Source organism: Dactylosporangium sp. NPDC000555 (assembly GCF_040300025.1).
Classification (GTDB): domain Bacteria; phylum Actinomycetota; class Actinomycetes; order Mycobacteriales; family Micromonosporaceae; genus Dactylosporangium.
On the sequence record NZ_JBEPDB010000043.1, the window covers coordinates 1 to 56,736 of the forward strand.

A 56,736-nucleotide genomic window follows, 5' to 3' on the forward strand; every position below is an offset into this window, starting at 1 on the left:
CGTTCAGCTACGAGGTCTTCACGGTGGTCGACCAGCAACCGTAGTTCACGGTCTGGTCCGTCGAGGAACGCTGTCGGCAGGTCGGGTTCACGCAGCACGGCACGGGCGACGGCAAGGGCGTCGATCGGGTCCGACTTGCCGTAGGTGCGGGCTGCGTCGCGGACGTGGGCCATGAGCTTCGGCGGGACACGCACGATGCGTTCGCCGGCAGCGAGCAGGTCCTGCTCGAGGCGGCGGGTCATGTTGCGGCAGTCTTCGACGGCCCAGACCCGTTCGCTGCCGTAGCCGGCGGCCCAGCGCAACAGGGCGAAGTGGTCTTTGCTGGTCGATGCGCAGGTCTTGGTCGCGAGTTTCTTGCCGTTGTCGTCGACGATGACCGCGGTGTGGGTGCGCTTGTGCGCGTCGATGCCGATTACCACCATGGAGCTGTGTCTCCTTCGACCGAGGGGGCACGGACCGGTCGGTGGGCATATCCCAGTCGGGCGCTGACACGCTCCTCTTAAGCCATGCCGGCCGGTCCTTCACGTCCGGACGGGCCGCAGAATTTACATCAGCCACGCAGGCAGGTAACAGGCAGAGCGAACCCGCCGGACTCATCGATGGTGACACTGGGGTAAACGGTGGAAATCAGGACAAAAGGATCTTTAGATGACAACCGTTACCAAACGGCGTACACAGCCTGCCGTCAATGCGGTGGATGCTGTGCCGGCGACCGGTGAGGACCTGCTCGCTCGGGTGCTCGACGACACCGTGGCGGCCCTCGCGGAGCAGGCCCGCGGGCAGGGCGTGGCGCTGCTGGGCGAGGGCGGACTGCTGCAACAGTTGACGAAGCGGTTCCTCGAAGCGGCGCTCAACGGGGAGATGGACGCGCATCTGGGCCGGGACCGGCACGAGCGCCGGTCGATGTGCCCCGGGACCGGGACGGCACGTTCACCCCGCAGATCGTGGCCAAGCGGCAGCGACGTTTCGGCGGGGTGGACAACCTGGTCATCTCGTTGACCGCGAAGGGGCCGACGACCGGGGAGGCGTGTGCGCACCTGGCCGAGGTGTACGGCACCGACGTGGCGAAGGAGACCATCTCCACCATCACCGACCGGGCCCTCGACTCGTTCTCCGCCTGGAAGTGGTGACCCCGGCGCAGGCCCGCGAGCTTTATCTCGCCCAGGGCGGCTTCGCGGCGGCCTCCGCCGACTTCCTCGCCGGGTTCCAGACATACTCCGGCGGTACATCCGATCCCGCGCAGGTCAAACACCCCGTGACCCCAGAACCCGGTCCGATGCCCACCGCCGAAGACGTCACCGGCACGCCCGCCCGGCCGTTCACCGTGTGGGCACGCGACCACGCCGCAGATTTCCGTGACGAGTGGCAAGCGGTCGGCCATCGATGTCGAACACAGGTTCCCGAATGAAGACCAAGGTTATGATCGTCGGGATCTTCCGGATGGGCAGGAGCGCGGATGCGGGTCGGGATCTCCGGGACACACGGAACTGGGAAGACGACACTTGTCGAGGCGCTGAGCGCGAACCTATCGGGCCATGTCGCGGCGGATGAGCCGTATTACCTGCTCGAAGAGGAGGGCTACGAGTTTCAGTTTCCGCCGTCGCTGGAGGACTACCGGGCGTTGCTGGCCCGCTCGGTGCGGAGCCTGCGCTCACCGCCGTCGCCGTCCGGGACGATCTTCGACCGGACGCCGTTGGATTACCTCGCATATCTGGCCGCGATTGGCGCGGACCCCTCGGAGGGAGTCGATGGCGCACCGCTACGGTCGGCGTTTGCGAGCCTCGATCTGTTGGTCATCACGGTGATCACACCCGAGACGGAGCAGATTCTACCGGCGATGGAGATGCCTGGCCTTCGCGCGCGAATGAATGACGCGCTGGTGGAGTTGGTCTACGACGACCCGCTGAACGCCTGGGAGGACACGCCAGTGTTGGAGCTGAGCGGACCGCTCGACGGCCGGCTGGACGCGGTCCTCGCCGCCCTGAAACAGACCCGGCGGTAGTGCTCAAGATCGGGCTTAGCGAAACGGCGAGGTGGGCGGTCCGCAGCCACTCCCACGCCGCGCAGCACCGGATCAAGCGTGTGCGGATGTCGTCGCGGCGCGCAGCGCGGGACGCTCATTCCTTTGGTGGCTGGCCTTGCGATTTGGCCAGGCGATGTCGTCGACTGCGAGCCATGGTTCGCAGGCCACGGTCGCTGGCGTAACCCCGGTGAACGCCACGACGTCGCGATGCAGATGGGACTGGTCCGCGTAGCCGCCGTCGGCCGCGACCCGGGCTACGTCGACACCCGCGGCCAGGCGGTGGGCGGCGCGGTCGAAGCGGACCAGCGTCGCGGCGCGTTTGGGCGGCAGGCCGATCTGCGAGTGGAACCGGGACCACAGGCGTTTGCGGCTCCATCCGACCTCGGCGGCCAGTCTGTCGATCCGGATCTGGCCGCGGCCGACGAGGATCCGGTTCCAGGCCCAGGACACCTCCGGATCTACCGGGGACCCCGCCTGATGCCGACGGGCGAGCAACATGTCGGTCAACGCGAACCGCTCCGCCCACGACGAGGCGTCGCTGAGTTGCTCACGGATACGTGACGCCTGCCGGCCCCAGAGGTCGTCGAGCGCCGCTACGGCGCCGTCCAGGTCGGCCGGGGAGACGCCCAGAACCGCGCGTGCGCTGACCGGAGAAAGGCGCACCTGCACGGCCTCGAAGTTCTCGCCCCGTACGCGAACCGCGCCGAATCCGAGTCCGGCGACGAGACTTCCCCGCTGCTGCCTTCCTACGGCATCGTCCACGATGAGCGGGCCGGCACCGAACTCCAGGACCAGGGTCACGGCCGGGTGCGGGATCGCCCGGTGGCCGACCGTCGTCATGCCACGGTCACGGAACCCAGCCATGCTGACGCCGGCCAATTGGCTGGGCCGCGCCGGGCGTGCGACGTCCCACACCGCCGCATCGTCACGCTCGCTCACGGCAGGTCGCATCACCTCATGCTACGCAGGCCGGCTGCCTGGAACATTTGTTCAAGCCACCAGCACCCATGTGCGGCGACAGTGAGCCCATGACTGCTTCGCCAGTGTCCGACAACCCGGACGACCACGATCCGCAGGCCCCTGACCGGGAGCCACAGGTGAGACGCCCCCGCCGCCGAAGGCGTCGCATCATCGCCTCGACAGTTCTTCTCGTCGTCGCCGGGGCGCTCGTGGGAAACACGGCAATGGTGAACTGGCAGGACGCCGACGCCACCGGGAACTCGATCCTGCCGCTGGAAGGCGGGAACATCTACGTGAGCCAGGACGGTCCCCGCGACGCCCCGGCACTCGTCCTGATCCACGGGCTCGGCGCCTCGACCAGCTGGTGGGATCCGGTCGTACCAATGTTGGCCAGTTCCTATCGCGTCATCCGGATCGACCTGCTCGGGCACGGCCGATCCGCCAAACCAGCGGGCGGCGGCTACGCCATCCCACAGCAGGCACACCGGGTCGGGCAAGCGTTGGACCGGCTGTACGTCAAGCACGCCATACTGGTCGGCCATTCCACCGGCGGCTACGTCGCCTCCGCCCTCGCCGAACAACGAGGCGACATGGTAACCGCACTGGCGCTCATCGACACCGGACCCCGCATGGACGCCTTCATCTCCGGCGGGCCCGTCGGCCAGCTCATCGACGTCCCCGTGGTGGGGCAACTCCTGTGGCGGCTGCGAACCGACGGCATCATCCGCCGGGGACTGAGCACCGCGTTCGCGCCAGGATTCACGGCACCGCAGCAGCTCGTCGACGATACGCGCGGCATGACCTACCACGCGCTCACCGCCACGTCACACGCGTCCGACGACTATCTCACGCAGCGTCCGCTCCCGGACCGGCTCACACCCCTCGGCAAACCACTGCTCGTGATCTTCGGCGAACAAGACCAGAGATGGCGATCCTCATCCGCCGCCTCGTACCGCGCCGTGGCGGACGCCAGAGTGGAGTTGATTCCCGGCGTTGGGCACTCCCCCATGCTTGAGGATCCACCGCGCACCGCCACACTGCTCCTTACCTTCATCAGTTCCGTGCTCGGCGGTCGGTAGCGCCGTGGCCGGCGTCTGCTTTGCCCGACGTGAGTCCGCCCTCGGTTGGTTATCGTTGCCGCTGTGTCGGATGATGTCGTTACGGTGACCTTCAGCAGGGACCAGGCGTTCGTGCTCTCGCATTGGCTGTACGAGCACGTTGGCACCAAGGATTTCGATGCTCTTATTGACCGCGACCCGGTTGTATGGTCGGCAATCTACCTTCTCAAGGGTTTACTGGAGGATGATCCGATCATCTTCGCTCCCGAGTACAGCGAGCAATTGGAGGCCGCCCGCGCACGTCTGCGCGAGAAGTCGGGGCCGGAGCTGCGCTGAGGCCGCCCACTGACCGCGATGGCCGTCGACCTGCTGCTCCGAGCTCGATCGGCGGCATCCGGACGCGTACTGCCATGATCGAGGAATTGGCCACGAGCGTGCTTCCGTACTGACGTTGCACGGGCCGGTGACTTCATGACGGTGCATGCAGTTTCAGACATCCTTACTGCCGCTGGTCAGCAGTAGCCGAGGCATTGACCTATTGACGTACGTGAGTTTGTCAACGTCGGTGGTGTGCGCGGCGAGGCGCGACGCCGCTTCGGCGGGCCTTTCAGCTGAGTTGCTCAGCCAGTCCGACGATGATGCTCTCGGGGCCGCGGACGTAGCAGAGCCGATAGATGTCCTCGTACTGCGCCAGCTCGCCGACGAGTTCGGCGCCGTGGGTGCGCAGGCGGGTAACGACGTCCTCGATGTCGTCGACGGCGAACATGATGCGACGAATGCCCAGCGTGTTCGCCGGTGCATCCTTCGGCTCGGTGCTGATCGCCTTCGGTGTGTGGAACATCGCCAGCTCGATTCGGCCGTGGCCGTCCGGGGTCCGCAGCATTGCGACGTCCTGTCGGACGTCGTCGATCCCGATGACGCGCTCCACCCAACGCCCCTCGATTGGCCCCTTGCCCTCCAACTCCATGCCAAGTTCGACGAAGAACGAAATAACAGCGTCAAGGTCGTCGACAACGATGAGGACATTGTCCATCCGCTGGATCGTCATGCTGGGTCTCCCTGGTGTCGTACGGCCACGGCGGCCGCGGCACTCCTGAGACGGAGCCACCAGGCCGCTCTCGACATCTCTTGCAACATCTTCGTCGGGAGCCGCACTCGGCGCGACCGGAAAGCCGGCCACTCACCGCGCATCGCAGATGTGTGACGAGCGGTTCGCGGGATGAGAGGAAGTTCGGGTGCTGCACCGGGCAGGGGCATGGGCGGCTGGTTGCTGCGCCAGGCCATCTGCGAGGCTGTATGTATGCCTTCCCCGCTCGCACGTCGCGTCTCCGAAACGTGCCGTTTGACCGGGTCGTTCCGCCTGCGCTCGGGGCAGGTGAGCGACGAATACTTCGACAAGTATCTGTTCGAGGCGCAGCCCGGTCTGTTGCGCGACGTGGCTGAGGCGATGGTCGCCTTGCTGCCGGAATGCGACGTGCTGGCTGGGATGGAGATGGGCGGCATACCGATCGCGACGGTGATGTCGCAGCTGACCGGGCTACCGACCGTCTTCGTCCGTAAGCAGGCCAAGGAGTACGGCACCGGCAAGGCGGCCGAGGGCGGGCTCGTGGACGGCCGGCGCGTTGTGGTGATCGAGGACGTGGTGACCACCGGCGGGGCGTTACTGGCGTCGTGCCGGCAGCTGCGGGCCAATGGCGCCAAGGTTGACTCGGTGGTCTGCGCCATCGATCGCGAGCAGGGTAGACCGGAGAATCTCGCCGCCGAAGCGCTACAGTTGCGCGCCGCCCTCACCCGTCGCGACCTGGAGTCCTCTCTGCCAGCATGACAGCTGCACTGCCGAACTGCCAGGATCAGCGGGTGACCACGGCACGCCGCATCATCGTCGCGCTCGACTTCGACACCGTTGACGACGCCGAGGCGATCGTCGACCGCCTGGGGGATGCCGGCCAGTCATACAAGGTGGGCCTGGAGTTGCTGACCGTCGCCGGCCCGGCCTTTGTGGCCAGGCTGGTAGGCGGGGGCAAGGATGTCTTCCTAGATCTCAAGCTGTTCGAGATCCCGACTTCTGTCGCGGGTGCCGTCCGCGCAGCCGGCCGACTCGGCGCGACCATGGTGACCGTGCACGCCATGGGAGGCTCCACAGTCATGGAGGCCGCGGTACGCGCAGCCGCCGACTTCCCGAAACTGCACGTCATCGCGCTGACCGTCGTCACCAGCCTCACCGACGCCGACCTCGCCGCCATCGGGCTGAGCGCCACGATCGAGGAGCAGGTAACCCGTCTGGCCCGGCTGGCCCAGCACTCCGGTTGTCACGGAGTGGTCGCCTCACCGCAGGACGCGGCTTTGCTGCGCGCGGAACTCGGCCCGGACATGCTGATCGTCACTCCAGGAGTGATGTTGCAGGCCGAGATGAGCACCGGGGCCGCAACCGAGCACGCCCGACCGGCGCCTCCCGCGGCCGCCATCCGCGCGGGCGCCACGCACATCGTCATCGGTCGGTCCCTGACCCGGGCACCAGACCCGGCAGCCGTCCTCGCCCACCTCGGAGACGAGCTGGGTTAGGTTCGCGCTACACAGCTGACAGCGGCCGGGTGCGCTCGGACCACCCCAGGAGTGGTCGTACGGTCCGTGGTCGAGCAGGCCGTACAGCACGCCGCGGAGCACCATCAGCAGCTCGATGCCGAGCGGGACGACGGCCGCCACGCCCAGCAGTGTGCTCAACGCGGCGTGGCCGAGTACGGCCGCAGCCGGCACCCGCCCGATCGGTGGCAGGAAGGGCACGTCAAGCAGTAGGCGGAGCCACGCCCGGCGGCAAGCAACGCCCGCCACATGCGATGACCCTGCCCCAGCGTGCTATCCGCCGCAGCATGCCCGTCGCCGACCTGCGTAAACCTCGCCGACCGCGACAATCCAACCTACGACGTCAACTCGCTCGTTACCCGGATCCGGCGGCGGCCACCGTGGTACGCAATACCCTGCAAGGCGCACAGAATGGATCAATCGTGAGTCTCTATTTTCGCGCCGGCGCGTTCGCCGCACTCACCGCCGCGGCCCTACTGCTGGGCGCGTGTTCTTCCAGGCCCGCAGCGAAGAGCGCGGGCCCTGGCGACCACCACACGCCGGAGGCCATGCCCGGCATGAGCATGCCCGGCAGGGCGACGTCCCGGCCGCCCGGGAGTTCGGGCGGGGCCGCCGCGCCGGGCGATGCGCTGCCCGGCATGCCGCCGCTGCTCGACCCGCGCGACGTCTACGCCGCGGACCGGCCCGGCGCGCTCGCCGACGCGGTCAGGAACGACCCCGTCCGGGTGTACGTGCCGAACCTCGACAGCGACACCGTCTCCGTCATCGACCCGGCGACGTACAAGGTCATCCAGACGGTCAAGGTCGGCAACGCACCGCAGCACGTCGTGCCGGCCTGGGACCTGCGCACGCTGTGGGTCAACAACAACGACGGCAACACGCTAACCCCGATCGACCCGGCGACCGGCACGTTCGGCACGCCCGTCCCGGTCGAAAACCCGTACAACCTGTACTTCACCCCCGACGGCAAGTTCGCGATGGTCATGGCGGAGCTGCTGCACCGCATCGACTTCCGGGACCCGCACACGATGGCGATCGCGCGTTCGGTGCCGGTCAACTGCTCCGGGGTGAACCACGCCGACTTCTCGGCCGACGGCCGCTACTTCATCGCGACCTGCGAGTTCTCCGGCGACCTGATCAAGGTGGACGTCCAGCGTCAGGAGGTGGTCGGCCAGCTGCACCTGCCACGCGAAGGGGCGATGCCGCAGGACGTCAAGATCACCCCGGACGGGCGCACCTGGTACGTCGCCGACATGCACACCTCAGGTGTGTGGATCCTCGACGGGGACGCGTTCACCGTGCGGATGTTCCTGCCGACCGGGGCCGGCGCACACGGGCTGTACGTCAGCCGCGACTCGAAGCGCCTCTACATCGCCAACCGGGGCGAGGGTTCGGTGTCGGTCCTCGACTTCGCCACCGGGACCCTCGTCGCCAAGTGGCAGATCCCCGGCGGCGGAAGCCCGGACATGGGCGGGGTCTCGGCGGACGGCAAGGTCCTGTGGCTCTCCGGCCGCTACAACGGCGAGGTCTACGCCATCTCCACGGACGACGGGCACCTGCTCGCCCGGATCAAGGTCGGCGCCCAGCCGCACGGGCTGTGCTTCTGGCCGCAGCCCGGACGGTACTCCCTCGGCCACACCGGCATCCTGCGCTGACCACGGCGTCAGCGGCCGGCCCAGGCGCCGCCGTTGACGTGGATGGTCTGGGCGGTGATGTGGCCGGCGGCGGGTGAGGCGAGGAACAGCACCGCGGCGGCGACGTCCCCGGGGACGCCGGCGCGGCCGTTGGTGGCCTGGGCGATGAGGCTGGCCTCGCGTTGCGGGGTCATGCGGTCGCGGAAGAACTCGGTGTCGGCGATGTAGCCGGGGGCGACGACGTTCGCGGTGATCCGGTCGGGGCCCAGCTGCTGGGCGAGGGTGAGGGTCCAGGCCTCGACGGCAGCCTTGGCCGCGCCGTAGGAGCCGGATCCGCCGCGGTGCGCGGCGATCGAGCTGACGTTGACGACCGCACCGCCGGGTGCGAGGCGGGGCCGCAGGGCGTCGGTGACGAGGACCGCGGACAGCACATTGGCGTCCAGGTTGGCCCGCCACGCGGCGGCGAGCCGGGCGAGCTCGGTGGGCTCGCCGGAGTCGGTCGGGCCGCCGGTGAGGTCCGTGTTGCCGCCGGCGTTGTTGACCAGGACGTCGACGGTGCTGGGAAGCTCGTCCAGGGCGGCGGCGACCTGAGCGGGGTCGGTCGCGTCGAACGCGGCCCAGCGGGCCCGTGCGCCGAGGTCCGCGGCGGTGGCGGCGAGCACGTTGCGGCGCCGTCCGGTGATGACGACGCTGTCGCCGGCTTCGACGAACGCCGCGGCGACCGCCCGTCCGATGCCGGTCCCCGCCCCGGCGACGATATGGATTGTGCCGGCGCCCCGCACGACGGCACCGACAGCGCGACATCACCCGCGGTCTGACACCGTCGACCGCGACCGGTGGCGACCCCGGGGAGTCACCCCGGCGGGGTGGGTGATCGGGCAGCCGCCGGCCAAACCCCCGTGGTCGGCCGCCGAGCGAGGCCATGATGCCCGAATGACGCAGACCACGGGCCGGGACCGCTACCTCGACGCGCTGCGCGCGATCGCCATCGTCCGGGTCGTGACGTACCACATGTTCGCCGCACCATGGCTGAGCTGGGCGTTCCCGGCGATGGGCGTGATGTTCGCGTTGGGCGGCTCGCTCATGGCGGCGTCGATGCAGCGCTCCGCCGCCCGCGCGGTCCGCGGCCGGATCCGGCGGCTGCTGCCGGCGCTGTGGGCGATGGGCGTGATTGTGGTACCGGCGATGTTCTGGCACGGCTGGAGCGCGGCCGGCAACGGCCGGGAGCTCGCCGCCCTGGTCTTCTGGGTGGTGCCGCTGGCCGAGCCGCCCGGCAACGCGTGGGCCGCCAACGTGACGGTGGTGCTGTGGTACCTGGTGACGTACCTCTGGCTGGTCCTGCTGTCCCCGGCGGCGTGGCGGCTGTTCCGCCGCCGGCCGCTCCTGACCGTGCTGCTGCCGCTGGCGCTGCTCGCGCTGCTCAAGCTCGGCCCGCCGCTCGGCTGGACGCGGTTCGACCCCTTCGCGTTGAACGCTCGCGCCGCCACCGTGATGCTGCACCTCGCCACCTACGGCGCGTGCTGGTACGCCGGGTTCGCGCACCACACCGGGGCCCTGCGCCGCATGCGCCTGCCGCTGCTGCTCGCGGCCGCCGCCGCGTGCATCGCGGCCGGGACGGCCTGGGCGCTGATCCCCCACAGCGACGCGGACGCCGCCGACGTCAACAACGTCCCGGCGGCCCAGGCACTGTACTCCCTGGGCTTCGTCCTGCTGGTCCTCCGCGCCGCCCCGGCGATGTCCTGGCTGGAGCGCGCCCGCCCGCTGGACGCCTTCGTCACGGTCCTCAACGCCCGGGCCGTCACCGTGTACCTGTGGCACAACGCCGCCATCGCCGTGTGCTTCCCGATCGGCGACCGGCTGCAGGCCTGGCGGGCGGGCCAGTTCGGCTACTTCGCCGTGGCGCTGGCCCTGCTCACCCTGGTGGTCGCGGCGCTCGGCTGGGTCGAGGACCTGGCCGCGAAGCGCCGGCCGGCGCTGTTCCCGATCGGCCGCACACGCACCGCACAGCCCTCGGGCGTCGCGGCCCCGCCACCGGCGTCCCAACCGGCCGCGACCGCCGATCGCGACTGACTGCCCAGCGCGTACCGGCGTGAACCGCTCACCTCACGGCAACGATGTGTTGTTGCAACCTTATTGCAATAACCTACGAGCGGGCAGTACCGTGCTGCCGACAGCATCGACTTCGATCACAGCGAAATCAGGTCACCATGAGCAGCCCCGCCACCACCCCCGTCTCGGACGGGTCCGGGATCGCCCGGTTCCGTCGCAGCCTCACCCGGCGCGACTGGCGTTCCCTCGGCGGCATGACCGCCTTCATCGTGCTGCTGCACGTCGTCGGCTTCGGCGTGCTGCTCGGCCTGGTCGTGCCGCAGCACTTCCAGCTCGGCGGCGACTACCCGGTCTTCACCGTCGGCGTCGGCCTGCTCGCCTACACCTTCGGCCTGCGGCACGCCTTCGACGCCGACCACATCGCGGCGGTCGACAACACCACCCGCAAGCTCATGGCCGACAACGTGGTCACCGGCGAGGACCGCAAACCCCTCTCCGTCGGGTTCTGGTTCTCCCTCGGCCACTCCACGATCGTGTTCATGCTCGCGTTCCTGCTCTCCGTCGGTGTGAAGACCCTCGCCGGGCAGGTCGAGAACGACGACTCCGAACTCCACTCGATCACCGGCATCGTCGGCGCCTCGGTCTCCGGCGTGTTCCTGTGGATCCTCGGCATCCTCAACCTCGGCGTCCTGCTCGGCATCATTCGCGTCTTCCGCCGCATGCGCGCCGGCGAGTACGACGAACAGAAGCTCGAAGAGCAGCTCAACAAGCGCGGCCTGATGAACCGCATCCTCGGCGGCCTCACCAAGTCCGTGCGCCGCCCATGGCACATCTACCCGGTCGGCGTGCTGTTCGGCCTCGGCTTCGACACCGCCACCGAAGTCGGCCTGCTCGTCCTGGCCGGCGGCGCCGCCGCGTTCAACCTGCCCTTCTACTCCATCCTCGTCCTGCCGATCCTGTTCGCCGCCGGCATGTGCCTCATGGACACCATCGACGGCGTCTTCATGAACGCCGCCTACGGCTGGGCCTTCGCCAAGCCCGTCCGCAAGGTCTTCTACAACATCACCATCACCTCGATCTCGGTCGCCGTCGCCCTGGTCATCGGCACCATCGAACTCATCGGCGTCCTCGCCGACCAGGCCGGCATCACGACCGGCCCGATCGCCGCCATCGCCGGCATCCCCCTGGACTACGCCGGCTACGGCATCGTCGCCCTCTTCGTCCTCGCCTGGGCTCTCGCGATCACGATCTGGAAACTCGGGCGCATCGAAGACCGGTGGACCGCACGCCTCCCCGCCGGCAGCACCGACGACACCGCCTGACCCGTCAATTGGGCGCTCGGCATCGCGAGAGGCCGAGTTCGGGCGGCGGTCGACCGACCATCAGGTTCTCCATGACCACGGAGTAAAAATGCACAAGGAGCAGCACGTTCGCTCCGTGATCACGGAGAACCCCGGGCACTCACCGCTATCCTCCTTCGACGACCGCGTAGACGCGGGCGGGCCCAGGTCCGTCCCCTGTGGACAGTGCGACGACATGCAGCCGCGCACCGGCCGACGGCAGCGCGTCGAGCCCGCCCACGCCGGTGACCACCGGCACCGCGACCGCGTCCGGTAGCTGCGCGTCGGTCACCACCAGCGCGGCGTTCCGCTCGGCGAGCCAGGCCGCCGCGGCGTCGTTCAGGTGCCCCTCGCCGCCGGTGTGCAACACCACGGCGGTACCGGCGACCTCGAACGGCACCAGGGCCGAGCGGTCGATCTCCGTGCCGGCACTGCCGAGGGTGCGCACCAGGGTCACCGGCAGGTCGACGAGTGCGGCCGGGCCGGCGTGCAGCGTGCCGCCGGTCAGCTCGACGACCCGCCGCGGACCGGTCGCGGCGGCGACGCCGCGACCGCCCTTGTGCGGCTCCCGCAGCAGCACCTTGCGAGTGATCCTCGTGCTGCCCACCATGAGCAGCCCGAGGTGACGCACGAACAGCTCACCGAGCGCCTCGTCGTCGATGTCGCTGCCCAGGATGTCGAGCCGGAACTCCTGCGCCTGCAACGCGCCGCCGTTGCTGAACTTCACCTCGGCGTCGAACTCGACCCGCCACTGCGGTCCGGTCGCCGCCGTCATGCCTGACCGTCCACTTCAGCCACAGTCCACAAAGTCCCTCTCCAACTTCTGGATCATGTCGTCGATCAGGTTGTCCGAGATCGCCGACGGTGACACGGTCCTCGCCCAGCTGATCGCCGACGGCCTGCGCGAACACGACATGGTCGTCGACGTCGTCCACGACGGCGCCGCCGCCGTCAGCCGCGCCACCGACGTCGCCCCGGACGTCGTCGTCCTCGACCGCGACCTGCCCGTCCTGCACGGCGACGACGTGACGCGAGCACTCATCCGCCTGGGCTCCCCGGCGCGCATCCTCATGCTCACCGCGGCGGCGTCGCTCGACAGCCGAGTCGAGGGTCTTCACCTCGGCGCCGACGACTACCTCGCCAAGCCCTTCGCCTTCGCCGAGCTCATCGCCCGCGTGACCGCGCTCGGCCGGCGGGCGCCGGGCCGGATAGCGACCGTGCTGCACCGCGGCGACATCAACGTCGACGTCGGGCGCCACGAAGTTCGCCGCGGCGACCGCGCGATCACGCTCACCCGCAAGGAGTTCGGGGTGCTCACCGAGTTGCTGCGGGCCAACGGCGAACTGGTCAGCGCGGAACACCTGCTCAACCGGGTCTGGGACGAGCACACCGACCCGTTCACCACCGCAGTGCGCACCACGGTCAAAACCCTGCGCCAGAAGCTCGGCGACCCGGACCCGATCGCCACCATCGTCGGCCGCGGCTATCGCCTTCCTTGACCGCTACCTGCCCTCGGGCACCCGGTCCTTGACCTCGTCGTAGCCAACCGCGGCGGGCGCCTCGGCCGGCACGTAGATCACCCGGATCACGCCCGTCGGAAACGTCTCCGTCGCCGTCACCCTCAGGTGGTACGGCGCGTCGCCGTCATCGAACAGCCTGCGGCCCTTGCGCGCCGCCACCGGATGCACCAGCAGGCGCAGCTCATCGACCAGTCCCGCGGCGAGCAGTTGCTGTACCACCGAAATCGAGCCGGGGATGAGGATGCCTTTGATGCTGGCATCGGCCTTGAGCGCGGCCACGGCCTCGACGAGGTCGCCCCCGATCAGCTCGGAGTTGCGCCAGGAGAACTCCAGCGGCTGGCGCGAGACGACCACCTTACGCACGTCCCCGAGCTGCTTGGCGAACGACGCGTCGTCGCCACCGGCCGCCTCGCGGCTGGGCCACGCTCCGGCGAAGCTGTCGTAGGTCTCACGGCCGATGAGCAGCACGTCGGCCGTGTCGTAGTCCTCGCCGACGGCGCGGCCCATGTTGTCGTCGAAATACGGGAAGTGCCAGTCGGGGTCGATCTCGGCCACACCATCAGCCGAGACGAACAGCGTGGAGACGACCTTTGCCATTGCGGTGATCCCTTCGATTGGTATCGACAGGCGTCCGGTGCAGCACCCGCACCCCATTCGGCCATGGATTCTATCCGCGTCAGCGACCCCCGGGCATCGCTTCAAGGCGATAGGTCGAGATCTGATCGGGGGCCGAAGCGAAGGGTACGAGTGGCAGGTCCGGCAGGTCCGCGCGGTGACGCACCGTCTCGTCGCGATGCGCGAGATTTCGACTCATCACGGAGTGAACGTGCTGCTTTTTGTGCATGATCACTCCGTGATCATGGCCAGCCGCTGCTTTCGGGTTGAGACACCCCATCGCGGATCAGGCGGTGCGGTCGCGTAGTGGCCGGCTGGCCCGCTCGCGCAGTAGTGCCAGCACCTCGCGCACGGCCGGCGGCACCCGGGTCTGCCGGCGGTGCAGCGCCGCCATCGTCACGAGGGTGGTGTCGCCGGCGAGGGGCCTCGTCACGATCAGGCCGGCCCGCTCGAGCGGATCGCCGAGCACGCTGTAGTCGGGCAGGACGGTGAGCCCGATGCCCTCGGCGACCATCATCTTGCCCATCTCGGCGCCATCCGTGGAGTGCCATTCTGCGGGCAGGTCGGAGCCGAAGAGCCGGTGCGCGAAACGGTACATGAGATAGCCCGACCGCATCGCGACGAACCGCTCGCCCCGCAGGTCGTCGGCGGAGACCTCGGTCTGTGCCGTGAGGGCGTGCCCGGCCGGCAGCACCACCGCCGGGCGGCCCACGAGCAGCGGCGTCGGCTCGAGGCCGGGCGGCACGTCGTCGCCGTCGAGCAGGTTCACCAGGCCGAGGTCGAGGGTGCCGTCGAGCAGCGACGTGTGGATCTCGTCCTGCTGCACGTTGCGCACCTCGACCGCCGCGCGGCGGTGGTTCGCCTGGAAGGCGCGCACGGCCGGCAGCACGAGCGAGGCGGTGCCGGCGTTGACGGTGCCGATGCGCAGCAGCCGCCGCGTGGCCAGCTGGTCGCCGGCGGCGGCCTTGAGCCGGTCGACGGACTCCAGCACGTCGACGATCGGCTGCAGCAGCTCGCGGCCGGCGAGGCTGATCCGCGCGCCGGAGCGGTGCCGCTCCAGCAGCGTCACGCCGAGCTCCGCCTCCAGCTTGCGGATGGCCTCGCTGAGGGCCGGCTGCGAGACGTGCAGTTGCTCGCTGGCGCGGCGCAGCGAGCCGTAGCGGGTCACGGCGGCGAGGTACTCGAGCTGTTCGATGCGCACGGCGTACTCCGGTGATCGGTGACGGCTTTCAGGGGATCGACAACGCCTTCCGGGCAAGGTCTTGCGCTGCAATAACCTACTAACCCTATAGTTTTTACCAACAAACCTCCAGTGCCTCCGACGCCGCCGGGAGAGACGCGTGTCCGGACTTCCCCTGCACTTCGCCGCCTTCGTGATGAACACGACCGGCCACATCATCCAGGGCACGTGGCGGCGACCCACCGCACGCCAGGCCGACTTCAACAACCTCGACCTGTGGGTGGACCTCGCCCGCACCCTCGAACGCGGTGGCTTCGACGCGATCTTCTTCGCCGACGTCGTCGGGCTGTACGCGCCCTACCGCGGCGACGAGCGCAAGTACGTCGAGGCGGGGCTGCAGGTGCCCAGCAACGACCCGTCGGTCCTGGCCAGCGCCATCGCCTACGCGACCGAGCACCTCGGTATCGCGTTCACCGCCTCGGTCCTGCAGGAGCACCCGTTCAACTTCGCCCGCCGGATCTCCACCCTCGACCACGCCAGCAAGGGCCGGATCGCGTGGAACATCGTCACGAACTACCTGCCCAACGCCTCGCGCAACTTCGGCCTTGACGGGCTGACGAAGCACGACGAGCGCTACGCGTGGGCCGACGAGTACGTCGACGTCACCTACAAGCTCTGGGAGGGCTCGTGGGAGGACGACGCGCTGGTGCAGGACCGCGAGACCGGCGTCCATGCCGACTACGACAAGATCCACCGCATCGATCACGAGGGACCGCGGTACCGCGTGGAGGGACCCCACCTCGTCAGCCCGTCGCCGCAGCGCACGCCGCTGCTGTTCCAGGCCGGGACCTCCGAGGCAGGCCGGACGTTCGCGGCGAAGAACGCCGAGGCGGTGTTCATCGTGGCGCCCAACGTCGAGGCGGCGGCCCGCGACACCGCCGACATCCGGGCCCGGGCCGTGCGGCACGGTCGCTCCCCGCACGACCTGAAGTTCTTCCAGGGCCTGCACTTCGTCGTCGGCTCGACCGAGGAGGAGGCGCGGCGCAAGAGCGACGAACTCGACGAGTGGATCGACTACGACGCGCAGCTGTCGCACATGTCCGGCGCGGTCGGCATCGACTTCGGCCACGAGGACCTCGACCGGCCCGTCGGGCAGCTCGAGACCGAGGGCGTCCAGTCGATCCTCGGCTGGATCAACGACCTGGTGACCGACCGGCCGCCGACGCTGCGCGACGTCGCACACTACACCGCGCACAACGGCCGGGTGACCGGGACCCCGGAACAGATCGCCGACAAGCTCGAACGGTGGCGGGCCGCCGGCGTCGACGGGATCAACGTGGTCAACGCCGAGATCCCCGGCAGCTACGAGGAGTTCGTCGACCACGTCGTGCCGGTGCTGCGCGAGCGCGGCCTCGCCCGGCGTGAGTACGCCGGCGGGACGCTGCGCCAGAAGCTGTTCGGCCGCGGCGACCGCCTGCCCGATACCCATCCCGCCACCCGATACCGCGGCGCATTCGGCACCGCGCCCGCCGGAGAGGCCAATCCGTGAGCAGCAAGAAACGCCTGATCCTCAACCTGTTCGAGATGAACTGCGTCAGCCACATCACCCACGGGCTGTGGCGGCTGCCGGACAACAACCGCGAGCGGTTCAACGACATCGAGTACTGGACGGAGCTCGCCCGGCTGCTGGAGGCGGGCGGCTTCGACGCGGTGTTCCTGGCCGACGTCGTCGGCACCTACGACACGTTCCGCGGCTCGGCGGCCACCGCCATCCGGCAGGGTCTGCAGATCCCCAACAACGACCCGGCGTCCGTGGTGCCGGCCATGGCCGCCGTCACGCGGCACCTGGGCTTCGGCATCACGTTCTCCACGACCTACGAGCCGCCGTTCGCCTGGGCCCGGCGGGTCAGCACCCTCGATCACCTCACCAAGGGCCGGGTGGGCTGGAACATCGTCACCTCGTACCTGCCCAACGCCGCCCGCAACTTCGGCCGCGACGGCGAGGTCGAGCACGATCTGCGGTTCGAGATCGCCGACGAGTACCTCGACGTGCTGTACAAGCTGTGGGAGGGCTCCTGGGACGAGGACGCGATCGTCGCCGACCGGGCCGGCAACCTCTTCGCCGACCCGGCGAAGATCCGCCCCATCGATCACGAGGGGCGCTGGTTCAAGGTGGAGGGGCCGCACCTGCCCTCCCCCAGCCGGCAGCGCACCCCCGTGCTGTTCACGGCGACCGCGAGCGGGGCCGGCACGAGGTTCGCCGGCAAGCACGCCGAGGTCGTCTTCACCGGCGGGCCCGACGCGGCAAGCCTCGCCCGGACGATCGCCGGCATCCGGGAGGCCGCCGTCGCGGCCGGCCGGCGCGCCGACGACGTCCGCTTCGTCACCATGGCCGGGGTGGTCGTGGCGCCCACCGAGGCCGAGGCCAAGGCCAAGCTCGCGCGCTACCAGGAGCTGATCAGCCCCGATGGGTACCTCGCCCACGCGAGCCTGCCGTGGGACCCCGCGGCCTACCCGCCCGAGACCAAGCTCAAGGACGTCGGTGTCGACAGCGGCCGGGCCGGGCGGTTCCGCTCCATCGACCCGGAGCAGACCGTCGGGGAGTTCCTCGCGGGCTTCGGCGACCTGACCCGCCAGCCGCTGCTCGCGGTCGGCGACCCCGAGCAGGTCGCCGACGAGATCGAGCGCTGGCTCGACGAGGTCGGCATCGACGGGATCAACCTGCTGCAGTACCACTCCTACGACACCGCACGCGACTTCATCGAGTTCGTCGTGCCGGTCCTGCGCGAACGCGGCCGGCTGCGCCGCGAGTACGACGAGCGCGAGACCCTGCGCGACCGCATCTTCGGCGAGGGCGACCGGCTGCCCGATCGGCACTACGGTGCCCGCTACCGCGGCGGTGCCCACCTGCCGGCGAGCGGCATCGCCGACCCCCAGCCGGCGCTCAGCAGCTGAGCACCGATCCCTTGACTTGTAAGGAAAAACTGCGATGACCAGACGCAACCGCGTTGCCCTCGCCACGGTCGCCGTGCTCGCGAGCGGGTCGCTCGCCGCCTGCGGTGGCGCCGCCGCCGAGGCCGGCGGGGAACCGCAGACCGGCGGCACGATCATCTACGGCCACGTCCAGGAGCCGCCGTGCATCTTCGGCGGCTGGATCCAGCAGGCCTACATCTCCCGCCAGGTCCTCGACGGGCTCGTGACCCTCGCGGACGACGGCAGCGTCCAGCCGTGGCTGGCGACCAAGTGGACGGTGTCGAGCGACGGGCTGCGGTACACCTTCACCCTCAAGGACGGCGTGAAGTTCACCGACGGCACGCCGGTCGACGCCGAGGCCGTGGCCTGGAACTTCGACCTCTGGGAGAACAAGAAGGGCAACAGCACCGCCAAGGTCTCCATCGACCCGTACTACAAGTCGGCCACCGCTGTCGACGCCACCCACGTCCAGATCGACCTCAATAAGCCGTTCCCGCTGTTCCTGACGCTCATCACCCAGGGCTACTTCGGCATCCAGTCGCCGACTGCGTACAAGGGCCGTTCCGAGCAGGAGAACTGCGAGAAGCCGATCGGCTCCGGCGGCTTCACCGTCAAGGAGTGGAAGCACGGCCAGGAGGTCGTACTGGCCAAGAACCCGGCCTACAACTCCTGGCCGGCCACCGCCAAGCACCAGGGCCCTGCGATCGTCGACGAGGTGCGCTGGAAGTTCGTCGCCGACGGCGTGGCCCGCTACGCCTCGCTGAGCACCGGCGAGTCGCACGTCGTCTACGAGGTGCCGACGGTGAACTGGAAGGACGCCCAGTCGCGGTACCAGACGATCCGCTACATCACGCCCGGCAAGCCGGTGTCGTTCTTCATCAACACCAAGGCAGGTCCGTTCACCGACAAGCTCGTGCGGCAGGCGTTCGCCTACGGCGCCGACCGCAAGGCCGCGGTCGAGGCGGGCTTCCACGGCGTGATCCCCTACGAGGGCAACCCCGCGGTCAGCCAGGCAACCCCGGGCTACAACGCCGAGGTCGCCAAGGCCTACGCCTACGACCCCGCGAAGGCCGAGCAGCTGCTCGACCAGGCCGGCTGGGCCCGCGGCGCCAACGGCATCCGCGCGAAGGACGGCACGCCGCTGACCATCAAGCTGGTCTACGGCGCCGGGTTCATCTTCACCCAGGAGGGCGCGACGGTACTGCAGGTGCTGCAGGAGCAGTGGAAGAAGGTCGGCTTCGACGTCAAGCTGATCCCGGCGACCCAGGCGGAGCAGTGGGGCGGCAAGTACTCCGACCCGAGCACGTTCGACGCCACGCCTTCCTACTGGACCAGCCCCAGCCCCTCGATCCTGTGGATCGTCTGGCGCCCGTCGCTGCCGGACAGCCCCAACGGCAGCAACCGGTCGTTCTACAACAACGACACCCTGTCGACGGTGATCCAGCAGGCCAACTCGGAGCCGGACACCGCCAAGGCGAACGCGCTCTACGGTCAGGCCCAGCAGATCATCCAGGACGACGCCGCCGGCGTGGGGCTGTACACCCAGAACTCCACCTACGCCGTCGCGCGGAACCTCAAGGACTTCTGGCTCGAGAAGAGCCAGGGCGAGCCGGTCTTCTCCGATGCGTACTTCACGAAGTGAGACGGCGATGAGCGTCCGGCGGATCGTCTTCAAGGTCGTGAGCGCGGTGGCGGTGATGGTGGCGGCCGCGTCGGTCACCTTCTTCGCCCAGCTGGCGGTCCCCGGCGACCGGGCCACGACACTGATGAACCTGCAGACCGGCCAGGACCGCGAGTGGACGGCCGAGGAGCTGGCCCCGCTCAACGAGCGGTTCGGCTTCAAGGACCCGATCCTGGTGCAGTACCTGCACTACGTCGGCGGCCTCTTCCGCGGCGACCTCGGCACCTCCTACACGCAGAAGCGCCCGGTGACCGAGGTGATCGGCGGCCAGCTGCTGCCGAGCCTGACCCTGACGGTAGCGGCGCTCGCGGTCGCGTGGGTCCTGGCGCTCGCCGGGACCCTGCTCACGGTCCGCCGGGGCCGGGTGCTGTCCAGCCTCGGCGCCGCCTGGGAGGCGCTGACGGCGAGCCTGCCGCACTACTGGGTCGGCGTCGTGCTGCTCGTGGTGTTCTCCGTGCAGCTGCGGGTGTTCCCCATCATCGGGGGCACCAGCGCCTGGGGCAGCGTGCTGCCGGTGCTGACCCTGGCGATCCCCCTCGCCGGCTTCCTCGGCCAGGTGACCCGCGACGAGTTCGAGCAGGTGCTGCAGCAGCCGTTCGTGACCACGGCCCGGACCCGCGGCATGTCCGACTTCGGCGTGCGACTGCGACACGTCCTGCGCCACGCCGTGCTCCCGGCGATCACGCTGTCCGGCTGGGCGCTCGGGGCGCTCGTGGCCGGGGCCGTCATCGCCGAGAACATCTTCGGCCGGCCGGGCATCGGGCAGGTGCTCGTCACCGCGGTGAACACCCGCGACGTGCCGACGGTGTCCGGCATCGTGCTGGTGGTGGCGGCCATCTACGTGGTCGCCAACCTCCTGGTCGACCTGGCCTACGCGGTCGTCGACCCGCGGCTCGCCGCGGGGGGCACCCGATGAGCGCCGAGGCGCTCGCCCCGCCGCGACGGCGGCTTCGGGCCGTCCCGCTGCCCTCGGCCGGCACGGCCCTGGCCCTGCTCGTCGTCGTGCTCGTGCTGATCGCGGCGTTGGCCCCGGGCGTGCTGGCCAAAGGCAGCCCCACCGAGATCGACCTGGCCTCGACGCTGCAGGCGCCGTCGTGGGCGCACCCGTTCGGCACCGACGACGCCGGCCGCGACCTGCTCACCCGGGTCATCTACGGGGCTCGCCAGTCGCTCGGCATCGGGCTCGGCGCGACCGCGCTCGCGTTGCTGATCGCCCTGAGCCTCGGGTTCACCGCGGCGCTGGCCGGCGGCGTCGTCGACGCGGCCATCACCCGCGTGCTGGAGGTCGCGTTCGCCTTCCCGGCGCTGCTGCTGGCCCTGCTGGTCATCTCGGTGCGCGGTCCCTCGGTCGCCACGGTGATCACCGCCGTGGGCATCGGCTCCGCGCCCGGCTACGCCCGGATGGTCCGCGGCCAGGTCCTCGCCGTGCGCCAGGCCGGCTACATCGAGGCGGCGGCCGCGCTCGGCCACTCGCGGTTCGCCGTCATCCGCCGGCACCTGTTCCCCAACGCCGTGCGCCCGCTCGTCGCGGTCGCCACCCTCGGCATCGGCCAGTCGGTCGTGTGGGCCTCCGCACTGTCGTTCCTCGGCCTGGGCGTCGCCCCGCCCAGCTCGGAGTGGGGCGCCCTGCTCGACGCGGGCCGCCTGCACATCACCACCTCGTGGTGGCTGGAGATCCTGCCCGGCGTCGTGATCGTCCTCGTGGCGCTCTCGGTGACCTCGCTTGGCCGCACCCTGCAGAACCTTCTCGGAGGAGCCGCCCGATGACCACAACCGAGCAGATCCTCGCCGACCCCGTCGAGGCGCACCTGGACGGCCCGTCGTTGCTGACGGTGGAGAACCTGCGGGTGTCGTTCGGCGACGCCGAGGTCGTGCGCGGCATCTCGTTCACCGCGCGGCGCGGGCGGTGCCTCGCCATCGTCGGCGAGTCCGGATCCGGCAAGAGCGTGACCGCCCGGACCCTCGTCGGGCTCACCGGTGCGCGTTCCCGCGTCACCGCCGACCGGATCGACCTCGACGGCACCGACCTGCGCACCGCCTCTGAACGGGCCTGGCGCACGGTGCGCGGGCGGCGCATCGGCTTCGTCCTGCAGGACGCCCTCGTATCCCTCGACCAGCTGCGCCGGGTCGGCGACGAGGTGGCCGAGCCGCTGCGGCTGCACGGCTGGGGCAGCCGCGCCGGCCGGGCCGCGCGCGCCGTCGAGCTGCTGCGCTCTGTCGGCGTCCCCGAGCCGGAGGTGCGGGCCCGGCAGCGGCCCTACGAGCTGTCCGGTGGCCTGCGCCAGCGTGCCCTCATCGCCTCCGCGATCGCCCTGGACCCACCCCTGCTCATCGCCGACGAGCCGACGACCGCGCTCGACGTCACCGTGCAGGCCCAGGTGCTCGACCTCCTGGCGACGGCCAAGGACCGGGGCACGTCGATCATCCTCATCAGCCACGACCTGTCCGTCGTGGCCCGGCTCGCCGACGAGGTCGCCGTCATGCGCGACGGCGAGATCGTCGAGCAGGGCCCGGTCCAGCGGGTCCTGCACGAGCCCCGGCACGAGTACACCCGGATCCTGCTCGACGCCATCCCGTCGCAGCACACCCGGGGCACCCGGCTCAGCCGCCCCGCCGCGGGCGCCGCCCCCGCGGCGGCCCGGACCCGCCGGCCCGTCGACCGCGGCCGGCCCGTGCTCGAGGCGCGGCACCTCACCAAGGTCTTCCGCGGCCCCGACAAGGTCGACCGGACCGTCGTCGACGACGTCTCCTTCGAGCTGTTCGGCGGCGAGACGCTCGGCATCGTCGGCGAGTCCGGCTCCGGCAAGACCACGACCGCGCGCATCGCCCTCGCGATCCTCCAGGCCACCTCGGGCGAGGTGCGGCTGCGCGGCGAGGCGTGGTCGGCGCTGACCCCGGCCCGGCGCCGGCCGCTGCGCAAACAGATCGGCGTGGTGTACCAGGACCCGCTGAGCTCCTTCGACCCGCGCTGGCCCGTCGGGCGCATCCTGATCGACGCCCTCGGCACCGGCGCCCGGCCGCCGAGCTCGAGGACCGAGGCGCGGGAACGGGCCGTGCGCCTGCTGGAGCAGGTCGGCTTGCGCGAGTCCCACCTGCGGGCGGCGCCGCTGCGGCTGTCGGGCGGGCAGCGGCAGCGCGTGGCGATCGCCCGGGCCCTCGCCCCGCAGCCCGCGGTCGTCGTGTGCGACGAGCCGGTCTCCGCGCTCGACGTCTCGATCCAGGCCCAGGTGCTCGACCTGCTCACCGACCTGCAGGACGAGCTGGGCGTGAGCTACCTGTTCATCTCGCACGATCTGGGTGTGATCCACCACGTCAGCGACCGGATCCTGGTCATGAAGGACGGCCGGGTCGTCGAGCACGGCACCGCCGCGGAGGTCTTCGAACAGCCGCGGCACGACTACACCAAGCGGCTGCTCACCGCGGTACCGCGGCTGGGGTCGGCATGAACGAGCGCTTCGCCGAGGTCTTCGCCCGCATCGCGGCGGGCGCCGTGGAACGCGAGACCGACCGCACGCTGCCGCGCGAGCCGGTGCGATGGCTGCGGGAGGCCGGCTTCGGCCGGCTGCGCGTCCCCCGCGAGTACGGCGGGCTGGGCGCGACGATCCCGGAGTTCGCCGAGCTGCTCATCGAACTGGGCCGTGCCGACTCGAACCTGCCGCAGCTGCTGCGCGGCCACGCCGGCTTCGTCGAGCAGCGCCTCGTCCACCCCGACGCGGAGGTCCGCGAGCGGTGGCTGCGCCGCATCGCCGCGGGCGTGATCGTGGGCAACGCGCAGAGCGAGCGGGCAAGCACCTCCTGGTGGGAGCCGGAGACCAGGCTCACGCCGGACGGCCCGAACTGGCGGCTCGACGGGCGCAAGTTCTACTCCACCGGCAGCCTCCTCGCCGACTGGATCCAGACTACGGCGGCGCTCGGCGACGGGCGCACGGCCAACGTGCTGGTGCCCGCCACCGCGGCCGGGGTGACCCGGCTCGACGACTGGGACGGCTTCGGCCAGCGGCTCACCGCCAGCGGCACCACGCTCTTCGAGAGCGTGCCGATCGCGGCCGAGGACGTCGAGATCGTGCCGGCGGACCGCCCCGGCTCGTCGCTGCCCGCGTTCTTCCAGCTGGTCCACCTGGCGACCCTCGCCGGCATCGGGCGGGCCGCCGTCGCCGACACGGTGGCGTTCGTCACCGGCCGCACCCGCAACCTGTTCAACCCGGCCCATCCGGCGCCGGCCACCGACCCGCTGGTCCAGGAGGTGGTCGGCCGGATCGGCGGCGCCTCCTTCGCCGCCGACGCCGCCGCCCGGGCCGCCGCGGAAGCGCTCGAGGCGGTGCACCAGGCCCAGCTGGCCGGGCAGGTCACCCAGGACGCGTTCGACCGGGCGGACATCGCCGTCTACGGCGCGCAGGGCGCCGTGGTCCGGCTGGTCCTCGGCCTCGTCACCGAGCTGTTCGAGGTCGGCGGCGCCTCCGCCATCGCGGAGCGGCTGCGGCTGGACCGGCACTGGCGCAACGCCCGCACCGTCGCATCGCACAACCCGGTGATCTACCGCGACCGGATCGTCGGGCAGTACCTGCTGGACGGCACCAGCCCCAGCTCCGCCTACACCCGGCCCCGCGCCGTCGAAGGTACCCCGCCCACCGACCACGGACTGGTGTCATGACCGACCTCAAGTTCCACTGGTTCCTGCCCACCAACGGCGGCGACAGCCGGCAGGTCGTCGGCGGCGGACACGGCACCCCCGCCGGCAACGCCGGGCGCCCCGCCTCCGTGGCCTACCTCGGGCAAATCGCACGCTCCGCCGAGCAGCTCGGCTTCGAGGCCGCGCTGACCCCCACCGGCGCCTGGTGCGAGGACGCCTGGATCACCACGGCGATGCTGGCCGGCGTCTCCGAGCGGCTGAAGTTCCTCGTTGCGTTCCGGCCCGGCCTCACCTCGCCGTTCCTCGCCGCGCAGATGGCCGGCACCTTCCAGAACCTCTCCGGCGGCCGGCTGCTGCTCAACGTCGTCACCGGCGGCGAGAGCCACGAGCAGCGCATGTACGGCGACTACCTGGACAAGGACGCCCGCTACGCCCGCTGCGGAGAATTCCTGCAGATCGTCCGGGACCTGTGGACGGGCCGGCCGGTGAGCGTGGATGGCCACCACTTCGCGCTCTCCGACGCGGTCCTGGCCCAGGTGCCCGACCCGCTGCCGCCGCTGTACTTCGGCGGGTCGTCGCCCGCGGCGCTCGACGTCGCGGCCCGCCACGCCGACGTCTACCTGACCTGGGGCGAGCCCCCGGCCGCCGTCGCCGAGAAGGTCCACCGGGTGCGCGAGCAGGCCGAGCGGGAAGGCCGGACCCTCGCCTTCGGCCTGCGGGTGCACACCATCGCCCGCGACACGGCACAGGAGGCCTGGGCCGAGGCCGACCGGCTGCTGGCCGGCATCTCCGAGGAGCAGATCCGCCACGTCCAGGCCGGGCTGCGCCGCAGCGAGTCCGAGGGCCAGCGGCGGATGCTCGCCCTCAACGGGGGCACCAAGGACGGCCTGGAGGTGTACCCCAACCTGTGGGCCGGCGTCGGCCTGGTCCGCGGCGGCGCGGGCACCGCCCTCGTCGGCAGCCACGCCCAGATCGCCGATCTCATCGAGGAGTACGTGGCCGCGGGCATCACGGAGCTGGTGCTCTCCGGCTACCCGCACCTGGAGGAGGCCTACCGGTTCGGGGAGGGTGTGCTGCCCGAGCTGGCCCGGCGTGGCCTCTGGCGGCACCCCGCACCCGGCCGGACGCCGGCGTCCGCCGTCCCGTTCGGGGCGGCCACCCCAAGGCAGGAGCAGCCGTGACCGTGCTACGCACCAACCAGGACCTCGACCCCGCCCGCCTCCGCGAGGTGTTCGGCATCTACCCCAGCGGCGTGGTCGCCGTCGCCGCCCTTGTCGACGGCGCCCCCGTCGGCCTGGCGGCCAGCTCCTTCACGTCGGTGAGCCTCGACCCGCCGCTGGTGTCGTTCTCCATCGCCAACGCCTCCAAGACCTGGCCGGACCTGCGCCGCGCGTCGCACCTCGGCGTCACGATCCTCGCCGAGCACCACTCCACCGTCGCCCGCCAGCTGGCCGGCGCCGTCGAGCGCCGCTTCGACGGCGTGCCGGTGACGGCGACGGCCGACGGGGCGGTCACCCTCGACGACGGGCTGGCCCAGTTCGACACCACCATCCACGACGAGATCCTCGCCGGCGACCACACGATCGTGCTGCTGCACCTGATCGCCGTCCGTCGCACGGCCCTGACCGACCCGTCTCCGCTGGTCTTCCACCGCAGCCGGTTCGGCCGCGTGCAGCCCGGCTGACGCCCGGCGCGGACGCCCAAGTTGTTGGTAGGCAGTGCTACGCGTTAAGGAAGGTTTAGGGACCTGTCGGACACAGGGCGGGAGGGCCTACCATCGGCGGCCGTGGCCGTCCGGCCAGCGTGTCGTGCCGTGCTCGTTGGGGAGAGACCTGTGTCGTACACCGCGCTCCGCGAACCCGACGCAGGCCCGCCGCCGTCGCGTCCCGGTCTGCTGGGGCGGCTCGTCCGGGACAAGCGGAGCATGGCCGCCGGCTCGGCCGTCGTCGTGATCGTCGCCGCGGCCGCGGCCGCAGCCGTGTACCTGGGCGGCGGTGCCGCCGAGCCCGAACCGTCGAACGCCGCCGACGCCTCCGCGTACGCCTCGCCGCCGGCCGAGCAGACGGCGGAGTCGTCCAGCGGGTCGCTGTCCGCGTTGGGCCTCGCGTCGCCGTCGGCCTCCGTTACGCCGTCGGCCTCCGCGGGGCCCTCGGCCGCGGCCACGCCGAGGGTTCCCGCGACCGGCTGGGTGCCGGTCGACCACGCGGCCTGGAAGGCGCAGGCCGACGCCTATCAGGCATTGAAGATCGATCCCGTGCCGGCCGGTGTGGGCAACCTCCCGGAGTTCCGGGCCGACTGCCAGTACAGCCACTCGCTGCCGGACGACCCGATCGTCGCCCCCGGCCTCCCGGGCGCATCGCACATGCACTCCTTCGTCGGCAACAAGGCCGTCAACGCCGGCACCGTGGCCGCGGATCTGACGAAGTTCACGGCCACCACCTGCAAGCCGGTCCAGGACCACTCCGCCTACTGGGTGCCGACGCTCTACGACAACGCGACCGGCAAGCCGGTCGAGACCACGGGCTTCCGGGTCTACTACCGCTCGCTCATGAACACCTCGACCGGTCAGATGCCGATGCCGAGCGGTCTGCGCATGATCAGCGGCGACGCCAAGAAGAAGGAACCGACGCCGCGCGGCGCGAGGGGCCAGTTCTACTGCGCGTTCTACGGCCCCGGCGACCTCGACGGCGTTGCCCGCAGTACCAACGGCAACTGGCCCATCTGCGGCGGGAACGCCACGCTGCACTTCATGCTGCAGTTCCCGGACTGCTGGGACGGCGAGCACCTGGACAGCCCCAACCACAAGGACCACGTGGCGTACGGCGCCGGCAACGCCTGCCCGCGCAGCCACCCGGTGAAGATCCCGGCGATCACCTTCGACATCCAGTACGGGGCCAAGGGCACCCCGGAGGGCTACTACCTCTCCTCCGACCCGGATGGCAAGAGCGCCTCGTCGATGCACGGTGACGCGTTCGTGATGTGGGACGTCGACACCATGAACAAGCGCACCAAGAACTGCGTTCTGCAGCGCCGGACCTGCGACAACGACGGCTACCAGAAGTAGCGCAATCCCGGCCTTCGATCCGCATCGCGCGATCGAGACATGGAGAGTCTTCACAACGTCGGGTCGAGTCTGCTTAACTGTCCGCAGCCCGGTGAGAGAGCGCTCTCTCACACCGCCCGCCGAGGTGGAAGGGGGGCGACCGCACGCACACCCTTCGATAGACCCGCTGGATAGAACCACTGCACAGACCTGGTCGTCGCCGCTCACGGCGACCGGCACACCGACCCCGCGCGGCCTTCGGCGAGGCGCCGGGAGTCCGGCACACCCCACCCGACCGCAATCGCGGTGCAGACGTGATCGGCGCACGTCTTCGGCAACCTTCAACGAGAGGTCCACAACCGATCATGTTTCGCAGAGTGCTACTCTGCGTCGCCATCGTGCTGGCCGGAGTCGGCGTCAACGTCGCCCCGGCGTTCGCCGCCGACTACGCGGTGCTGATCTTCAGCAAGACCGCGGGTTTCCGGCACGACTCGATCCCGGCGGGCATCGCCGCGATCCAGCAACTCGGCACGCAGAACAACTTCACGGTCGAGGCGACCGAGGATGCCGGCCAGTTCACCGACGCCAACCTGGCGAGGTTCAAAGCGGTGATCTGGCTGTCCACCACCGGTGACGTGCTCGACGCCAACCAGCAGGCCGCGTTCGAGCGCTACGTCCGGGCCGGCGGCGGCTACGTCGGCGTACACGCCGCGGCCGACACCGAGTACGACTGGGCGTGGTACGGCAACCTGGTGGGCGCCTTCTTCGCCAGCCACCCGGCGATCCAGCCGGTCACGGTACGTGTCGAGGACAAGGTCCACCCGTCCACGGCCGGCCTGCCGGCCAACTGGAACCGGACCGACGAGCTGTACAACTACCGCACGAACCCGCGCGCGACGACGCACGTGCTGGCCAACCTGGACGAGTCGACGTACACCGGCGGCAGCATGGGCGCCGACCACCCGATCTCCTGGTGCCGCGCCTACGACGGCGGACGCTCGTGGTACACCGGCCTCGGGCACACCCAGGAGAGCTTCACCGAGGCCAACTTCCGCACGCACCTGCTCGGCGGCATCAAGTACGCGGCCCAGGGCACCGGCAACTGCGCGGTGGGCTCCAACCCGCCGGCCGCCGCCGGCACGTTCAGCCAGGTGACCCTGGCCAAGGGGGTCGCGAAGGTCGGCGAGCCGATGGGGTTGACCGTGCTGCCCAACCGGGGTGTGCTGCACACCTCGCGGGACGGCGTCATCCGGTACACCGACGTCAACGGCAACACGAAGGTCGCACTGACGCTGTCGGTCTACTCCCACGACGAGGAGGGTCTGCAGAGCATCAAGGCCGACCCGAACTTCGCCAGCAACCGGTGGGTGTACGTCTACTACGCGCCGCCGCTGAGCACCCCGGGCGGCGACGCTCCCGCCAACGGTACGGCGGCCCAGTTCGCCCCGTTCAACGGCAGCAACAAGCTGGCCCGGTTCACCGTGCGGGACGACTACACGATCGACCCGGCCTCGCTGGTGACGGTCCTCGACGTGCCGACGAGTCGCGGGATGTGCTGCCACGTCGGCGGTGACATCGACTTCGACGCGGCCGGCAACCTCTACCTGTCCACCGGTGACGACACCAACCCGTTCGAGTCCGCGGGCTACGCACCGCTCGACGAGCGGGCCGACCGCAACCCCGCCTACGACGCGCAGCGCACCGCTGGCAACACCAACGACCTGCGCGGCAAGGTGCTGCGGATCAAGCCCTCGGCGACGGGTGGCTACACCATCCCGGCCGGCAACATGTTCGCCCCGGGCACGGCGAAGACCAGGCCCGAGATCTACGCCATGGGCTTCCGCAACCCGTTCCGGATGAGCGTGGACAAGGCCACCGGGGTCGTCTACCTCGGTGACTACGGCCCCGACGCGGGCACCGCCGACCCGCAGCGCGGACCCGCCGGCACCGTCTCCTTCGAGCGGATCACCCAGCCGGGCTTCTTCGGCTGGCCGTACTGCTCCAACTACAACACTCCCTACCAGAAGTTCACGTTCCCCAACGGACCGTCGGCCGGACCGTTCGACTGTGCCGGTGGGCCGACGAACAACTCGCCGAACAACACGGGTCTCACCAAGCTCCCGCCGTCCCAGGCCGCCTGGCTGCCGTACGGCGGCGCGGGGCCCTGGCGTCCCGAGCTGGGCGGAGGCGGGCCGATGGGGGGTCCCGTCTACAACTACAACCCGGCGCTGGTCTCCGATGTGAAGTTCCCGGCCTCCTACGACGGGAAGGTCTTCCTCGGCGAGTTCACCAGTCGCTGGATCAAGACGGCCACCCTGACGGCTACCGGCGCGGCCGGTGCGATCGACTCGTTCCCGTTCACCGGAACCCAGATCATGGACATGGAGTTCGGGCCGGACGGCGCCCTGTACGTGCTCGACTACGGCACCGGCTGGTTCGGCGGCGACGCCAACTCCGCCCTCTACCGCATCGAGTACAACACCGGCGGCAACCGGGCACCGATCGCGCAGATCAGCGCCACCCCGCTCACCGGCCCGGCGCCGCTGACCGTGCAGTTCAGCTCGGCCGGCAGCTCCGACCCGGACGGTGACCCGATCACGTTCGCCTGGGACTTCACCAGCGACGGCATCACCGACTCCACGGCGGCCAACCCGACGTTCACCTACACCGCCAACGGCGAGTACACGGCGACGCTGACGGTACGCGACAGTGGCGGCAAGATCTCGACGGCCAGTACCGTCATCGGGGTCGGCCGGCCGACGGTCCAGCTGATCACCCCGGCCGACGGATCGCTGTTCAAGTTCGGCGACACGGTGCCGTACGAGGTGCGGGTCACCGACCCGAACGCCGGCACCATCGACTGCAACCGGGTGACGGTCACCTACATCCTCGGCCACGACAGTCACGGTCACCCGATCACCAGCAAGAACGGCTGCACCGGATCGCTGCAGACCACAGTGGACGGTGAGCACGACGCGGCCGCGAACATCTTCGGGGTGGTCAACGCGCAGTACACCCCGGTGGCCGGGACCGCGGTGCAGGACCAGCACGTGCTGCAACCGCGGACCCGCCAGGCCGAGCACTACACATCGATGAACGGCGTCCAGATCGCCGCCAAGCCCAGCGCGCACGGCGGCAACGCGGTCGGGTACATCGAGAACGGCGACTGGATCTCCTTCACGCCGTACAACCTGACGGGCGTCACCGGCTTCTCCGCGCGGGTCGCCTCGGCCGGCATCGGTGGCACGATCACCGTGCGGGTCGACTCGCCGACCGGCCCGGCCGTGTCCACGGTGCAGGTCAGCCCGACCGGCGGGTGGGAGACGTGGGTCGATGTGACCGGCACGGTGACCCCGCCGTCCGGCACGCACCAGCTGTACCTGGTGTTCACCGGCGGTGCCACCGGATCGCTGTTCGACATCGACGACTTCACGTTCACCTCGGGCACCACGACTCCCCCGCCGGCGTCGGGGAACCTGGCGCTGAACCGCCCGGCAACCGCGTCGAGCACGCAGGGGGCCGAGTTCCCGGCGTCGGCGGCGGTGGACGGTTCGGCGACGACCCGGTGGTCGAGCGCGTTCGCCGATCCACAGTGGATCCAGGTCGACCTCGGCCAGTCGTACGCGATCGACCGGGTGAAGCTCACCTGGGAGGCCGCATACGCCTCGGCGTACCAGATCCAGACGTCGGCGAACGGGACGACCTGGACCACGGTACGCACGGTGACAAACGGTGCCGGCGGGGTGAACGACAACACCGCGCTGGCCGCCACCGGCCGCTACGTCCGGATCTACGGCACCGCCCGCGCCACGGCGTACGGCTACTCACTGTACGAGTTCGAGGTCTACGGCGCGAACACCACGACACCCCCGCCCCCGACGGGGAACCTGGCCTTGAACCGCCCGGCGACCGCGTCGAGCACGGAGTCCGCCGCGTATCCCGCGTCGGCGGCCGTCGACGGTTCGGCGACGACGCGGTGGGCGAGCGCGTTCGCCGATCCACAGTGGATCCAGGTCGACCTCGGCCAGTCGTACGCGATCAATCGGGTCAAGCTGACCTGGGAGGCCGCGTACGGCAAGACGTACCAGATCCAGACGTCGGCGAACGGGACGACCTGGACCACGGTGCGTACCGTGACGAACGGTACCGGCGGGGTGAACGACAACACCGCGCTGGCCGCCACCGGCCGCTACGTCCGGATCTACGGCACCGCCCGCGCCACGGCGTACGGCTACTCACTGTTCGAGTTCGAGGTCTACGCCTGACGGTCGTGTGCGGGGGACCCGGGTGGTCCCCCGCACACGCGCCGTGTGCCACCTGCCGCGGGTGGGGTATCCCCACCCGCGGCGTTGTGACGCTGCGGCAGTGACTGTCGTGCCGGCAAACCGGGCCGGCTGGTTGTGCGCGGTGTCGGCGGCGATCGGCATTGACCGGGATCATCGCGTCGGGAGGCTGACGCGGCGCACGCGAAGGCGTGCGTCAACCGCCGGCGAGTGGGTAGTCCGCACGCACCAAGCGTCGGATTCCAGGAGGCGATCAGCCTATGGCCACGTTGTCGACCAAGCACGCCGAAACCCCGCCCTTCCACGCGCTGTCGGTCGACGACGCACTCGCCGCGGAGCACGTCGAACCGCTGACCGGCCTGTCAGCCGCCGAGGCCTCGTCCCGGCGCGCCAAGTGCGGCCCGAACCGATTGGTCGAGTCGCGCAAGGAGCCGTGGTGGCGGGCGTTCCTGCGGCAGTACGCGGACCCGATGCAGATCGTCCTGCTGTGCGCCGGGATCGGCAGCCTCTACCCGCTCGAGCAGTTCGGCACGGGCATCCTGCTGCTGGCATTGACGCTGTTCAACGCGGTGCTCGGGCTGCGGCAGGAGGGCAAGGCCGCGGCCGCCGTCAGCGCGCTGCAGAAGATGATGATCGTCAAGGCGCGGGTGCGCCGCGACGGGCAGCTGACCGAGCTTGCGGCCGAGGACCTCGTGCCGGGTGACGTCGTGCAGGTCGAGGCCGGCGATCTGGTCCCGGCCGACGGGCGACTGGTCAGGTCCGCCGGGCTCGAGGTCGACGAGTCGGCGCTGACCGGCGAGAGTGTCCCGGTCGCCAAGAACGCCGACACGGTGGCCGGAGCCGACGCGGCCCTCGGCGACCGGGTCGGCATGGTGTACATGAACACCAACGTCACCCGCGGCACCGGCGAGCTCGTCGTCACCGCCACCGGGATGGCAACCGAGGTCGGGCACATCTCCGGCATGCTGCAGGACGAGCGGGGCGCCGAGACGCCGCTGACCCGGCAGCTGTCGCGGCTGACCAACCAGATCCTCGTCGTCGCCGGAGTCGCGCTGCTGCTGTCGATCGCGCTGAACCTGGCCCGCGGCAACGCGTTCAACGTGGTGTTCCTCGCCGCGATCGCCTTCGCGATCTCGGCCATCCCCACCGGCCTGCCGGCGGTCGTGACGACGATCCTGTCGCTGGGCACCCAACTGCTCGCTCGGGCGAACGCGATCGTCAAGCGGCTGCGGTCGACCGAGACGCTCGGGTCGACCTCGGCCGTCAACTCGGACAAGACCGGGACGTTGACGCTGAACCAGATGACCGCTGTCGAGCTGAGCATCCCGGGCCGGCGATACGTGGTGTCGGGCAGCGGATACCGCACCGACGGCGACATCCGGCACTCCGCCGGCCAGCCGGACGTGCCGTTGGAGCCGTTCCTGCTGCCGATGGCGCTGGCCGGCGACGCGGTGGTGAGCGACGGCCGGCTGGTCGGCGATCCCACCGAGGGCGCGCTGGTCGTGCTCGCCGAGAAGGGCCACCTCGACGTGGCCTCGACGCGGCAGCGTTACCCGCGCGTCGCGGAGGTGCCGTTCGACGCCGCGTACAAGCTGATGGCGACGTTCCACCGGATGACCGACGAGTCGGGCAACGACGTCGTGCGCTGCTTCGTCAAGGGTGCCCCGGACCAGCTGCTCGCCCGCGCGGCGTCGGTGATCACGCCCGACGTGGCGCCCACCCCGCTGGACGACGACCTCCGCGCACGCTACATGGCCGAGAACGAGCGGCTCGCCGCGCAGGGGCTGCGGGTCATGGCCACGGCCCGCAAGGACTTCGACCCGGCGACATTCGACCCGCGGGCGGACCTGCTCGGCGCGCTCACAGGGCTGACGCTGCTCGCCCTCGTCGGCATCGTCGACCCGCCGCGGCCGCAGGCGAAGGCCGCGATCGCCACGGCGAGGGACGCCGGGATGCGGGTCCGCATGATCACCGGCGATCACGCCGTCACCGCGGCGGCCATCGCGCAGCAGCTCGGCATCGACGGCCGGGCCATCAGCGGGGCCGAGTTCGCCGCGATGAGCGACGAGCAGCTCATCCGCGAGATCGACGACATCGGGGTCATCGCCCGGGTGACACCCGAACACAAGGTACGTCTCGTGGAGATCCTGCAGCGCAAGGGCAACATCGTCGCGATGACCGGCGACGGCGTCAACGACGCGCCCGCCCTCAAACGCGCCGACATCGGCATCGCGATGGGCATCACCGGCACCGAGGTCTCGAAAGAGGCCGCCGCGATGATCCTCACCGACGACGACTTCGCGACCATCGTCAAGGCCGTGGAGATCGGCCGGGCGCTGTACGACAACCTCAAACGGTACGTCTTCTTCCAGATGGGCGTCCTCATCGGCTTCATCGCCACGTTCCTCGGCGCGAGCATCTTCAACATCGCCTCAGGCGTGCCGTTCCTGCCGTTGCAGACGCTCTGGGTGAACTTCACGACCCAGGTGTTCCAGGCCATCGGCCTCGGCTACGGCAAGCAGGACCCGGACGTCATGCGGCGGCCGCCCCGCCGCTCCGATGAACCGCTGCTGTCCACACGCACCCTGCTCTGGCTCGCCGTCGTCGGCCTGGTGCTGGGCGCGGTCACCCTGGCCGTGATTGCCGGGGCCGACCGGGCCTACGGGACCGGCGTGGCCCGCACCATGGGGCTGACCACGTTCTCGATCCTCAACCTGGTGCTGTCGTTCACCGTCCGCAGCGACGTGCGGTCAATGTTCAGCCTGGACACGTTCGAAGACCACCGGTTCCTCGTCACCAGCGGCATGTCGGTCATCGCGATCGTTCTCGCCACCGAACTCGGCCTGCTCCAGCGCATCCTGCACACCGTCAGCCTCGACCTGACGCAGTGGCTCGTGTGCCTGGCCGCCGGCGTGCCGGTGATCGTGGTGACCGAGCTGCGCAAGATGGTGTTGCGTCACCGTGGCGCGACGACCGGGGCGCTGGCCGCATGACGAACGGAAGGACGCGGCAGACCGCCATGACCGACCGGGAAGCGAAGCGGATCGCCGAGTTGATCGCACCGTTGCGGGTCCCGCCCGCGACGAAGGTCCGCCTGCCGGGGCGCTACGACCCGGGGTACACGGCGCGGATGGCCGGCAAACGCGACGGCGCCGAACTGCTCCAGCGAGGGGTCACCCTGCTGACCGAGTACCAGGCGAGGCTGGCCGCCCAGGATCGGCACGGCCTCCTCGTGGTGCTCCAGGGGCCCGACGCGGCCGGCAAGGACGGCACGATCCGTCACGTCATGAGCGGCGTGAACCCGCAGGGTGTGCGCGTGCACAGCTTCAAGGTGCCGTCGGCGGAAGAACTCGACCACGACTATCTGTGGCGCTTCGCGCAACGGCTGCCCGGCCGCGGCGAGATCGCCATCTTCAACCGCTCGCACTACGAGGAGATCCTTGTCGTCCGGGTGCATCCCGAGCATCTGGAGCACGAAAAACTGCCGGCGGAGGCCAAGGCCGGCAACGTGTGGAAACGCCGGTATCGCGCCATCAACAGCTGGGAGCATCACCTGTCCGACAGCGGTTTCCGCATCGTGAAGCTGTTCCTCAACCTGTCGAAGGAGGAGCAGCGCAAGCGCCTGCTGAAGAGGATCGACCGGCCCGAGAAGAACTGGAAGTTCTCCGCCGCCGATCTGCGCGAACGGCAGAGCTGGGACGCCTACCAGACGGCGTACTCCGACATGCTGTCGAACACGAGCACGAACTGGGCCCCCTGGTACGTCATTCCGGCCGACCACAAGTGGTTCGCCCGGCTCGCCGCGGCGGCGGTGATCGCCAACGCGCTCATCGAGATCGACCCGCGGTTCCCCACGGTCGATCGGTCGGAGCGTCAGGCGTTGCTCCGCGCCAAGGCGGAGCTCGTCACTCCCTCCGAGCGAGGCGGTCCGGAGACGAAGTGATCACCGTTGCAGCTAGGCGGACCCGCCCGCGCCGAAGGGCGGTGCCGATCAACCGGCGATCTGAGAGGACACATCATGAGCGATCTGATTGCGATCGGATACCGCGACGTGAGCACCGCTGACGCGGCACGGCAGAAGATCATGGACCTGCAACGGCAGGGACTCATCACCGTGCGCGACGCCGCCGTGGTGGAGGCCGGCGCTGACGGCAAGGTCCGGCTGCATCAGGCGGCAAGCGCGACCGCTGTCGGAGCGGCCGGTGGGGCCATGTGGGGCGGACTCATCGGGCTGCTGTTCTTCGCGCCGTTCCTCGGTATGGCGGTCGGTGCGGCCGCCGGTGCGGTCGCCGGAAAGGCCACCGACGTCGGGGTCGACGACAAGTTCATGAAGGACGTCGGCGCGGCGCTTCAGCCCGGCTCCGCGGCACTGTTCCTGCTCATCGACCAGGTCACCGTCGACAAGGTCGTGGCAGAGATGGCGCCGTACCAGTTCGGTGGTCAACTGCTGCGCAGTTCTCTGAGCATGGAGGCGGAGCAGCACCTGCGCGACACCGTCGAGGCCGCGCACCTGACGCCCGCACGATGAGCGGCCCGCGTCGGTAACCCGGCGGACGGCGGACCGCCGACGGCCGTGACAGGGTGTGGTGCCCTCACGCCGTCGACGGTCCGCTCTGTCGTGCCGCGCTCGTTTCAGTGGGAGGACTCGCGGTTGAACAGGCATTTCGACCAGAGGTATCCGCCCAGCGCGATGACGGCGCACCAGACGAGCGCGATCCACGCGTTGTTCCCGATCGGCTTGCCCATCAGCAGGCCGCGCAGGGTCTCGATGATCGGCGTGAACGGCTGGTACTCGGCGAACCAGCGCAGACCGGCCGGCATGGAGTCGGTTGGGACGAACCCGCTGCCGAGGAAGGGCAGCAGTACCAGCGGCATGGGCAGGTTGCTCGCGGTCTCGACGCTCTTGCTCACCTGGCCGAGCGCGACGGACAGCCAGACGAGCGCGAAGGTCACCACCACCAGGAAACCGGCCGTGGCCAGCCATGCCCCCAGCCCGGCGGTGGGCCGGAAGCCGACCAGCAAGGCCACGCCGATCACGATCGCCAGGCTGAACACCGCCTGGATCACGCTGCCCAGGACGTGTCCGGTCAGCACCGAGACACGGGCGATGTGCATGGTACGAAACCGGGCGATGATGCCTTCGGTCATGTCCATGGCGATCGAGATCGCGGTTCCCTGGACCGTGGCCGTCACGGTCATCAGGGTGAGCAGCTTGTCCACCGCGGAGAACTGACCAGTGACGCCGATCGCGGCGCGCACCGCGTCCGGTTCGCGGGCGAGGTCGTGCCCGGCGACCCGGACGTCACCGGCGTCGGCACCGATCAACGTGGACAGAATCTTGACGGTGGTGGTCTTTCCGGCGCCGTTCGCGCCGAGCAGCGAGAAGACCGCGCACGTGCCGATCGAGACCGTCGAGTACGACGTGGTCGCCGAACGATTTCCGTAGCCCGGTCGCGGCGATCGCCGCCCGGGATTGCTTGGTGCTCACGGCTTCGAGCGGTGGATGGTGATGTCACCGTAGGAGGTGCGGCCACGCACCTCAACGGTCTGGTCGGTCTCGTCGGGCCCGGCGGCGTTCTCCAGCTGGTTGCGCACGTGCCCGTGTCCGGTGTTCACCTCGAGCCAGGCGGCGGTGCCCTCGGCGATGCCGATGTCCAGGTCGCCCACGGCGGTCCCGAGGACGACCGAGCCGCGGACCACCTCGCCGAGGCGGATGCCGCCGTTGGAGGTCTTCGCGTCGACGCCGGCGCCGGCCCACTCGATGTGGATGGCGCCGTTGGCGTTGCGCACCTGCGCGTCCCCGCTGACCGCGTCGATCGTGGTGTCGCCGTTGGAGTTCTTGACCACCGCGGCGCCCTCGATCTCGCCGAGCTGGATCTTGCCCGTGCCGGTGGAGATCTCGGCGTTGCCCGTGACGCCGTCGGCGGTGACGTGACCGATCCCGGTGTGCAGGCGAAGCGGGCCGGTTCGTTCGAGCCAGACGTTGCCGGTGGTCTTGAGCCGGCACTCCGCGAGCCGGCCGACACAGCGGATGTCGCCCATCAGCAGGTGGGCGGACAGCTGGGAATCGCTGGGTAGCTCGATGGATACGTCGACCGACCTGGTCTTTTTGGAGAAGTCGAAAACGCGCTTCGGACCGGTGATCTGGAGCGTGCCGTTGGTGTACTCGACACGGACCTGCTGAGCGGCCTTCACGTCGGACTCGTCGGCTTCGTCGCTCGGGTGGACCTCGACGATGGTGTCGGTCCGGTCGCTCGCGGCGATGCGCACGTCGCCGACGCCGAGTTCGAGCGTGACGGAGATCGGTCCGGGCGTCTCGTAATGTGGCATGGTTGTCCCCGCATCATGGGTGGGTGAGGCGTCCCCGCAGGTCGGGGACGTGGTGTGCAGGCAGCGTGGGGTGCGTCAGCGCACCCAGCCGGTGAAGCGCTGCTGGGTCCGTTTCGTGCTGCCGCGTGGCTCGGGACGCTGATCGCGCTCGGGCCGCTGCAAGCCGGCGGCGGCTGCCCGGACCAGCCAGGCGTTGACCGAGCGCCCCTCCTTGGCCGCGGCCTCCTCGATCGCGGCCTTGAGCTGCTCGGGCATGCGCACGTTGATCCGGGCGGCGGGCCCGTCCTCGGCGACCGGCAGGTCGCCGTCCGGCGCGCCGTCGACCGTCGCCGCGGTGTCCCCGGCAGGGGGCCCGAGCGGCTCGGCGGGTGGCGGGGTCACGACGAAGTTGGGATCGCGTCCGCGCAGGCGCAGCTCCACCGAACCCGGAGCCAGATCCCGGGTGATCTCGTCGGCGGCGGCCGACAGCGCCTCCAGCAGTGTCATCCGGATCGCCGACTCGAGCGATCCCGTCAGGCGCTCGACCAGCGCAGCCGCCTCCTCACCGCCGGCTTCGGCGAGCGTGGCGAACTCACGTCCGAGGTTGCTCACATACGAGGTCAAGTCCATGGTGCCAATATGGCACATACATGACACACAAACAAGCCATGTTGGCTCAGCGAAGGTGTCACCTTGGCACCATTCGACATGCCCGACGAGCGGCTTGAACGTATTCCGTTATAGGCATACGATGGCCGCCATGGCACGAGCAGCGACGACGTCGGACGCGTTCAACGCGATCGCCGAGCCGCAGCGCCGGGACATCCTGGCGCTGCTGCGGGCGGGTGAGCGGCCGGTGACCGACCTGGCCCAGGAGCTGGGGATGAGCCAGCCGCGGGCGTCCAAACACCTGCGGGTGCTCAGAGAGGTCGGGCTGGTGCGGGTCCGCGGGGCGGGCAAGCAGCGCCTCTACGGCCTGGACGCCCGCGGGCTGCGGCCGATCCACGAGTGGATCGGCGGGTTCGAGCGGTTCTGGAACGAGAGTTTCGACCGGCTGGACACCTACGTGCAGGACCTGAAGCAGGCAACGCAGGAGGAGTAGCTGATGAGCGCGACGGCCGACCGCGAAATTCTCATCTCGCGGGGCATCGATGCCCCGCGAGAGCTGGTGTTCGAGGCGTTCACCGAGGTGCGGCACCTGTCGCGGTGGTGGGGTCCGGAGGGGTTCACCACCACCACACGGGCGTTCGAGTTCCGCGTCGGCGGGGAATGGGACTTCGTGATGCACGGACCGGACGGGACGGACTACCAGGAGTGGATCACCTGGACCGAGATCACCCCGCCGGAGCGGATCGCGCTGCTGCACGGTGAGACCCGCGACGACCCGAACGCCTTCGAGTCGGTCCTCACGTTCGCGCACGACGGGGCGGCGACCCGGATCGAGATGCGCACGGTGTTCCCCACCAAGGAACTGCGCGACGAGGCGGTCGAGAAGTACCACGCGATCGAGGGCGGCCGGCAGACCTTGAACAACCTGGCTGTCTACGTCACCGAGATCGTTCGGAAGGGAGCGGAGGGCTGATGGCCGGGAAGGTGTTCTTCAGCGTGACGATGTCGCTCGACGGCTTCATGGCGCCGGAGGCCGTGCCCGTCGAGGACGTCTTCTCGCCCGAAGGTCGCAGCGACCCGAGGGTCCAGCGCTGGATGACGAAGTGGTCGCAGCTGCAGGCGTGGGTGTTCCCGCAGCGGTGGTTCCGGGAGAACCTCAAGCTCGGCGAGGGCGGCGAGGAAGGACTCGACAACGACATCGTGCGGGAGACGTTCGAGCGCACCGGCGCGAGCGTCATGGGCAAGCGCATGTTCGACGCCGGTGAGCTGGCGTGGCCGGAGGAGGCGCCGTTCCACACGCCGGTCTTCGTCGTGACGCACACCGAGCGTGACCCCTGGAAGCGGCCGGGCGGGACCACGTTCCACTTCGTCAACGACGGCATCGAGACCGCGCTCGAGCAGGCCCGCGAGGCCGCCGGCGACCGAGACGTCCGCATCGCCGGCGGCGCCGAGACGATCCTGCAGTACGTGAACGCCGGCCTGGTCGACGAGTTCTCGATCGCGCTGTCGCCCGTGCTGTTCGGCTCCGGAATCCGCCTGTTCGAGGGCGTGGACGCGACCCGCGTGGCCCTGGAGCCGGTCCGCGCGGAGCCCTCCCCGCGGGTGACGCACCTGACCTATGCCGTGCGCCTACGGTAGCCGCGCGTGAGCAGCGCTTCGGTCGCCGGCCGGCCAAACCGACGCGCATGATAGGCCGGCAAGCCGGCGAGCCGGGTGACCGCCGCGGTAGGCCGGTCACCCGACCGCCGGCCACGGACCTTCCCGAGGAGACGTGACGCTTACGACTCGGCCGGGATCACCCGAACCGGGGCGCCCTGCAGCCACGACACGATGTTCTCCACCGCGTCCCCGAAGAATCGCTCGTACATCGGCACCGAGACATAGCCGATGTGCGGTGTCAGGACGGTGTTCGGCGCGACCCGCAGCGGGTGGTCCGCCGGCAACGGCTCGACGGAGAACACGTCCAGGGCCGCACCGGCGATGACCGCCTCCGACAGGGCGGTGGCCAGGGCATACTCGTCTACGATCGGCCCACGCGAGGTGTTCACCAGGTAGCCGCGCGGGCCCAGCAGTTCCAGTTCCGCCCGCCCGATCAGGTTGGTCGTGCGTTCGCTCAGCTTGAGATGGACGCTCGCCACATCGGCCCGCTCGAACAGCTCCTGCTTGCTCACGCGCTCGACGCCTGCTTCGGCGGCGCGCTCGTCGGTGAGATTCTCGCTCCAGGCGACGACGTTCATGTCGAACGCCCGCGCGTAGCGGGCGATCCGCTTGCCGATGTTGCCCAGCCCGATGACGCCGAGGGTCGACCCGGCCAGCTCGGGACCGATCGTGGTTTGCCACTGCCCGGCGCGCAGCGCGGCATCCTCCGCGGGCACCCGGCGGGTGACCGCCAGGATGAGGGCCCACGTCAGCTCGGCCGTGGTGTGCGGTACGGACCCGGTGCCGCACACCACAACCCCGCGGGCATGCGCGGCCGGGACGTCGATCGCCGCGTTGAACGCACCGGTGGTGACCAGGAGCGCCAGATTGGGCAGCCGCTCGAGGATCGCCGCCGGGAAGGGCGTCCGCTCGCGCATCGCCACGACCACCTCGAACGGTTCCAGGCGGCGCACCAGGTCATCCGGGTCGGCGACGTGGTCACTGAAGAACGTGACCTCGGCTCGATCGTTCAGCGGCGTCCAATCGGCACTTGACCGGGCGACACTCTGGTAATCGTCAAGGACAGCGACTCGAATCGACATAACGCCAGCTTAGCCCACCGACGATCTTGGTCCGGACGACCGTCCGCGCCCGAAGTCACGTCGTACAGCTGCCACAGCTTTCCGTCGGTGCCCTCATCGATGGGTGCCGTTTCGGAGGTCTACGCCTGGTAGGCAGGCACACCGAGCAGATCGTCCACCGTCACGAACCGGTAGCCCCGGGCCAGCAGTCCCTCGATCGTCTCCCGCACCGCGACGACCGTCTCGGCGCGGTTGCCGCCCCGGCTGTCGAACCCGTCGTGGAAGATGAGGATCGAGCCAGGGCGCGTCTTGGCGACGGCGCGGCGGGCCATCCGTACGCCGGACGGCTGAAACACCTCCAGCGCATGGCCGAACTCACCGGCGATCGGGTGCAGGCCGCTTCGACGCAACATCCGCAGCAGAGCCGGCTGGCGCCACAGCCACGGCGTGCGGGCCAGCGCTGGAGTTCGGCCGGTGACTCGCGCCAGCACACGTTGGGTCCGTTCGACCTCCCGCTCGTACGCCCTCGGCCGCAGGTATGTGCCGAACCGGTGGCTCAGCGAATGGTTGCCCAGGACATGGCCGGCGTCGATCGCGCGCCGGGCGGTCTCGGGGTGGCGCTCGACGCACTGCCCGACGTGGAAGAAGGTCGCCCGGATGTCGTGCGCCGCCAGGATGTCGAGAATCTGCGAGGTGTACGGCTCGTTCGGGCCGTCGTCGAACGTCAGCGCCACCACCCGCTCGGCGGCTGCGCCACGGTACGGGTAGTCGCGCGAAGACGGGGCGAAGGGCGACATCAGCAACCAGTACGCCGCGCCGAGCACGGCCAGCAGTACCATCCCGGTCAGGACGATCACCGGACCGCCTCGCGGCTGGCCGCCGGGGTTGCCTCGAACGACCCGGCATAGTCGCGGAACGCCGGCGCCGATCCGAGCACGCGCCGCCCCGCGATCCGGTTTACGGCATAGGTCAGCATGTAGTGCACCGGCAGGGTCACGAACAGGTTGTACGCGAGCCCACGGGTGAGCCTCCGGCCCGACGTGTAGGTCGGGTTGCCCTGGTCGTAGACGACCCGGCCCTTCTTGCGCAGCCGGCGCAGCTGGTCGAGTTCGTCGCCGCCCTGCGTCAGGCTGGTGTCGTAACCCGTCCAGGCCTCGCGGCGGAAGGCGATGTTCGTCGCGCTCGCGTACACGGCGCGGCCGGTCAGGCGATAGGCGCCGTTGACCGCTGCGAACAGGATCTGGCCGTAGAGCCGGCCCCAGCGGGGACCGTCAATGTACCGACAGGGGCCGACGACCGCGACGATGCGCCCATCGCCGCGAAACCGCGCGTCGATACGGCTGAGCCAATCACGGCCGTAGACCGTGTCGGCGTCGGCCGAGACGACGATCTCACCACGCGCCGCCTCCGTGCCGCGTTGGCGGGCGTTGCACACCCCGGGCACCGGCTCGACCACGACCCGCGCGCCGAGGTCGCGAGCGATGCCCGCGGTCTCGTCCGTGCAATTGTTGTCGACCACGATGACCTCGCACACCCCGTCGAAATCCTGCTTCTGCAGGGAGAGGAGAGCGTCGGTGAGATAGCCAGCCTCATTGAAGCACGGGATGACGATGCTGAACCTGGGCCTCTCTGCCATGTGCATCAGTCTTGGACAGCGGATCGGCCGAAACGATCAGGAAGTCCCCCCATTTCGACCGGGGGCTTTCCCCCTAAACGCACACCGGCCTTCCCCTGAGTCATCCGCGTCGACCGACCATCATGTTCGCCGTGATCACGGAGTAAAAGTGCACAAGGAGCAGCACGTTTACTCCATGATCTTGGAAAGGATGGCTGCCGACGCTGCACACCGGCAGCGCCCGAACGGCCTGGCGGCGAGGGGCCGCCGATGGCGCCGACTGACCCCGGTTCGACCCTATGTAGTATTCCGAGTATGGATGGCTTGCGAATGACGACCGCGGTGGTGAAGGTCGTGGCCGCATTATTGGCGGATCCGACCGCCGACCGTTATGGGCTCGAGCTCATGCGTACCACCGGGCTGCCCAGCGGCACGCTGTATCCCGTGCTGGAACGGCTGCAGCGTGCCGGCTGGGTGGAGGCGTACTGGGAGCAGCTCGACCCGGCGGCCGCCGGCCGGCCGGCGCGGCGCTACTACCGGCTCACCGCCGACGGCACGGCAGCGGCACGGTCCGAGCTGGCGGCGCTGCACCAGCAGTTGGGGCGCGCGCAGCAGCCTTCCGCCCAGCCGAGGCTGACGTGAACCGGCTGGTGCGGGCAGCCGTCCACGTCGCCTGGCGGCGTTGGCCGGAGCAGGTGCGCGACGAGCGGCGCCAGGAGTGGGAAGCAGAGCTGGCCGTCCTGGCGAGCGAGCCGGGTCGTGGCCGGTTGGCTCGACGGCTGGGCGTGCTGCGGTTCGCGCTGAGCCTGGCCTGGTCACCGCCGGTGGAGGACGAGCACGGGGTGCCCCGCGGCTGGCCTGAGATCCTGTCGGTCCTCGGCCGCGCCTTGCGGGCGCCACTTGCGCTGGCCGCCGCCTTTGTGACCGGCTCTGCGGCCGTCGCCGCGCTGCAGTTCGTGCTCAGGACGGTACGGATGATGAGCGGAGGCGACCCTGACGTGTTCCGCACCGACGTCGACTGGCCCGGCGCCGGACTCAACGCCATCGTGCTGGTCGCCGTCGCCGGGACCGGCCTGTTCGGCAACTGGCTGGGCCGACGGCTCCCGGTGAACTGGGCACACCGCGGCCGGATGGGCGATGTCGGCTCAGCCGTCGTCGCGCCGCTGGTGCTCGCGGCGTCCTTCCTCGCGATGCACCAGCTCCTCTCCCCGGACTTCCAGGATGATCCGAGCATCGTGACGTATCTGCCGCCCGACGTGGTTCCGGCCACGCTGGTCTGGACCGTTGTGGTCGTGGCCGTGGCTATTGCCGTCGCCCGGCTCACCGGACGCGGATCGCCCGGAACACCCGGACCGCAGCGGTCCGGCAGGCCACACCGCCCCGGCCTTGCCTGGCTGGTCGGCATGGGCGGCGGTGCGCTGGCGCTGTCGCTCGCGGGGATCGTCGCCGGGTTGCGCACGGCCCTACGGGTCGGGCTGGATCCGTTCACCGCTCTACTGTGGACGCCGCAGGCTCTGCTGCTGCCGACGGACAGCGGGCCGTCATACGGTCCCCGCGATCATGGCATGGTCGCTTCCGCCGAGGTGGTCGGCTTCGTGTCGAGCACGGTACAACCGCTGCTGCTCGCGACCGTGCTGGCGATCACCTATGCCGCCGTGGCCCGACGCCGGCCCGAACCGGTGACGGTCCGGCTCCCCATCACCGATGCGCCTCCAACCGCCCGGCCGGAGCCGGCCCGGCTGCCGCTGGCGGTGGCCGCGGGCGGCGTGGTGCTCTGGGCGTTCACGCTGACGGTCCTCACCCCGAAGCTGGTCCCGCTGGAGCGCGACCATTTCTTCGGCGAGCTCCACACGCGGGCTCACGACATCCGCCTCGGCGCCCTGCTGGCAGCACTGCTCGGCGTCGTCGCGGCCATCGCGGCCCGAGGCGCGATGGTGGTGCCGGCCGTGCTGGGCGGCGCCGCGCTGGTGACGGCCGACACCCTGGTGGACCGCGCCGATCTCGGTGGTCCGGTCGTATTCATGGCCGCGGCTGGGGCCGCGCTCGCCATCCTCGCGGCCGCCGTCTGGCTCGGTGCTCGACTCGGGCGCATCCCGCCGGCGCAGGCGACGGCAGATCGGACACGGCTCGGCATCGCCGTGCTGGCCGCATGGAGCGCGCCCGGCCTGTTCACCGGCGCCACCTACCTCCATGACGACCTGGTACCCCGTGAACTGCCCGTCGGTATCGGACTGGCCGCCGCGGTGCTGCTCCTGCTGGCGGCCGGGGTGGTCCGGACCATGGTTGGGCGGTGGAACCCGCCGCTCGTGGCCCTCCCCGCGCTGGCCGTGCTGCTCACGGCGGCGTCCTGGTGGATTCCCGAGCTGCCGGACCTCATGATGGTCGACATGCTGGCACCGCTGACCGTGGTGCTCACGGTCGCGGCGGCGCGCTGGGGCTCCGGCCGTCGCCTGGTCTGGCTCGCTGTGACAATCGGCGCGCTTGTGGCGGGCTACCCGTCGGCCATCCTGCAGCTCCTAACCGCGCTGCTGGTCGGCAGCCCACTCATGGAGGCTGCCGGCTACGGCAACCCACCCGACGGCCAGCTCATTCTGCCAGGTGGGCTGATCTGCGGCCTCGGTCTGGCCGTACTGGCAACGACGGTCGCGTCGCGTCGACCAGTCCCCGCTGACCTGCCGGTGCCGGTGGATCAGCCGACCGCGCGACCCGCCTGACGGCCGATCCCACCCGCCGTCGACGCCTGGCGGCGCTGGCGGCGGGTGGGGAGCCAGACAGCGGGGCCGGTCGTCAGGACCGTCGCAGAAAAGTCAGGGCGGTGGGGCGGTGGTCACAGGAGCCGCCGGGCTGTTCCCGGATCCCGGCGCGCGAGGCGCTGGGCCGGTGGCGAACCTTATCGCCAAGGCGGCACCGCCCACGAGCATGACCAGGATGATCGGGACCCCGTAGACGAACCCTGGGAACATGCCGACGGTGGGGTAATGACCTGCCAACTGCGTCCCGTAGCCGGCAGAGCCGGCGAGGGCGACGACGGCCACCGCGCCGGTCCAGCGCAGCGTTCGCCGGCGCATCGCTGTGATCGCGCCGGACAACAGGATCGCCAGCACGACGACGACGATCGCATAGCTGGTCAGGTCAAGCGGTTGCGGGTCGGAGGCGACGCGCGGTGGCGGTTCGTAGTAACAGCAGCCCTCGCCGGACGCGGGAGATCCGAGGCGGCGCCACGTGCCGCCCACATCCCGATAGAGCAGACCGTCGCGACCGTTGGCCACGAACACGACGTGGCCTCCGGCTACCGCGTGCACCACGACGGAGCGCGAGGACAGGTGCTCCCCCGGGTTTCCCACCTGCGGGTAGATCTCGGTGAGCATCGTGTACGTCGCACCGGTGATCTCCCACGCGGTGGAGTACGTCTTGCCGCCGTCACCGCTCCCCTCGACCCGCAACGCCGCCGTTGCCACGCGGTAGCAGACGGCGCCGGCGCAGTCCTGTGAGCGTGGCAGGTCTTGGACCTCGTCGGCCTCGCCCGCGACGTCCGTCGCTTCCGCGGTGTCGTCCACCAGCCACCGGGTTGTCCGTGCGTCCCGCTCGGTGTGAACCACGACCGTTCCCGGGCGACGGCCGTCGACGACCGCGGTCACCTCTTCGACCGCTCGCAGGTTCTGCTGGCGCAGACCGGAGGCCATGGGGCCGAGACAAACGCCCACAACGACAGCCAGCACCGCGAACACCTGCCACCGTATGCGCATGCCTCCACGGTGGCGGCCATCGGCAACGGTCGAATCTCCCGCTCGACACAGTGCGGACACGATCCAGGCCGCTGGCGAGAGCGCCTGCGCCGCCGTGGGGCGGCGCAGGCCAAGGTACTTCAGTCGTTACCGGCCGACCGGCTCCAGTTCGGGCTCCGGCGCGTGGCGCTCGACCTCCACGCGGGGCAGGAGCCGGTCCAGCCAGCCCGGCAGCCACCAGTTCGCGCGGCCCAGCAGGGCCATCGTGGCCGGTACGAGCAGCAGGCGGACGATCGTCGCGTCGACGAGAACGGCCGCGGCCATACCCACGCCGGTCATCTTCACCGTGACGTCCGGGTCCAGGGCGAAGCCCACGAACACCGCGACCATGATGGCCGCCGCCCCGCTGATGACTCGCCCGGTCGCGGACAGGCCGCGCACCACGCTGCCCTGCGCGTCGCCGGTGGCGAGCCAGTCCTCCCGGACCCGCGAGAGCAGGAACACCTCGTAGTCCATCGACAGTCCGAAGAGGACGGTGAAGAGCAGGATCGGCACCCAGCTGGAGATCGGCACCCCGTGCGGCAGCCCGACCGCGCGGGCGCCCGCGTCGGTCTGGAAGACCGCCGTCATCACGCCGTACGCCGCCGCGACCGACAGCAGGTTCATCACCGCGGCCTTCAAAGCCACCACCGGTGCGCGGAAAAGCACGGTCAGCAGCAGCAGCGACAGCGCCACCACGAACGCCACGACGATCCACAGCCGCTCGGCGAGCCGGTCGGAGATGTCGGCGAACACCGCCACCAAACCGGTGACGAGTACCCCGTCGGGCAGCACGTCGGCGCGCAGGTGGTCCAGCAGCCGCGTCGTCTCCTCGTCCTGCGGCCCGGTCTTCGGCTCCACCATGATGACGGCAGCGGTGCCGTTGACCGCCGGCGGGGCGACCGCGGCCACGCCGGGCTCGGCGCGCAGCCGCGCCACCAGCCCGTCCACATCGGACACCTTCGCGGTGTCGACGGCGAGCAGCAGCGGGCCGTTCGCGCCGGGGCCGAACTCGGCCGAGACGAGGTCGTACGCCTTGCGCGTGGTGTTGGACGTCGGCTGGCTGCCGGCGTCCTGCGGCCAGGTCCGCATGCCCAGCATCGGCGCGGCCAGCGCGGCGAGCACGACCAGCGACGCGAGCGCGGCGAGGATCGGCCGGCGCCCGACGCCGGCGGCCCAGCGCGCGGTCAGGCCCGGGTGCGCGGCAGCGGCAGCGCCGGTGGCCTTCGCGGTACCGCGGCGGACCGCGCGCGGGAGCACGCGGCGCCCGGCGAGGCCGCACAGCGCCGGCACGAGGGTGAGCGCGGCGGCCATGACCGCGGCCACGGCGGCGAAGGTGGCGTAGCCGAACGAGGAGTACACCGGCAGCGTCGACAGCTTCAGGCCGAACAGCGCGACGAGGACGGTCAGGCCGGCGACGACGACCGAGGCCCCGGCGGTGGCGTTGGCCCGGGCCGCCGCCTCGCGCACGGACAGGCCGGCGCGCAGGCCCTCGACGTGCCGGGCGACGAGCAGCAGGGCGTAGTCGATGCCGACGCCGAGCCCGACCATGGTGGCGATGGTGGGTGCGGTACCGCTGATGTCGGTGACCTTCTCCAGCAGCGCGACGACCGCGGTCGCCACGCCGAGGCCGGCGATCGCGACGACGAGCGGCAGGCCGGCCGCGACGACCGAGCCCAGCGCGAACACCAGGATCAGCAGCGCGGCGACGATGCCGACCCCCTCGGCCGTGCCGCTCGGCGCGGAGATGTTCTCGGCGACCTCCCCGCCGAACTCGACCTGGACGCCCTCGCGGGTCAGCGGCACGGCGGCGGCGCGCAGCGCGTCCGTGCCCTCGGTGCCGCGGAAATCGGTGACCGGGATGTCGTACTGCACGCCGATGAGCGCGGTGTCCCCGTCGGCCGACAGGCGCGGCGGCGTGACGACGCTCGCGCCCGGCATCTTGGCGAGGCGCCCGCGCAGCGCCTCCAACGCGGCCGGGTCGAGCGCCCGGTCGGCATGCACCACGACCCGCGCGTCCGCGCCGGACATCTGCGGGAAGTGCGCGCGCAGGAACTCGATGCCGGCCTGCGACTGCGTGCCGGGGACGTTGTAGTCGTCGTGCGGCGTGCCGCCGAACCCGAGCGACAGGGTGGTGAACGCCACGAGCGCGATCAGCCACGCGCCGATCGTGCGCCACGGGTGTGCGGCGGCCGCTGCACCGAGCCGGCCGAGGAACTTGGACATGACAGCCTCCTGATGACTTCTGCCGCCAGGTTCCGCCACGCCACTTTCAGACGACTTGGAACTCACTACTGCGGGCCCGCGGAGGCCCTGGCTACCGCATCGGATGCGTCGCGGGATCAGCCTGCCACGGTGAGCCGATGCGCCGGCCGACGTCCACAGCCGCCTGCTGATGGCGGGCCGCGAGCTGATCCCGGCCTGCGTGCCGCGCCACGCGGGCCAGGAGAGCGTCGTACGAGCCCCAGCATGCGGTTGCGGTTCCGACGACGATCTGGCGAGACTCGTACGGCAACAGGGACTGGTATGCCGCGTCGAGGTCCCCGTCGAGGGCGAGGGTCAGTTCCGCGCGCGCGGCGGCGAGGGCGTCCGTCGTCCAGTCGCTGGGTTCGGCGGGAGCCCACCGGCGGACCAGCCGTGCCGCCTCGGCGGTGTCGCCGATCTCCGCCGCGGCGAGGATGGCAATCGTCTGTACCAGCGGGATCTGCAGGTCTGCCGTGTCGACCAGCAGATCCAGCACGTCCGCGAGGCGCCGATCGCGACGACGGAAGGTGAACTGGTGCAGCGCGTAGCAGCACTGGGCTCCCCAGAGGCTGGTGGCCCGGTACAGCTCGCAGGCCTCCGTGCTGAGTTCCTCAGCACGGTCCCACTCGCCGCGCAGCATGGCCAGCCCGGTTTGCTGGAAGAGCAGATGCGGGCGGACCTCGGGACCGGTGAGGCCGTCGGCGAGGCGCGCCGCGGCGGCGAGGTCGGTCTCGAACCCTGGGGCGTCGCCCAGGTGCAGGCGAAGCGGACCGCGGTGGAGGCGGGCGAGGAACTCGGTCCGGGCCGGCAGCCCATGGCCGGCGAGCGCCAACGCCTCGTCCGCGGCGGCCAGTCGCCGCCGCACGCCGTCCGACGACCCCCAGGCCACCAGGCCGTAGTTGTTGAGCGTGCGGCCGAGCAGGGCCGGGTCGCGCAGTTGGCGGGCCAGTGCCACGCCTTGGTCGGCGTAGCGGATCCCGTCGTCCCGCCGGACCGGATGGTAGGCGAGTTCGACGCCGAGTGTCCCGAGCAGTTCCGCACGCAGCCGGGGGTCGTCCTCGACCTCAGCGGCCAGGTCTTCGAGCAGGGCCACCAGCGACTCGTCGACCATCCCGTAGGAGCGCCAGTTCCACAGCGTGACGCCGCCCCAGACAGACGCGGCGGCGGCAAGCCGGGCACGGTCGCCCAGACGGCGGGCGATGTCGATCGCCTCGGCGATCACTTCCTGGGTCAGGTGGGGGTGACCGCTTCGCAGCAGGTCGTTGCCGAGCGCGACGAGCAGTTCGTGCCGCCGGCGGGCGCCGTCGTCGTCGGTCGCGTCCAGCAGGGCGAGGGCCCGGCGGGTGTGCGCCGCCGCCTCGTCGTGCGCCAGCCGGTCCCGTGCGGCGGAGGCGGCGTCGATGGCGTACCCGATCGCGGGCTCGGCGCCGGTGACCGGTACAGCCTGGAAGAAGTGGTGTGCGAGGCGTTCGACGTCGAGCCGCCCGGCCCGGCCACGCGTTTCGAGCGCCAGCCCGGCCTGCCGGTGCAGCCGGGCGCGCTGCACGCGGGACAACCCGGCGATCAGCGTCTCCTGGACGAGCGCGTGGCTGAACCGCCATACCCAGCGGTCGTCGTCCTCGCTGATCACCTGGCTGATCACGGCCGGCTCGAGCACGGTGATCACGCGCTCCGCGTCGAGGCTCGCGGCGGCCTGGATCAGGTCCAGCGGAAAGTCACGCCCGATGACGGCGGCGAGCGCCAGCAGGCTGCGCGTGTCGTCGGGTAATCGCGCCAGCCGGCGGTCCAGCACGTCGCGTACCGATGGTGGGATCTGGCGTGCGGACGAGACCCTGCTCTGCTCGCTGCTGAGCAGCCGGGCCAGCTCCACCACGAAGAACGGGTTGCCCTCGGTGCGCGCATGGATCTCCGAGGCGAGCTGGTGGCCGTCCAGAGCGCCGAGACCGGCAAGCAGTTGGCGGACGTCTCCCTCGCCGAGCCCGGACAGCACGATGCGGGTGGTGCGTCGCTCCCGAGCCAACGCCGCCAGCTCATCCGTCGTCGTCCGCGGAAGATCTTCGCCGATCGTCCGTGCGGTCGCCACGGTCACGAGGCGGACGTCATCGAGGTGGCGTGCCAGCAGCACGAGCAGGTGCAGCGAGATGACGTCGGCCGCCTGGACGTCGTCGAGCACCAGCATGACCGGTTGTGCCGCCGCCGCCTGGGCCAGGCGCGTGCGAAGCTGCTCGAACAGGGCGAAACGCTGCCGGTCGGGGTCGCCCGCGGGGTCGGGAAGCAGTCCCGCCGGCTCGACCTCGCCGGACCGTTCGAGCTGGCGGAGGATCTGCAGCCAGGGCCACAACGCCGGCGCGCCGGTGTCGTCGGCACAACGGCCCCACGCGACACGCCAGCCCTGCGCGAGCGCCATCTCGGCCGCTTCCTCGGCCAGCCGGGTCTTGCCGATGCCGGCCTCCCCTTCCAGGACCAGCACGCTGCCTCGGCCATTGACCGCATCGCTCAGCGCCGTGCGGAGCCGGGCCCGTTCGCCACGCCGCCCGACCAGGCCGGTCCCGGGGACCTCCGGCGATGGGGCCTCCTGGGCCGGCTCCGCCGGCGACGACAAACCCGGCGATGTACCCGTTATGACCGCAACGGCGGGCGCCGCGGGCCTCGACGGGGACAACGCCAGATCCTGGCGCAGCACCGCCTGCTCGACCTCGCGCAGCTCCGGGCCCGGTTCCAGCCCGAGCTCGCTGCGCAGCATCGCGGCGCAGCGGCGCACGGCATCGAGTGCGTCGGCCTGCCGACCGGCCTGGTAGAGGGCGGTGGCGAGACGGACCCACAGCCGCTCCCGCAGCGGTTGCTCCACCACCAACCGATCGAGCAGGACGACCGCCGTCTCGGCCCGGCCCAGGGCGAGCAGCGTCTCGCCGTAGCGCTCCCGGGCGGTGAGATACAGCTCTTGCAGGCGCATCCGCTCGGCCGCGATGGCCGGCTCATCCACCAGGTCGGCGAGTGGCTCCCCCCGCCACAGCGCCAGCCCCTCCCGCAGCAGAGCCTCGGCCGCCTGCGGGTCGCCGTCGTGCAGGGTCTTTCCGCCGTCGGCGATGAGGCGCGAGAAGCGCAGGAGGTCGAGGTCGTCCTCGCAGGCCCGGATCAGGTAGCCGGGCGGGCGGGTCAGGAGCCGTTCGGCGGGCTGCCGCGGGCCCCGGCTGGGTTCGAGGATCCTTCGGAGCTGAGAGATGTACGACTGGAGGTTGCCGGTCGCGGAGGCGGGCGGTTCGTCGCCCCACAACTGGTCGATCAGCCGGTCGAGCGGTACCACCCGGTTCGCGTCGAGGAGCAGCAGGCTCAGGACCGCGCGCAGCTTCGGCCCGCCGAGGTCGACGATCTGGCCGTCGCCTCCAACGAGCTCCATCGGACCGAGTACGCGGAACTGCACGGAGCCGATCTTAGTGTCCACGCGGTCACAACACGAGATCGGCGAAGCCGTCGCCGACGACAAAGCCGCTGTTCATCAGCCATCCGACGGCCTCCACCGGGGCCACCCGCAGGCGCCGGGCACCGGCCGCGCGAGCCTCGGCGGCGACCTCGCGCAGCAGCCGTCGCCCCAGGCCACGGCCACGGACTGATGCGCGGACCTCGATGCGCACCAGCCGGGCCACCGGTGCGCCCGGCCGCGCCGCGAGCAGCGCCTCGGCCACCGGTGCCGCTGTCGGATCACCGACGTCCTCGAGGCAGATCCGCAGCCGGCCCGGCTGCCCTCCCGGGTGCCGTCGCGTGATCAACACTGGCGCGTCATCCTGATGGTCGGGCATGAGCCTCATGTTCGACCCCGTCACTTGCGTCGCACTACATGCCACATGCGACGCGTTGGAGTAACGCCTGGAGCGGTTCTGCAGCGGGCGATGTACCCCGTCCGAACCGGATCGCAACCGCGGCCGGGCACCGTCGAGGCATCGGAAGACCCCGCCACGACGCCAAGATTGGAATCAAGTTGCTGAACACCGACGAACCCCGGGCCGACGACCTGACCTCGCTGCGGTCGCAGGTCCGCGGACCCGTGTACACGCCGGGCGACTCCGAGCTGCCCGCCGAGATCGCGACCTTCAACACCGCCGTCGCGCACCACCCGGCGGTCGTGGTCGGCGCCACCGGCGCGGACGACATCGCCGCCGCCGTCCGGTGGGCCGCGGCACGCCAGCTTCCGGTCGCCGTCCAGGCGACCGGTCACGGCGCCGTCGTGCCCGTCGAGGACGCCATGCTCATCACCACCCACCGCATGCGACAGGTCACCGTGGACCCGCAGCAGCGGACCGCGTACATCGAGGCCGGTGCCCGATGGCGGGCGGTGATCGAAGCCGCCGCCAAGTACGGGCTGGCGCCGCTGAGCGGATCGTCGAGCTCGGTCGGCGCCGTCGGCTACACGCTCGGCGGCGGCGTCGGCCTGCTGGGCCGCGAGTACGGCTTCGCCGCCGACCACGTGCTCTCGGTCGACCTGGTGACCGCCGACGGTCAGCCGCGCCACGTCACGGCCGACACGGACCCGGAGCTGTTCTGGGCGCTGCGAGGCGGCAAGGGCAACTTCGGCATCGCCACCGCGATGCGGGTGCGGCTGTTCCCGGTTGCGGCGCTCTACGCCGGCGGCATCTTCTTCGCCGCGAGCTCCGCCGCCGACGTGCTGCACGCCTACCGCGGCTGGGCGTCCACGCTGCCCGAGAACGCCAGCACCTCGGTCGCACTGCTGCGGATGCCGCCGTTGGAGCAGCTGCCGGAGCCGCTGCGTGGCAAGTTCGTCGTACACCTGCGGTTCTCCTACCACGGCCCGGCGGCCGAGGGCGAGGACCTGCTCGCCCCGATGCGGTCGGCGGGGGCTGTCGTGCTCGAACATGTCGGCGAGCTGCCGTACGAGGCGACGGACATGGTCCACCAGGACCCGACGGATCCGATGCCGGTGTGGGAGCGCGGCGGTCTGCTGCACTCCATCGAGGCGGACACCGTGGACACGCTGCTGAAGGTCGCCGGTCCCGAGGTCGAGGTGCCACTCATCATGGTCGAGATCCGGCTGCTGGGAGGCGCGTTGTCCCGCCCCGCCTCACCGCCCAACGCGGTTGCCGGCCGGGAGGGCGCCTACAGCGTGTACGTCATCGCTCCGAGCCCGCCGCCGCTCAAGGAGATCGTCCCGGCCGTCGGCGGCGCCGTCCTCGAGGCCCTCGGGCCCTGGCTGATGGGCACCTCGTTGCTCAACTTCCTCGGGGCCGCCGCCACGCCGCAGCAGGTCACGGCGGCCTGGACGCCGGACATCCGCACACGGCTGCGCGCGGTCAAGAACTCCGTCGACCCGGGAAACCTGTTCCGGTTCGGACACGCCATCGGGAACTGAGCACCACACGGCCGGGGCCGTGGGCGCCGGGGCAGCCGGCGCCCACGACGGCCCTGCCAGTGGAACCAGGCCATGCGTCCACTACGGAGAGGCCTCCTCGGCCTGCCGGCACAGCGAGATCAGCGCGTCGCGGTAGGCGTGATCGGCGCTCGGCGACTCGTCGCGCACCTGGGCGCCGTGCTGCCACCACTGCAGCAGCCCGCGTCCCATCTCCTGGCCGGCGCGCGTGTGCACACACAACGCGTAATCCGGGACCTCGACCACCAGGTTTCCGGCCTCGACCATCGTGCGCACGTAGTCAGCGTGCTCGGAGCTGGTGCGGTCCTTCGCCGCGGTGGCCAGGTAGCGCACCGCGTGCACGACCTGCATCCAGTCGGTCCCGCCGCTGGCGTCATAGTCGGCCCGCAGCTCCCGCAGCAGCACCGGCGCGAGGGGCGCTCCCATGCCGACGTCCTCCACGGCGATCAACCGCAGCCGTCGCCACAGGTGCCCGGCAACCTCCGGGGAGGTGCTGTGCATCTCGTACGCCGCCAGGACCGCGTTGTCCACGTTGCTGCGGCGGATCTCCTTCTGCAGCACCGAGACCAGCTGATCCACCGGGATCCCGCGCGGGCTTGTGATCCGCGTATACGGATCCTGGGTGTGCGGGGGCGGACCCATCCGAGGCGACCGGGGCTGGGTATCAGACGAGGACATGGCGTGCTCCTTCTTCCGGGTGGTCGGGCGCGTCCGAATCCGGAAGGGGCCTCGCTGACATCGAGCATGCCACGGCTCCGGCCCGTGGCGCCACCCCCAACTCCTGCCTCAACTCCTGCGCGAGACGGCAAGTGTGACCGCCGACATATTTCACTACTGAATCGGTAGGAATATGGTTCGGTCATGACGGCTCGTCCACCCCGCACGCTCGCCACCGTGACCGGCGCGGGCGGTTTTCCCGGCCCCTACGAGCTGGCCCTGGATCCCACGAAGTCCACGGTGGACACCGCACGAAAGGTGGCCGAGCTGGCCGAGGCGGCCCGCATCGACGCGCTGTTCGTGCCCGACCTGCTGACATTCGGCGCGCAGGGCACCATCGGAGCGCAGGAGCCCCTCGTCTACGTCTCGGCGCTGAGCCAGGTGACGTCCCGGATCGGGCTCATCGCCACGGTATCGACCACGTTCCACCACCCGTACAACCTGGCTCGGCTCTTCGGCACGCTCGACCATGTGAGCAACGGCCGGGCGGCGTGGAACCTGGTCACCTCGGCGATCGGCGAGGAGAACTTCGGCCCGGACGGCCTGCCGAGCCCGGAGGAGCGCTACGCGCGGGCCGCCGAGACGCTCGACGTGGTCAACGCGCTCTGGGACAGCTGGCGTCCGGGCGCGCTGCGGATCGGCCCGGACGGCCGGGCCATCCTCGACCGGGACCGCATCCGGCCGATCGACCACGCCGGCAAGTACTTCAGCGTCGCCGGCCCGCTGAACATCCCGCCGCTGCCGCAGGGCCGGCCGGTGCTCGTGCAGGCCGGGCAGTCGGCGGCCGGCATCGAGCTGGGCGCCCGCTACGCCGAGGTCGTGTTCACCGCCCTGTCGACGATGGACATCGCGCGGGAGTACACCGATCGGGTCCGCGCACGGGCGGCGCGGCTCGGCCGGCCGCCCGGCCTGCCCCTCGTCTTCAGCTCGTTCCACGCCACGTTCGGCGCGACCGAGGCCGAGGCCCGCCGGCTCGTCCGCGAGCGACACGAGGCGATCGACTTCGAGGCCGGCCGGGCGCTGCTCGCCGACATGCTCGGCGGCGGTGTCGACCTCTCGGAGGCCAGGCTGGACGCGCCGCTGCCGGAGAGCCTCCTGCCGGACGTGGCGGCCGTGCACCGCCGCCGCGGACGGGTCGAGATCTTCAGCGACTACGCGCGCCGCGGGCACACGCTGCGCGAGCTCATCATCGCCGCGCAGGACACCGGGCACTGGAGCGTCGCCGGAACGCCGGAGCAGCTCGCCGACGCCGTCGAGGAGCGGTTCCGGGCCGGCGTGCTGGACGTGCTCTCGGTCGGCGGCCTGGACGACCCGCGCCAGCACGACTTCGTCGTCAACGGGCTGCTGCACGAGCTGCGCAAGCGCGGGATCGTCAAGGACGACTATCTGGGCGCGACCCTGCGCGACAACCTCGGCCTCGCCAGTCCCACCGACCGGGAGGAAACGGAACCGACGGGCGTCACCGGCGCCGGCGCCGTTCCCGCTCCAGCAACGCCAGCTGCCACGCGAGCGTAAGCCCGGACAGCACCCAGAACGTCGGTTCCGAGCGCAGCACCAGCGCCACCAGGGCGCCGGCGAAGAGCACGGCCACGACCGCCATCACGCCCGCCCGTCCAGCCGCTCCTTGGTGATCGACCACAGCCGCGCCGCCGCGCCGGCGTCGAAGTCGGGGCCGTCCACGGCGATCCGCCGGCCCTCGACGATCGCGCTGAGCGCCTCGCCGGGCGGGTCGTCGATCGCGGCGAGAATCGGAGGAAGCGCGGCTGACGGTGGCTTGGCGGTGGCCCGTATCGCCTCGACGTGGGCCCG

General features: G+C 70.7%; 53 protein-coding genes and 1 pseudogene (1 of these 54 only partly in view). 33 read left to right on the forward strand and 21 right to left on the reverse strand.

Annotated features, from left to right (window positions below):
- The coding region (locus ABT297_RS24165) for an IS110 family transposase (RefSeq protein ID WP_350553456.1) at positions 1 to 422 on the reverse strand (422 nt) is incomplete at its 3' end.
- A gap of 280 nt (positions 423 to 702) precedes the next feature.
- Between ABT297_RS24165 and ABT297_RS43200 the strand changes: the two are divergent.
- The 3 genes and pseudogenes from ABT297_RS43200 to ABT297_RS24180 all read left to right on the forward strand — a co-directional run.
- Positions 703 to 1,124 (forward strand): annotated as a pseudogene (locus ABT297_RS43200) (transposase); the annotation flags it as partial.
- A 2-nt stretch (positions 1,125 to 1,126) separates the two neighbouring features.
- Entirely contained in the window at positions 1,127 to 1,408 is a 282-nt protein-coding gene (locus ABT297_RS24175) for a hypothetical protein (protein ID WP_350553460.1), read from the forward strand.
- A gap of 48 nt (positions 1,409 to 1,456) precedes the next feature.
- A complete protein-coding gene (locus ABT297_RS24180; RefSeq protein ID WP_350553462.1) occupies positions 1,457 to 2,002 on the forward strand; it encodes an AAA family ATPase in 546 nt (181 codons plus the stop codon).
- 72 nt (positions 2,003 to 2,074) lie between these two features.
- Here the strand turns inward: ABT297_RS24180 and ABT297_RS24185 are convergent, their stop codons facing one another.
- Positions 2,075 to 2,974 (reverse strand): AraC family transcriptional regulator, encoded by a 900-nt coding sequence (locus ABT297_RS24185; protein ID WP_350553464.1) that lies wholly within the window; start codon positions 2,972 to 2,974, stop codon positions 2,075 to 2,077.
- Positions 2,975 to 3,051: 77 nt separating this feature from the next.
- Between ABT297_RS24185 and ABT297_RS24190 the strand changes: the two genes are divergently transcribed.
- Complete coding sequence (locus ABT297_RS24190; protein ID WP_350553466.1) at positions 3,052 to 4,062, forward strand: alpha/beta fold hydrolase; 1,011 nt, start codon at positions 3,052 to 3,054, stop codon at positions 4,060 to 4,062.
- Between the two features lie 63 nt (positions 4,063 to 4,125).
- Entirely contained in the window at positions 4,126 to 4,377 is a 252-nt protein-coding gene (locus ABT297_RS24195; RefSeq protein ID WP_350553468.1) for a hypothetical protein, read from the forward strand.
- Positions 4,378 to 4,648: 271 nt separating this feature from the next.
- Here the strand turns inward: ABT297_RS24195 and ABT297_RS24200 are convergent, their stop codons facing one another.
- Positions 4,649 to 5,089 (reverse strand): VOC family protein, encoded by a 441-nt coding sequence (locus ABT297_RS24200; RefSeq protein WP_350553470.1) that lies wholly within the window; start codon positions 5,087 to 5,089, stop codon positions 4,649 to 4,651.
- A gap of 252 nt (positions 5,090 to 5,341) precedes the next feature.
- On the opposite strand from ABT297_RS24200, the gene pyrE reads away from it, so the two are divergent.
- The 4 genes from pyrE (at position 5,342) to ABT297_RS24220 (ending at position 8,276) form a co-directional block, all read left to right on the forward strand.
- The gene (gene pyrE, locus ABT297_RS24205; RefSeq protein WP_350553577.1) at positions 5,342 to 5,866 is read left to right on the forward strand and encodes an orotate phosphoribosyltransferase; all 525 of its coding nucleotides are present in this window, start codon (positions 5,342 to 5,344) and stop codon (positions 5,864 to 5,866) included.
- A gap of 32 nt (positions 5,867 to 5,898) precedes the next feature.
- Positions 5,899 to 6,603, forward strand: coding sequence for an orotidine-5'-phosphate decarboxylase (gene pyrF / locus ABT297_RS24210; protein ID WP_350553472.1), 705 nt, complete (start codon positions 5,899 to 5,901; stop codon positions 6,601 to 6,603).
- 51 nt (positions 6,604 to 6,654) lie between these two features.
- Positions 6,655 to 6,834 carry a hypothetical protein gene (locus ABT297_RS24215; RefSeq protein WP_350553474.1) on the forward strand — a complete coding sequence of 60 codons (180 nt, stop codon included), beginning with the start codon at positions 6,655 to 6,657 and terminating at the stop codon, positions 6,832 to 6,834.
- Between the two features lie 209 nt (positions 6,835 to 7,043).
- Positions 7,044 to 8,276, forward strand: coding sequence for a YVTN family beta-propeller repeat protein (locus tag ABT297_RS24220; RefSeq protein WP_350553476.1), 1,233 nt, complete (start codon positions 7,044 to 7,046; stop codon positions 8,274 to 8,276).
- Positions 8,277 to 8,284: 8 nt separating this feature from the next.
- Here the strand turns inward: ABT297_RS24220 and ABT297_RS24225 are convergent, their stop codons facing one another.
- Positions 8,285 to 9,037 (reverse strand): SDR family NAD(P)-dependent oxidoreductase, encoded by a 753-nt coding sequence (locus tag ABT297_RS24225; protein WP_350553478.1) that lies wholly within the window; start codon positions 9,035 to 9,037, stop codon positions 8,285 to 8,287.
- 151 nt (positions 9,038 to 9,188) lie between these two features.
- Between ABT297_RS24225 and ABT297_RS24230 the strand changes: the two genes are divergently transcribed.
- Both ABT297_RS24230 and nicT read left to right on the forward strand, forming a co-directional pair.
- Positions 9,189 to 10,325, forward strand: coding sequence for an acyltransferase family protein (locus ABT297_RS24230; protein ID WP_350553480.1), 1,137 nt, complete (start codon positions 9,189 to 9,191; stop codon positions 10,323 to 10,325).
- 137 nt (positions 10,326 to 10,462) lie between these two features.
- Positions 10,463 to 11,626, forward strand: coding sequence for a Nickel transporter NicT (gene nicT / locus ABT297_RS24235; RefSeq protein ID WP_350553482.1), 1,164 nt, complete (start codon positions 10,463 to 10,465; stop codon positions 11,624 to 11,626).
- 145 nt (positions 11,627 to 11,771) lie between these two features.
- Here the strand turns inward: nicT and ABT297_RS24240 are convergent, their stop codons facing one another.
- Positions 11,772 to 12,419 (reverse strand): hypothetical protein, encoded by a 648-nt coding sequence (locus ABT297_RS24240; protein WP_350553484.1) that lies wholly within the window; start codon positions 12,417 to 12,419, stop codon positions 11,772 to 11,774.
- Positions 12,420 to 12,474: 55 nt separating this feature from the next.
- Here ABT297_RS24240 and ABT297_RS24245 point away from each other — a divergent pair, with 55 nt between their 5' ends.
- On the forward strand, positions 12,475 to 13,143 hold the full coding sequence (locus tag ABT297_RS24245) for a response regulator transcription factor (RefSeq protein ID WP_502885635.1): 669 nt from the start codon (positions 12,475 to 12,477) through the stop codon (positions 13,141 to 13,143).
- A gap of 3 nt (positions 13,144 to 13,146) precedes the next feature.
- Here ABT297_RS24245 and ABT297_RS24250 read toward each other — a convergent pair whose 3' ends face one another.
- The 3 genes from ABT297_RS24250 to ABT297_RS24260 all read right to left on the reverse strand — a co-directional run bounded on the left by ABT297_RS24250 (position 13,147) and on the right by ABT297_RS24260 (position 14,980).
- Positions 13,147 to 13,761 carry a dihydrofolate reductase family protein gene (locus ABT297_RS24250; RefSeq protein WP_350553486.1) on the reverse strand — a complete coding sequence of 205 codons (615 nt, stop codon included), beginning with the start codon at positions 13,759 to 13,761 and terminating at the stop codon, positions 13,147 to 13,149.
- A gap of 79 nt (positions 13,762 to 13,840) precedes the next feature.
- Positions 13,841 to 14,008, reverse strand: coding sequence for a hypothetical protein (locus ABT297_RS24255; protein WP_350553488.1), 168 nt, complete (start codon positions 14,006 to 14,008; stop codon positions 13,841 to 13,843).
- A gap of 57 nt (positions 14,009 to 14,065) precedes the next feature.
- Complete coding sequence (locus tag ABT297_RS24260) at positions 14,066 to 14,980, reverse strand: LysR family transcriptional regulator (RefSeq protein WP_350553490.1); 915 nt, start codon at positions 14,978 to 14,980, stop codon at positions 14,066 to 14,068.
- Between the two features lie 139 nt (positions 14,981 to 15,119).
- Between ABT297_RS24260 and ABT297_RS24265 the strand changes: the two genes are divergently transcribed.
- The 14 genes from ABT297_RS24265 to ABT297_RS24330 all read left to right on the forward strand — a co-directional run bounded on the left by ABT297_RS24265 (position 15,120) and on the right by ABT297_RS24330 (position 36,097).
- Positions 15,120 to 16,508 carry an LLM class flavin-dependent oxidoreductase gene (locus tag ABT297_RS24265; RefSeq protein ID WP_350553492.1) on the forward strand — a complete coding sequence of 463 codons (1,389 nt, stop codon included), beginning with the start codon at positions 15,120 to 15,122 and terminating at the stop codon, positions 16,506 to 16,508.
- Positions 16,505 to 17,914 (forward strand): NtaA/DmoA family FMN-dependent monooxygenase, encoded by a 1,410-nt coding sequence (locus tag ABT297_RS24270; protein ID WP_350553494.1) that lies wholly within the window; start codon positions 16,505 to 16,507, stop codon positions 17,912 to 17,914. The genes ABT297_RS24265 and ABT297_RS24270 overlap by 4 nt, the downstream gene beginning before the upstream one ends.
- A gap of 34 nt (positions 17,915 to 17,948) precedes the next feature.
- Entirely contained in the window at positions 17,949 to 19,574 is a 1,626-nt protein-coding gene (locus tag ABT297_RS24275; RefSeq protein WP_350553496.1) for an ABC transporter substrate-binding protein, read from the forward strand.
- A 7-nt stretch (positions 19,575 to 19,581) separates the two neighbouring features.
- Complete coding sequence (locus ABT297_RS24280) at positions 19,582 to 20,529, forward strand: ABC transporter permease (protein ID WP_350553498.1); 948 nt, start codon at positions 19,582 to 19,584, stop codon at positions 20,527 to 20,529.
- Positions 20,526 to 21,380, forward strand: a complete 855-nt coding sequence (locus tag ABT297_RS24285; protein ID WP_350553500.1) for an ABC transporter permease — start codon at positions 20,526 to 20,528, stop codon at positions 21,378 to 21,380. Before ABT297_RS24280 ends, ABT297_RS24285 begins: the two co-directional genes overlap by 4 nt.
- On the forward strand, positions 21,377 to 23,059 hold the full coding sequence (locus ABT297_RS24290; RefSeq protein WP_350553502.1) for a dipeptide ABC transporter ATP-binding protein: 1,683 nt from the start codon (positions 21,377 to 21,379) through the stop codon (positions 23,057 to 23,059). Before ABT297_RS24285 ends, ABT297_RS24290 begins: the two co-directional genes overlap by 4 nt.
- Positions 23,056 to 24,264 carry an acyl-CoA dehydrogenase family protein gene (locus tag ABT297_RS24295; RefSeq protein ID WP_350553504.1) on the forward strand — a complete coding sequence of 403 codons (1,209 nt, stop codon included), beginning with the start codon at positions 23,056 to 23,058 and terminating at the stop codon, positions 24,262 to 24,264. Before ABT297_RS24290 ends, ABT297_RS24295 begins: the two co-directional genes overlap by 4 nt.
- The gene (locus ABT297_RS24300) at positions 24,261 to 25,424 is read left to right on the forward strand and encodes an LLM class flavin-dependent oxidoreductase (protein ID WP_350553506.1); all 1,164 of its coding nucleotides are present in this window, start codon (positions 24,261 to 24,263) and stop codon (positions 25,422 to 25,424) included. Before ABT297_RS24295 ends, ABT297_RS24300 begins: the two co-directional genes overlap by 4 nt.
- Entirely contained in the window at positions 25,421 to 25,927 is a 507-nt protein-coding gene (locus tag ABT297_RS24305; RefSeq protein WP_350553508.1) for a flavin reductase family protein, read from the forward strand. Before ABT297_RS24300 ends, ABT297_RS24305 begins: the two co-directional genes overlap by 4 nt.
- A gap of 150 nt (positions 25,928 to 26,077) precedes the next feature.
- Complete coding sequence (locus ABT297_RS24310; RefSeq protein ID WP_350553510.1) at positions 26,078 to 27,307, forward strand: DUF1996 domain-containing protein; 1,230 nt, start codon at positions 26,078 to 26,080, stop codon at positions 27,305 to 27,307.
- 344 nt (positions 27,308 to 27,651) lie between these two features.
- Positions 27,652 to 31,551 (forward strand): ThuA domain-containing protein, encoded by a 3,900-nt coding sequence (locus ABT297_RS24315; RefSeq protein WP_350553512.1) that lies wholly within the window; start codon positions 27,652 to 27,654, stop codon positions 31,549 to 31,551.
- Positions 31,552 to 31,829: 278 nt separating this feature from the next.
- On the forward strand, positions 31,830 to 34,562 hold the full coding sequence (locus ABT297_RS24320; RefSeq protein WP_350553514.1) for a cation-translocating P-type ATPase: 2,733 nt from the start codon (positions 31,830 to 31,832) through the stop codon (positions 34,560 to 34,562).
- A gap of 26 nt (positions 34,563 to 34,588) precedes the next feature.
- Positions 34,589 to 35,512: a PPK2 family polyphosphate kinase gene (locus ABT297_RS24325; RefSeq protein WP_350553516.1), complete on the forward strand. Its 924-nt coding sequence runs from the start codon at positions 34,589 to 34,591 to the stop codon at positions 35,510 to 35,512.
- A 75-nt stretch (positions 35,513 to 35,587) separates the two neighbouring features.
- Complete coding sequence (locus ABT297_RS24330; RefSeq protein WP_350553518.1) at positions 35,588 to 36,097, forward strand: DUF1269 domain-containing protein; 510 nt, start codon at positions 35,588 to 35,590, stop codon at positions 36,095 to 36,097.
- A 104-nt stretch (positions 36,098 to 36,201) separates the two neighbouring features.
- On the opposite strand, the gene ABT297_RS24335 is transcribed toward ABT297_RS24330, so the two are convergent.
- From ABT297_RS24335 to ABT297_RS24345, 3 genes are all read right to left on the reverse strand, one after another.
- A complete protein-coding gene (locus tag ABT297_RS24335) occupies positions 36,202 to 36,948 on the reverse strand; it encodes an ABC transporter permease (RefSeq protein ID WP_350553581.1) in 747 nt (248 codons plus the stop codon).
- A 105-nt stretch (positions 36,949 to 37,053) separates the two neighbouring features.
- A complete protein-coding gene (locus ABT297_RS24340) occupies positions 37,054 to 37,899 on the reverse strand; it encodes a DUF4097 family beta strand repeat-containing protein (RefSeq protein WP_350553520.1) in 846 nt (281 codons plus the stop codon).
- Between the two features lie 75 nt (positions 37,900 to 37,974).
- Positions 37,975 to 38,508 carry a ribbon-helix-helix protein, CopG family gene (locus ABT297_RS24345; protein WP_350553522.1) on the reverse strand — a complete coding sequence of 178 codons (534 nt, stop codon included), beginning with the start codon at positions 38,506 to 38,508 and terminating at the stop codon, positions 37,975 to 37,977.
- 130 nt (positions 38,509 to 38,638) lie between these two features.
- On the opposite strand from ABT297_RS24345, the gene ABT297_RS24350 reads away from it, so the two are divergent.
- The 3 genes from ABT297_RS24350 to ABT297_RS24360 are packed head-to-tail and all read left to right on the forward strand — an operon-like array spanning position 38,639 to position 40,125.
- A complete protein-coding gene (locus ABT297_RS24350) occupies positions 38,639 to 38,980 on the forward strand; it encodes an ArsR/SmtB family transcription factor (RefSeq protein WP_350553524.1) in 342 nt (113 codons plus the stop codon).
- A gap of 3 nt (positions 38,981 to 38,983) precedes the next feature.
- Positions 38,984 to 39,460 carry an SRPBCC family protein gene (locus ABT297_RS24355; RefSeq protein ID WP_350553526.1) on the forward strand — a complete coding sequence of 159 codons (477 nt, stop codon included), beginning with the start codon at positions 38,984 to 38,986 and terminating at the stop codon, positions 39,458 to 39,460.
- Positions 39,460 to 40,125: a dihydrofolate reductase family protein gene (locus tag ABT297_RS24360; RefSeq protein ID WP_350553528.1), complete on the forward strand. Its 666-nt coding sequence runs from the start codon at positions 39,460 to 39,462 to the stop codon at positions 40,123 to 40,125. The genes ABT297_RS24355 and ABT297_RS24360 overlap by 1 nt, the downstream gene beginning before the upstream one ends.
- 140 nt (positions 40,126 to 40,265) lie before the next feature.
- On the opposite strand, the gene ABT297_RS24365 is transcribed toward ABT297_RS24360, so the two are convergent.
- The 3 genes from ABT297_RS24365 to ABT297_RS24375 form a co-directional block, all read right to left on the reverse strand.
- Complete coding sequence (locus tag ABT297_RS24365) at positions 40,266 to 41,228, reverse strand: D-2-hydroxyacid dehydrogenase family protein (RefSeq protein ID WP_350553530.1); 963 nt, start codon at positions 41,226 to 41,228, stop codon at positions 40,266 to 40,268.
- A gap of 119 nt (positions 41,229 to 41,347) precedes the next feature.
- A complete protein-coding gene (locus ABT297_RS24370; RefSeq protein WP_350553532.1) occupies positions 41,348 to 42,064 on the reverse strand; it encodes a polysaccharide deacetylase family protein in 717 nt (238 codons plus the stop codon).
- Complete coding sequence (locus tag ABT297_RS24375) at positions 42,061 to 42,843, reverse strand: glycosyltransferase family 2 protein (protein WP_350553534.1); 783 nt, start codon at positions 42,841 to 42,843, stop codon at positions 42,061 to 42,063. Before ABT297_RS24375 ends, ABT297_RS24370 begins: the two co-directional genes overlap by 4 nt.
- 294 nt (positions 42,844 to 43,137) lie before the next feature.
- On the opposite strand from ABT297_RS24375, the gene ABT297_RS24380 reads away from it, so the two are divergent.
- Together ABT297_RS24380 and ABT297_RS24385 are read left to right on the forward strand one after the other, a co-directional pair.
- Positions 43,138 to 43,464: a PadR family transcriptional regulator gene (locus ABT297_RS24380; protein WP_350553536.1), complete on the forward strand. Its 327-nt coding sequence runs from the start codon at positions 43,138 to 43,140 to the stop codon at positions 43,462 to 43,464.
- Positions 43,461 to 45,536 carry a hypothetical protein gene (locus ABT297_RS24385; protein ID WP_350553538.1) on the forward strand — a complete coding sequence of 692 codons (2,076 nt, stop codon included), beginning with the start codon at positions 43,461 to 43,463 and terminating at the stop codon, positions 45,534 to 45,536. Before ABT297_RS24380 ends, ABT297_RS24385 begins: the two co-directional genes overlap by 4 nt.
- A 93-nt stretch (positions 45,537 to 45,629) precedes the next feature.
- Here the strand turns inward: ABT297_RS24385 and ABT297_RS24390 are convergent, their stop codons facing one another.
- The 4 genes from ABT297_RS24390 to ABT297_RS24405 all read right to left on the reverse strand — a co-directional run bounded on the left by ABT297_RS24390 (position 45,630) and on the right by ABT297_RS24405 (position 52,600).
- Positions 45,630 to 46,568, reverse strand: coding sequence for a hypothetical protein (locus ABT297_RS24390; RefSeq protein WP_350553540.1), 939 nt, complete (start codon positions 46,566 to 46,568; stop codon positions 45,630 to 45,632).
- A 126-nt stretch (positions 46,569 to 46,694) separates the two neighbouring features.
- The gene (locus tag ABT297_RS24395; protein WP_350553541.1) at positions 46,695 to 48,812 is read right to left on the reverse strand and encodes an MMPL family transporter; all 2,118 of its coding nucleotides are present in this window, start codon (positions 48,810 to 48,812) and stop codon (positions 46,695 to 46,697) included.
- Positions 48,813 to 48,903: 91 nt separating this feature from the next.
- Complete coding sequence (locus ABT297_RS24400) at positions 48,904 to 52,251, reverse strand: ATP-binding protein (RefSeq protein WP_350553543.1); 3,348 nt, start codon at positions 52,249 to 52,251, stop codon at positions 48,904 to 48,906.
- Between the two features lie 25 nt (positions 52,252 to 52,276).
- Complete coding sequence (locus ABT297_RS24405) at positions 52,277 to 52,600, reverse strand: GNAT family N-acetyltransferase (protein ID WP_350553545.1); 324 nt, start codon at positions 52,598 to 52,600, stop codon at positions 52,277 to 52,279.
- 206 nt (positions 52,601 to 52,806) lie between these two features.
- Here ABT297_RS24405 and ABT297_RS24410 point away from each other — a divergent pair, with 206 nt between their 5' ends.
- Complete coding sequence (locus ABT297_RS24410) at positions 52,807 to 54,192, forward strand: FAD-binding oxidoreductase (RefSeq protein ID WP_350553547.1); 1,386 nt, start codon at positions 52,807 to 52,809, stop codon at positions 54,190 to 54,192.
- An 81-nt stretch (positions 54,193 to 54,273) separates the two neighbouring features.
- Here ABT297_RS24410 and ABT297_RS24415 read toward each other — a convergent pair whose 3' ends face one another.
- Positions 54,274 to 54,789, reverse strand: coding sequence for an AAA family ATPase (locus ABT297_RS24415; RefSeq protein ID WP_350553549.1), 516 nt, complete (start codon positions 54,787 to 54,789; stop codon positions 54,274 to 54,276).
- Positions 54,790 to 55,071: 282 nt separating this feature from the next.
- Here ABT297_RS24415 and ABT297_RS24420 point away from each other — a divergent pair, with 282 nt between their 5' ends.
- Positions 55,072 to 56,442, forward strand: coding sequence for an NtaA/DmoA family FMN-dependent monooxygenase (locus ABT297_RS24420; protein ID WP_350553551.1), 1,371 nt, complete (start codon positions 55,072 to 55,074; stop codon positions 56,440 to 56,442).
- Here the strand turns inward: ABT297_RS24420 and ABT297_RS24425 are convergent.
- Both ABT297_RS24425 and ABT297_RS24430 read right to left on the reverse strand, forming a co-directional pair.
- On the reverse strand, positions 56,387 to 56,530 hold the full coding sequence (locus ABT297_RS24425) for a hypothetical protein (protein WP_350553553.1): 144 nt from the start codon (positions 56,528 to 56,530) through the stop codon (positions 56,387 to 56,389). The two genes, ABT297_RS24420 and ABT297_RS24425, sit on opposite strands and share 56 nt — an antisense overlap.
- Positions 56,527 to 56,736, reverse strand: partial view of an SDR family NAD(P)-dependent oxidoreductase gene (locus ABT297_RS24430; RefSeq protein ID WP_350553555.1) — the end only. Its footprint extends 591 nt past the window's final position; only the last 210 of its 801 coding nucleotides appear in the window; its start codon lies beyond the right edge, outside the window — the gene reads right to left on this strand; the stop codon is at positions 56,527 to 56,529. The genes ABT297_RS24425 and ABT297_RS24430 overlap by 4 nt, the downstream gene beginning before the upstream one ends.

Bases quoted from the DNA above. Each gene is read 5' to 3' on its own strand.
- ABT297_RS24180 (WP_350553462.1), top strand. From the start codon at position 1,457: ATGCGGGTCGGGATCTCCGGGACACACGGAACTGGGAAGACGACACTT.
- ABT297_RS24185 (WP_350553464.1), bottom strand. From the start codon at position 2,974: ATGCGACCTGCCGTGAGCGAGCGTGACGATGCGGCGGTGTGGGACGTC.
- ABT297_RS24190 (WP_350553466.1), top strand. From the start codon at position 3,052: ATGACTGCTTCGCCAGTGTCCGACAACCCGGACGACCACGATCCGCAG.
- ABT297_RS24200 (WP_350553470.1), bottom strand. From the start codon at position 5,089: ATGACGATCCAGCGGATGGACAATGTCCTCATCGTTGTCGACGACCTT.
- pyrE (WP_350553577.1), top strand. From the start codon at position 5,342: ATGCCTTCCCCGCTCGCACGTCGCGTCTCCGAAACGTGCCGTTTGACC.
- ABT297_RS24230 (WP_350553480.1), top strand. From the start codon at position 9,189: ATGACGCAGACCACGGGCCGGGACCGCTACCTCGACGCGCTGCGCGCG.
- nicT (WP_350553482.1), top strand. From the start codon at position 10,463: ATGAGCAGCCCCGCCACCACCCCCGTCTCGGACGGGTCCGGGATCGCC.
- ABT297_RS24240 (WP_350553484.1), bottom strand. From the start codon at position 12,419: ATGACGGCGGCGACCGGACCGCAGTGGCGGGTCGAGTTCGACGCCGAG.
- ABT297_RS24245 (WP_502885635.1), top strand. From the start codon at position 12,475: ATGTCGTCGATCAGGTTGTCCGAGATCGCCGACGGTGACACGGTCCTC.
- ABT297_RS24250 (WP_350553486.1), bottom strand. From the start codon at position 13,761: ATGGCAAAGGTCGTCTCCACGCTGTTCGTCTCGGCTGATGGTGTGGCC.
- ABT297_RS24255 (WP_350553488.1), bottom strand. From the start codon at position 14,008: ATGCACAAAAAGCAGCACGTTCACTCCGTGATGAGTCGAAATCTCGCG.
- ABT297_RS24275 (WP_350553496.1), top strand. From the start codon at position 17,949: ATGACCAGACGCAACCGCGTTGCCCTCGCCACGGTCGCCGTGCTCGCG.
- ABT297_RS24280 (WP_350553498.1), top strand. From the start codon at position 19,582: ATGAGCGTCCGGCGGATCGTCTTCAAGGTCGTGAGCGCGGTGGCGGTG.
- ABT297_RS24285 (WP_350553500.1), top strand. From the start codon at position 20,526: ATGAGCGCCGAGGCGCTCGCCCCGCCGCGACGGCGGCTTCGGGCCGTC.
- ABT297_RS24290 (WP_350553502.1), top strand. From the start codon at position 21,377: ATGACCACAACCGAGCAGATCCTCGCCGACCCCGTCGAGGCGCACCTG.
- ABT297_RS24295 (WP_350553504.1), top strand. From the start codon at position 23,056: ATGAACGAGCGCTTCGCCGAGGTCTTCGCCCGCATCGCGGCGGGCGCC.
- ABT297_RS24300 (WP_350553506.1), top strand. From the start codon at position 24,261: ATGACCGACCTCAAGTTCCACTGGTTCCTGCCCACCAACGGCGGCGAC.
- ABT297_RS24315 (WP_350553512.1), top strand. From the start codon at position 27,652: ATGTTTCGCAGAGTGCTACTCTGCGTCGCCATCGTGCTGGCCGGAGTC.
- ABT297_RS24320 (WP_350553514.1), top strand. From the start codon at position 31,830: ATGGCCACGTTGTCGACCAAGCACGCCGAAACCCCGCCCTTCCACGCG.
- ABT297_RS24325 (WP_350553516.1), top strand. From the start codon at position 34,589: ATGACCGACCGGGAAGCGAAGCGGATCGCCGAGTTGATCGCACCGTTG.
- ABT297_RS24330 (WP_350553518.1), top strand. From the start codon at position 35,588: ATGAGCGATCTGATTGCGATCGGATACCGCGACGTGAGCACCGCTGAC.
- ABT297_RS24340 (WP_350553520.1), bottom strand. From the start codon at position 37,899: ATGCCACATTACGAGACGCCCGGACCGATCTCCGTCACGCTCGAACTC.
- ABT297_RS24345 (WP_350553522.1), bottom strand. From the start codon at position 38,508: ATGGACTTGACCTCGTATGTGAGCAACCTCGGACGTGAGTTCGCCACG.
- ABT297_RS24350 (WP_350553524.1), top strand. From the start codon at position 38,639: ATGGCACGAGCAGCGACGACGTCGGACGCGTTCAACGCGATCGCCGAG.
- ABT297_RS24355 (WP_350553526.1), top strand. From the start codon at position 38,984: ATGAGCGCGACGGCCGACCGCGAAATTCTCATCTCGCGGGGCATCGAT.
- ABT297_RS24360 (WP_350553528.1), top strand. From the start codon at position 39,460: ATGGCCGGGAAGGTGTTCTTCAGCGTGACGATGTCGCTCGACGGCTTC.
- ABT297_RS24365 (WP_350553530.1), bottom strand. From the start codon at position 41,228: ATGTCGATTCGAGTCGCTGTCCTTGACGATTACCAGAGTGTCGCCCGG.
- ABT297_RS24375 (WP_350553534.1), bottom strand. From the start codon at position 42,843: ATGGCAGAGAGGCCCAGGTTCAGCATCGTCATCCCGTGCTTCAATGAG.
- ABT297_RS24380 (WP_350553536.1), top strand. From the start codon at position 43,138: ATGGATGGCTTGCGAATGACGACCGCGGTGGTGAAGGTCGTGGCCGCA.
- ABT297_RS24390 (WP_350553540.1), bottom strand. From the start codon at position 46,568: ATGCGCATACGGTGGCAGGTGTTCGCGGTGCTGGCTGTCGTTGTGGGC.
- ABT297_RS24395 (WP_350553541.1), bottom strand. From the start codon at position 48,812: ATGTCCAAGTTCCTCGGCCGGCTCGGTGCAGCGGCCGCCGCACACCCG.
- ABT297_RS24420 (WP_350553551.1), top strand. From the start codon at position 55,072: ATGACGGCTCGTCCACCCCGCACGCTCGCCACCGTGACCGGCGCGGGC.